Here is a 41,905-nt window from a genome sequence, read left to right on the forward strand (position 1 = left end):
TGGGAGCTGTTACCTGAGGTTCATCATGCATCAGCCATTCTCGCCGGCACACCAAGCAAAGCCAGTGTGAAGCTGTCATTGATTGATGACACCTTGCCTTACGCCGATGTGTTTCAGGCACCCTTGATGATTAAGCAAGGGCAGGTAGATATCGTGTGGGAGAGCGACGAACAAGGTTGGCGTTTGTGGGCTGATAAGGTTACCGCTGCTACGCCAGATCTTCAGGTGCTTGGGGCCTTTAGGCTCGATTTTCCAAATGACCGCTCCCCGTTTCTGTCGTTCTATGCTGAAGCTGACCTCTACAATGCGAGCCAAACATGGCGATACTTGCCAACGCTAGCATTGGGTCAAAGTCTAACGGATTACTTATCTACAGCCATACAAGGTGGCAGAGCCATCACATCAAAGTTGCTATGGTATGGTGAGCTGGGTGATTTTCCTTATGCCGACAATAACGGCATGTTCCAGGCGTTTGTCCCACTCAAACAGGCAAAATTTAGCTTTGATACGACGTGGCCGGTAATCAACGATTTACAGCTGGATCTATTGTTCCAAAACGCTGAAATGCATCTTGATTCGAGCTCAGCTCAGTTGATGGATATCTCTGCTAGCCGTATTACTGGTCGTATACCCGATTTAGCCGGGGATGGTCATATTGAGATTGAAGCCAAGGCGACTGCCGAAGGGACTGATGTTCGCAACTATATGACATCATCTCCCTTGGTCGATTCTGTTGGCGCCGCACTGACAGCTGTTGATGTCAGTGGTGATGTGTATTCGGAGTTTCAGCTTTACATCCCATTCTCTGAAAATGAAGATGCTAGAGCTTGGGGTTTTGCTGACTTACTTGGAAACCACGTTGAGATTGATGCACCACCTATGACGCTCGAAGGTGTTAAAGGGCGTATTGAATTTGATAATGACGTGGTGACCGCAAAGGCCTTGGATGCTGATTTATTGGATCAAAAAGTCGCGATTGCTTTCCAAGGAGAGAATCAAGCCCAAGGTTACGGTGTTGATATTGATGTGAAAGGGGATTGGAAACCAAAGCCTCTTGAGCCGTATGTTGGATCTCGATGGCTATCCCAGCTAACAGGCCACTCTGTTTGGAATGCCGGTGTCGACCTACAGCTTAATGATGTCGGTTTTACTTACCAATTGGATGTAAAGGCGGACTTAGTCACTTTAGGAAGTAAGCTACCAGCACCATTAGCCAAAGATTTTGGCGAAAAAGGGTCTGCTCGCCTACAAGCTTCTGGCAATCAAGAGACCATATCTTCGCGCTTACAATTGCCGAATGCTAAATATCAAGCCGAGATCGATATTACGGGTGAGATCCCTGTGATTGAAGGAACCAACCTCGTTCTCGGCCAAGGTGCGTTTAGAGTCAGCCCTGTAGTGGGACACCATGCATTGGTGCGTATGAATCAGTTTAATCTAGATGATTGGATTGCCCTAATAAGCCAAGGTGCGCCTAAAGAGACGAGTGTCGTTTCTTCCATGCAGACACCAGAAATTCCGACCCCACAACGCATCAATGCTCAGGTTAAAGATCTCAAACTAGCCAGTACCGATTGGAACGATGTTGATTTCCGAGCTCGCAAGAAAGCAATGCAATGGGAGTTCACATTAGACAGTGCCCAGGCCAAAGGCCAAGCAAGCTACTTAGCACCCTATGACCTTAATGTTGCGCTAGAGCGACTACACATCAATATACCTGCTCTAGATGAGATGGAAGAAGGCGATAACCTACCTTCAACTGACTTGAGCCAACCATTGATTTCTAGCCTAGACCGCCAGCTTCATCAACAGCTGCCTAACCTGACGCTATCGATTGATGATTTCTGGCTGCAAGGCTATAAGGTTGGTACTGCGAAGGTTGATATGCAGCGCAAACAAGATCGCATTGAGTGGAAAGAGATCGCCTTTAAGAGTGGTGATAACGAGGTCAATATTAATGGCGATTGGCTGCTTAATGATCAAGTGAGTCAAACCAACTTTAACCTTAAGGTGAAAAGTAAGAACAACTCAGAGCTAATGGAACGTTTTGGTATTTCTTCTGGTATTCAAAAAGCCCCGTTTGAGCTTAATAGCGACTTAAATTGGGATGGTGCACCTTGGTCTCCTAAGGTGAATACGATGAATGGCAAGCTAGCATCGGAGTTTGGCAAAGGGGTCATCTCAGATGTCAGTGGTGCAGCGCGTCTCCTTGGTCTGTTTAGTATCGACTCTATCATTCGCAAGATGCAGCTCGATTTTACCGACGTGTTCGATAAAGGTATGGCATTTAATTCAATTAGCGGCAGTGGTGAGCTCGACCGCGGTGTATTTGTGACCAACAATATTAAGATGGACGCCGTCGCCGGTGAGATGAATATTCGAGGCCTGGCCGACTTGAATACTCGAACTGTGGATGCCGAAGTGGACTTTACACCAGATATTACCTCTGGCATTCCTGTACTGACCGCCTTTGCGGTAACGCCACAAACAGCGCTTTACGTACTCGCAATTACCACGGTGATTTCTCCAGTGGTCGAGGTCTTTACTGAGGTTAACTATTCCGTCAAGGGACCGCTTGATTCCCCAACCGTAACCGAGATTTCTCGTAGTAAAGGTGAGTACTCGCTACCAAGTGACTTCAAAGAGAAAGCGTCTAAGTAGCTCTGGATAAGCTGATTTATTCAAGGAGGGATAATGAGCACAAAATTGATGATTGGCATTGTTCAGATGACATCTGGCTCTGATCCTGAATCAAATGTTGAGTACATCGAACGTTGTGTTCGTCAGTTAGCATTGGCTGGAGCTAAGCTTATCGTGACACCAGAAAACGCCATCGTGTTTGGGAGTCGCGCAGACTATCATCATTATGCAGAACCTCTTGGCGCTGGCCTTATTCAAAATCACCTTGCAGTACTGGCAGAAGAACTGAACATTGATTTACTGATAGGTTCTATGCCGGTACGAAATCATGAGAGGGTCATGACGACGTCGCTACTCTTTACTCCCAGAGGTTTAGCCGATCACTACGACAAGCTGCACATGTTTGATGTTGACGTTGCTGATGGCCATCAGCGCTATCGTGAATCTGAAACCTTTGAGGCAGGCTCGAATGTCGTTGTAGCTAAGCGCGACGGCTTTAATCTTGGGTTGAGTATATGTTACGACCTGCGCTTCCCTCACTTATTTAACCAGCTCGCTCGCCAAGGCGCAGATATCATTACCGTACCGGCAGCCTTTACCGAAGTGACTGGAGAGGCGCATTGGGAGGTACTGCTGCGTGCCCGAGCAATTGAGAACCAATGCTTTATTGTCGCAGTCGGCCAAGGTGGAACTCATCCATGCGGGCGTAGAACCTGGGGACACTCGATGGTGATTGATCCTTGGGGACGTGTAATTCAGCAATTGGACCAAAAACCTGATACTCTGCTAGTAGAGATCGATCTTGGCCAAATAGAGCCACTAAAAAGGGACATGCCAATTCAAAGTCATGCCCGTTTTGAAAATAAATTTAAAGAGAATAACTAATGAGCACCAACCGTATTCAAGATGCGCTTCTTAATCCTAGTGGATTAAGTGAACAAGACGTTGCCGATACGCTTGCGATGATCGCAACGCGTCAGATTGATTATGCTGATATCTATTTCCAATCTAGTTGGCATGAATCGCTGGTGCTTGAAGATAGCATTATCAAAGATGGCTCTTTCAACATCGATTGTGGCGTAGGTGTTCGTGCCGTAACGGGAGAGAAGACCGGCTTTGCTTATTCTGACCAAATTAACTTGGAAGGTTTAAAGCAGAGTGCGATTGCTGCTCGCGGTATTGCTCAGCAAGGTCAGAACGGCAAGGTTCAGGCGTTTAAACGCACAGAGAATCAAGCGTATTACCAAGCGGTAAATCCATTAGAGAGCTGGGAGAAACAGCAAAAGATTGACCTTCTTAAAGAACTTGATGCTTACATCAGAGCGAAAGAGCCTTTGATTGAAGAAGTATCGATCAGCCTAAGTGGTGTATATGAGCAAATGCTGGTGGCGGCAACTGACGGTACCTTCGCAGGTGATGTTCGCCCTTTGGTTCGTCTTTCTATCAGTGTGTTAGCGAAGAAAGGCGATCGCCGTGAACGTGGTAGCTCTGGTGGTGGTGGCCGCTTTGGTTATGACTTCTTACTCAATATGAGCGGTGATAAGAAGGTGGCTTTTGATTATGCGGACGAAGCGATTCGCATGGCGCTGGTTAATCTAGAAGCCGTAGCGGCTCCTGCTGGAACGATGCCTGTTGTACTCGGTTCTGGCTGGCCAGGTGTGTTACTTCATGAGGCTGTTGGTCACGGCCTTGAAGGTGACTTTAACCGTAAAGAGTCTTCGGTATTCTCTGGAAAGATTGGTGAACAGGTGACTTCTGAGCTTTGTACTATTGTTGATGATGGCACAATGAAAGATCTGCGTGGTTCTCTAAATATTGATGATGAGGGCGTTAACGGTCAGTACAACACGCTAATTGAAAATGGTGTGTTAAAAGGCTACATGCAAGATAAGTTGAATGCGCGTTTGACGGGGGTTAACCCAACAGGTAATGGTCGCCGTGAGTCTTATGCTCACCTGCCTATGCCTCGTATGACAAATACCTACATGCTGCCGGGTCAACACACTCCAGAAGAGATAATCTCGACGGTGAAGAAAGGTCTGTATGCGCCAAACTTTGGTGGTGGCCAGGTTGATATAACCTCAGGTAAGTTCGTATTCTCGGCATCAGAAGCTTACCTGATTGAAGATGGTAAGATTACTGCGCCTGTGAAAGGTGCAACTCTAATCGGCTCTGGTATCGAAGCGATGCAGCAAGTGTCTATGGTAGGTAACGATCTGAGTATTGACCGTGGCGTCGGTGTCTGCGGTAAAGCAGGTCAGAGTGTTCCAGTTGGTGTTGGTCAGCCAACGCTGAAGCTAGACTCAATCACTGTGGGTGGCACAGAGTAAGTCCTGCACATAAATCTAAATTCGTCATTCCCTACAGTGAGGTCACGAACGAGATAGGGAATCTGATTTGGGAAAGCGCTATAGGACGACGTCAGTTGTTTAGGTGCGGATATTTAAAAAGGATTGATGTTTTCACATCAATCCTTTTTTGCTTCTAGAAGCAAAGCGTTCTGTAGGACGAAGTCCGTTCTACAATCTCGCAGCGAAGCGTTCTAAATTAAAACTCTTCTTCATTCAGTTCTTTAAGAACCTGGAAGATTTCACGGTACGCTTTTGCTGGTTTACCTGCTTTCTTCTCTTTTGCTGCTTGGCGAGCTAGCTGACGTAGGCGCTGACGGTCTGCAGATGGATATAGTTCCATCACGTCTGTAATAGCGCTATCGCCTTCCTCGACTACACGGTCGCGAAGCGCTTCTAGCTTGTGCAATACCGCTGTTGCTTGTGAGTGCTTATTACGTACTTTGTCTAGTGCCGCTTGGATTGGTTCAGGGTCAACAAAACGCATAAGCTTGCCGATGTATTGTAATTGACGACGGCGAGCTTCGTTTTTGAAGCGCTGAGCGTCAGCGATGGCTTCTGCTAGGTCTTCCGTTAGAGGGAACTTAGCAAGGACTGCCGGTTTTAATCCAACCAACTCTTCACCGAGCTTTTGCAGGTCTTCCATGTCGTTTTTCATTTCGGTTCTGCTAACCCAAATGATCTCTTCTTCCTCTTCCCAAGGAGCTTTCTGGTTTTTACGTGCCATGATTTCTGTCTGATTGGTTACTTATGTCAGCTATTTTAGCAAGAATTATGGGGTGTTGGCTAAAAGCTTGTTATTCTAATAGACAATCTTCGAATATTAATATGACGATAAAGATAATATGGATGTAAAAGCACAGGTTGCTCAGCAACAGAAAGAACTAGAATCCGCAGTAGCTCAAGCATTAGAGTTGGCTGCTGTTGGCGCTGAGGCAGCTGAAGTTGCTATCACTAAGTCGACAGGCTTGAGTGTTTCAACTCGTATGTGCGAAGTGGAAAACGTGGAGTTCAACAGTGATGGTGCGTTGGGTATCACGGTATATCGCGGTCAGCGTAAGGGTAGTGCATCAACTTCAGACCTAAGCGAAAAAGCGATTCATGAAACGGTCGCCGCTGCATTGGATATTGCAAAGTACACCTCTGAAGACCCATACGCGGGTCCTGGCCCTGAAGAGTTAATGGTAAAAGAGATCCCAGACCTGGATCTATTCCACCCGGATACACCAGACCCAGATAAAGCTGCAGAAATTGCGATTGCTGCAGAGAACAAAGCGCTCAGCATCAGCGATAGGATTAAGCAGAGTGATGGCGCGAGCTACGACAGCCACTACGGTCTTAAGGTATATGGTAACAGCCATGGTTTATTAGCCAGCGTAGCATCAAGCCGTCACAGCACGAGCTGTTGTGTGATTGGCCATGGTAACAATGGTGAGATGGAGCGTGACTACAGCTACACGGTTGCTCGCCACGTTGATGACCTATGGACACCTGAAATCGTTGGACAGCAAGCTGCAGAGAAAACCTTATCTCGTTTGGATGCGCAGAAGCTATCGACGGGTCAATTCCCAGTGATGTTTGCCGCAGATGTCGCTACTGGCCTAATGGGGCATCTAACGATGGCGATTAGTGGTGGGAATCTATATCGTAAAGCGTCTTTTCTACTTGATCATCTAGGCAAGAAAATCCTCCCTGATTGGTTCAATATTGAAGAGAACCCTCATGTGCTACGTGGTCTAGCATCAAGCCCATTCGATAGCGAAGGTTTAGCAACACACAAGCGCTCAATCATTACTGATGGTACATTAGCGACTTATCTTCTAACGAGCTACGCTGCTCGCAAGATGAAAATGCAGCCTACCGGCCATGCTGGTGGTATTCATAACTGGTTTGTGAAATCGACGGGTCAAAACTTCGAGCAAATGCTTAAAGAGTTAGGCACAGGTCTATTGGTTACGGAAGTGATGGGCCAAGGTGTGAATACCGTAACGGGCGATTACTCGCGAGGTGCAGCAGGTTTCTGGGTTGAAAATGGTGAAATCCAATATCCAGTATCAGAAATCACTATTGCAGGTAACCTTAAAGATATGTTCCAACAAATCGTTGCTGTGGGTAACGACGTTGAGACACGCTCACAGATCCAAACCGGCTCTATCTTGATTGAGTCTATGAAGATTGCTGGGGAGTAGAAGCAAAGGTTCTAGATTTCGAGGCGCTGCGCTCTAGAACCATAACTTCTTTGAAAAAAGAGGGTTGACGTATTCACGTCAACCCTCCAAATTTATAAGCTCTCTAGCTCTCTAGCTCTCTAGCTCTCTAGCTCTCTAGCTCTCTAGCTCTCTAGCTCTCTAGCTCTCTAGCTCTCTAGCTCTCTAGCTCTCTAGCTCTCTAGCTCTCTAGCTCTCTAGCTCTCTAGCTCTCTAGCTCTATATCAAAATCGTCGCTAGGCCCAAGAACACAGATAAACCAATCACATCCGTCACGGTCGTCAATGCCATCCCCCCGGCAAGGGCAGGGTCGATGTTCATCTTCTTGAGCATAATTGGAATGGTTACACCTGCGATACCTGCTACCAATAAGTTAGTCATCATAGCTGCGGAAATGATGCCGCCAAGCATCCAGTTCCCCTTCCAAACGACAACAATACCACCGATGATCAGTGCCCATAGCAAGCCGTTTAAGAAGCCGATTGCCGCTTCTTTTAGTAGAAGTTCACGCTTGTTACTGTCACCGATATGACCTAACGCAAGGCCACGAATAACCAGTGCCACGGTTTGGTTACCTGCAACACCGCCCATCGATGGCACGATAGTCATTAAGACAGCTATAGCAGCCATTTGGTCTAGTGTGGCTTCAAACATGTTGGAAACAGACGCTGCAGCTAGAGCCGCAAGCACATTGGCACCAAGCCACACACTGCGCTTGCGTGCGGACTTTACTACGGGTGCGAAGGTATCTTCTTCGTCATCCATACCAGCCATACTCATCATTGAGTGCTCAGCGTCTTCACGAATAACATCAACCACGTCATCGATGGTGATACGGCCAACTAGGTGGTGCTTATCATCAACGATAGGTGCAGATACCCAGTCACGACGCTCAAACAGGCTAGCGACATCGGTAGCACTAGTATCGACCGAGATCGCTTCGTCGGCATCATCCATGACTTCTGAAACTTTTACGTCTGGCTGAGTAGTCAGAATAGTCATGAGAGACAGATGACCGGTGAGCTCACCATCTTCGTCGACAACATATAGAGCATCGGTTGCTTCTGGCAACTCACCTTTCATACGCAGGTAACGCAAGACTACTTCGATCTCGACGTCACTACGGATAGTAATAACATCGGTGTTCATCAAACCACCGGCAGTATCCTCAGGATAGGATAGGGCGGTCTCAACTCGGTGCCTTTCATCGCTGTCCATCTGCGATAGAACTTCGCGAGAAAGGTCGTCAGGTAAGCTACGAAGTACGTAAGCAAGGTCATCGGTATCCATACCCTCAGTCGCTTCCGCAAGCTTCTCCGGTGCCATTTTGGATACAAGGCTGTCTTTTACGTCCTCGTTGAGTTCGTCGAGGATATCACCGTAATCTTCTGGATCAGTTAATTGCCAAAGAACATCACGGCTTTTACGTGGGGAAGCTTCAAGCAGGTGTGCGATGTCTTCCGGTTCCATGTCTTGAAGTTGTCTACGTACATGGACAAATCGGCCGTTTTCTAGCGCTTCGCTAACTTCTTGGAGAGTTTGGTGGGCTTGGTCAAATTCTAATTGCTCTGCCATTTATGCCCCCTGAAGGTGGATATGAATAATGATCGAATAGTAACTTAATTCTAATCGCTATTTAATAAGATATTGTTAAATAGACGAATTAAATGTCCTTAGGGGTTACTCGTCTTCTTCAAACTTGTTTTCGATAAGATCGCAGACCGCGGTTAGTGCTTCTTGAGCTTGGGCTCCTTCTGCATTGATTGTCACGTGTTCACCTTGAGCGGACTCAAGGAGCAGTAAACCCATCACACTGTCAGCGGTGACTTCTCTATCTTCATGATTGATTAAGGTTAGTGTCGCATCATAGCTTTGTGCAAGTTCGACGAGTTTGATTGCTGCTCGAGCATGAAGGCCGAGCTTGTTTTGAATTAAAACGGTTCGAGTCGTTGGCATATTATTGGGTCACTGATTGTGATGTTGTTCGAGTGAGGTGTGACGAATTTGAACTTGATGACCTTGAGATTTGAAGTACTGTGCAACCTGTTCGGTTAGGTACACTGATCGGTGTTTACCTCCGGTACAGCCAATCGCGACGGTTAAATAACTGCGGTTGTTCTTTTCGAGCATAGGGAGCCAGTTACCGAGTACTTGCTGGATGTCTCGTTGAACCCCAATAACTTCGTCGTGACCAGATAAAAAGTCTTGGATAGGTTTATCTAGACCGGTTAAAGGACGCAGATTCGGTTCCCAATGTGGATTGGGTAGGAAGCGAACATCGAAGACATAGTCAGCATCGTTCGGTAGCCCGTATTTGAAACCAAAGGATTCGAATACCATCACCAACTCTTGCTTTTCACGCCCTAGGACTTTGATTCGTACCGACTCACTCAGATCATGCAACGACTTATTACTGCTATCGATAACCAAATCTGCGTGTTCTTTCATTGAGGAAAGCGCGATACGTTCTTGGGTGATCGCCTGGGCGAGAGAAGTGTTCTCACTCTGTAGAGAAAGGGGGTGAATACGACGGGTCTCGCTGTAGCGTTTAAGCAAAGTTTGTTCACTTGCATCTAAAAAGAGCACACAAACATCAAGCTGCTTCCTAAGCTGTTCTAGTTGCTTAGTGACCATTGACTCTTCTTTTGGCAGGTTGCGAATATCGATGCTTACCGCAACGTTCTGCTTACCCGCTTGTACCGAATCGACAAAGGATTGAAAAAGATTGACTGGGAGATTATCGACACAGTAATAGCCGAGATCTTCAAGTACGCGCAAGGCAACACTTTTTCCTGCACCGGATTGGCCGCTGATTACAACGAGGCGCATCTTTTGTGAAGGAGTTTGAGCGGTAGTATTCAAAATCTGCTTCTCTTTTTTGGGCAGCTTACTGGGCTGTCATCACTTGATAAAGTTCTTCATCGCTTTGAGCTTTACGCAATTGCTTTAGAACTTGTTTGTCATTGAGACGCTCTGCCATGGAAGAGAGTGTTTTTAGGTGTTGCTTACATTGATCTTCCGGGACCAAAAGGGCGAACAAAAGGTCAACAGGGCGATTATCGATGGAATCAAACTCGATCGGTTCTTGGCATTGTAAAAGCACTGCGACAGCTTCATCACTTGAGAACATTCGAGCATGAGGGATAGCAATACCATTGCCGATGCCCGTGCTGCCCATTTTTTCTCGACTTAACATACACTCGAACAGTTCAGTGGAGCTTTGCCCTGTATGCTCAGCGACGATCTCACTGATCATCTCAAGTGCTCGTTTCTTACTTGTACACTGGACTGCACTTTTAGTGCAGTCCAGTGATAATACTTCGCTAATTTGCATGGTTAGTGTTGGTTTAGTTTTTCTTTGTGTTTATTCAGTTGTCTGACGAGTTTGTCTACGAGCGAATCAATCGCAGCGTACATGCTCTCGTCTTCTGCGGTGGCATGAATGTCACCTTGGCTAACATGAAGTGTTGCTTCTGCGATTTGGTTAATTTTTTCTACGCGGAGCACAACATTTACATTGGTTATATGGTCGAAAAAACGTTCTAGTTTATCAAACTTTTGGTGAACGTAGTCTTGCATTGAATCGGTTAGATCAACATGGTGGCCTTGAATATTGATTTGCATAGACTTTCCTTCTTCTGTTGTTAGCCCTACAGCAGGCGTTTGCGCTGACTTGAAGGTGCGATACCTAAAGATTCACGGTATTTTGCAATGGTTCTGCGTGCGACCTGAATCCCTTGGTCAGCAAGTAATGCAGCAATTTTGCTGTCACTTAGAGGCTTGGCAATGTTTTCAGCTGCAACAAGCTTCTTGATCAGTGCGCGGATTGCTGTTGATGAGCACTCGCCGCCATTGTCCGTACTAACGTGACTAGAGAAGAAGTATTTCAATTCAAAAATACCCCTTGGCGTGTGCATAAATTTTTGCGTTGTGACGCGAGAGATGGTTGATTCATGCATGTCGACAGCAAGTGCAACATCATTCAATACCATCGGTTTCATCGCTTCTTCACCGTGTTCGAAGAAATCATGCTGATGTTCAACAATGCAGCGAGCTACTTTCAATAATGTCTCGTTGCGGCTCTCAAGGCTCTTAATTAACCATTTTGCTTCTTGAAGGTTAGTACGGATGTACTGGCTATCTGCGCTGTTACCTTTGCCAAGTTGAGCGTATGTCTGGTTAACCTTTAAGCGAGGAATACTGTCTGGGTTGATGTGTACTACCCACTTGCCATTGTCTTTGAATACAGAGACATCCGGCACCACATACTCGGTTTCGTCTGGAGTGATCTTACTACCTGGGCGAGGATCGAGCTGTTGAATTAGCTTGAGTACCTCACGCAGCTCAGCTTCTTTGAGCTTACTCTCTTTGATCACCAGTTTGTAATCACGATTACCCAGTTGATCAATATGATTAGTGAGCACCATTTTAGCTTCAGCAAGCCAAGGTGTTTCAATAGGGAATGTCGCTAGCTGCAGTAATAAACAATCTTGAAGATTAACTGATGCCACACCAAGAGGATCAAACTGTTGAACACGTTTACGAACCGCTTCTACTTCGTCGAGTTCTAGCTCTTCATTGCCGAAGCTTTCTAAGATCTCTTCAGGAGAAACTGTGAGGTAACCGTAGTCATCAATCGCATCGATGATCGCGAGTGCGATAGTACGGTCAGTTTCGGAAAAAGGGGTGAGGTCGAGTTGCCAAAGCAGGTAGTCTTGAAGGCTTTGGGTAGTTTCACCTTGATAGACTGGCATGTCATCATCAAGGGCAATCCCAGTATTACCTGTATTTGCGCTGTAAACATCTTCCCAACTGGCATCCATTTCGAGATCAGAACTGATTTCTGATTTTTCGATGAGCTCTGAGCTGTCTTGCGCGGTTGCTTCAAACTCTTCGCTGCTGGCACTAGCCTCTTGTTCATTTGTTGTCGGCTTTTCGGCATCGTTCGATGAGGCTTCTTGGTTTGCCGGTTCTTCAACGCCTTCTTCGACATCAAGCAGTGGATTTGAATCTAGTGCTTCTTGAATCTCTTGTTGAAGGTCAAGCGTTGACAGTTGCAACAAACGAATCGCTTGCTGCAGCTGAGGTGTCATTGCTAATTGTTGGCCTAGCTTGAGTTGTAATGATGCCTTCATTCAGTACTAATTACCTTGTTATTATTATTTCCTTGGGCGCTGACTTTCCGTGTTTTATCGACGACGTATGTAATGGTTCTCAGCTTTCTGCTGTTTATTCTAATCAATAATTGTGCAGTATCTGTGCGCTCACTAGCAAGAAAGAACGCGGATTTCAGACCTACACTTTAATCATAGTCGGAATTGTTCGCCAAGATAAACTTGTTTAACCTGCTCATTATTGAGAACGTCCTCAGGAGAACCTTCAGCGATAAGGTGCCCTTGGCTCACGATATAAGCACGTTCACACACGTCTAACGTTTCACGTACGTTGTGGTCGGTAATTAATACACCTAGCCCACGGTCACGCAGGTGTTCGATGATTTTCTTGATATCAATAACTGAGATCGGGTCAACACCAGCAAAGGGTTCATCAAGCAAGATAAACTGAGGGTTCGCAGCAAGTGCTCTCGCGATCTCTACACGGCGGCGCTCACCACCGGAAAGTGCCATACCTGCGCTTTTGCGGATGTGCTGAATATGGAACTCATCCAGTAGGTCTTCAAGCTTGTCTTGCTTCTCTTCCTTGGACAATTCATTACGCGTTTGCAGAACGGCCATGATGTTATCTTCGACAGAAAGCTTACGGAATATCGATGCTTCCTGAGGTAGGTAACCAATACCAAGGCGCGAGCGACTATGCATAGGCAAGATGCTGATGTCGTGGTCATCAATCATGATGCGGCCTTCATCGCGAGCAACAAGGCCAACGATCATGTAAAACGACGTTGTTTTACCTGCACCATTAGGGCCTAGTAAACCAACGATCTGACCGGCTTCAACTTTGAGGCTAACGTCGGTAACAACCTTACGCTTGCCATAAGTTTTTGCTAGGTTTTCCGCTTTCAATAATGCCATAGGTTAATTCTGCTGCGTCTGTGGCTGAAGGATTGTCGATACGCGCTTTTTACCATCGCTGTCGGCAACCAGTTTTTGCGAAGTGATTTCGTAGTTGATTTTAGAACCACGAATCTCACTGCCACCTTGTGACAACATTGCACGCTTAATCATGGTGAGTGTATCTTTAGCCATGTCGTAGTATAGCTCTTCCGCTTCACCATATAAGGTCTTACCGTCATCAGTTAGCTGAGAAAAGGTTGCGAGATCGCCGTATCCTTCAATCTCTTTAATTGCACCGTCTTCTGGTGAACGCATCACGATGACCTTATCGGCATTGATATTAATGCTGCCTTGCTTAAGCGTTACGTCACCGATAAAAGTCACGGTGTTGCTCTTCATGTCTAGTTGTTGGCTATCTGAATCAATATACACGGGCTGCTCTGAGTCCGTTGATAACGCAAATGCATTGCCAGCCGCTAATAGACAACCGATTAGGCTAAGGTGTGAGATTTTCATATCTGCCCTGTACTTGGTTATAAAGGGTGGCATCGTTGGTGCCGAAGTTGCCTTTCATGGCATTCCCTTCCGTTTCAAACTGTGGACCTACAAGCAGTACTTCTTGGTCAGCCCAAAAGTCCCTATTATTCAAATTAATGAAGAGCTTGTCTGTCGACATAGTATCAAATGCTGACTCTGGGAGGAGATTTCTTGCAAGTACATCATCATAGAGTGTCAGTACTTGCTCTTCTGTCAACACGCCACGCTTGGCTGTGATTTTCCACTCTTCTTCGCTGCCGAGTTTAAAAATGGTTAGCTCAGGTTGATCAAAAATCGTGTCCCCGCTTGATGCATAGTGCTCAAGGCTGGTTGAAATAACGCGATAGCTACGAACGCCTTTTTCGTTGTAGTTGATGTTCTCAAGCCCGCGACCAGTAAACATTGGCAGCTCTTGATCCGGAGCGATTTGTACCGATTCAGTATTACTTTTTTCTAACAGATAGTACCCTGCACCGCAGATAACAATAATCAGCAAGGTGTAGAGGATACGTGAGAAACTCATATACTCAGGCCTTTGTGTACGTCTAATTCGTCACGAGCTTGTAGGATAAGGTCACAAACTTCACGCACAGCACCGTGGCCGCCTTTGATTTTAGTGACATAGTTTGCACGTTTAACAAGCAGAGGGTGGCCATCAGTTACACAGACTTTAAGCGCAACCTTCTCCATAACGGGCCAATCAATCAGGTCATCACCGACATAACCGGTTTGCTGTGCGGAGATATTGAGCTTGTCGCAGATGTCTTGATATGCCTTTACCTTGTCGTCTTGACCTTGATAGATCAATGAGATGCCCAATGCGCGCATTCGGTTTTCAACGATCTGAGACTTGCGGCCGGTGATAATGGCAATCTCAATACCTGCATTCATTAATGATTTAACGCCATAGCCGTCACGGGTGTGGAAGGTTTTGAGTTCTTCACCGTTGTTACCCATGTAGATTAGGCCGTCTGAAAATACACCATCGACATCACAAATAAGTAGTTTGATATCTTTTGCGATATCGAGAATATGTTGTTCTACCTCTCCGTAGAGGGTTGAAACGAGCTGTGTCATTACATCACTCCAGCTTTTAATAGGTCATGCATGTTAAGTGCGCCGACAATGCACCCTTCATCGCAAAGCATTAAGCCATTGATGCTCTTGTCTTGCATTAGGTTCAGGCCATCAACGGCTAACATAGAAGGTGAAGCAACCGTTGGGTTTTGTGTCATCACCTCACCGATAACAGTATTGTGAATATCGATACGTTTATCCAGTATTCTGCGTAGATCACCATCGGTGAAGATTCCGAGCAATTGTTGGTTTTCATCTGCCACGGCTGTCATACCCAAGCCTTTTTGTGAGATTTCAAGCAGTGCATCTTTGATTAAAGCGTCTGGCGCTACGATTGGTAGCGCTTCACCTGTGTGCATCATATCGGATAGACGAAGCAGCAGCTTACGACCTAGAGCACCACCAGGGTGTGATAGGGCGAAATCTTCAGCAGTAAAGCCGCGAGCTTGCATCAATGAGATAGCAAGCGCATCCCCCATTACCAATGTTGCAGTTGTACTTGCCGTTGGTGCGAGTTCAAGCGGGCATGCTTCTTCTGGTACTGTAATCTGCAGGTGAAGATCAGCCATACGAGCCATGGTTGACTGAGGTTTACCCGTCATGCTGATAATTTGGATTTTCAGGCGCTTAAGCACTGGGAATAAGCCTAGGATCTCTGAAGACTCACCTGAGTTCGAGATTGCAATCACGATGTCTTTTGGCGTGATCATTCCTAAGTCACCATGTGCCGCTTCACCTGGGTGAACAAAAAACGCCGAGGTACCCGTACTGGCTAGGGTGGCAGCAATCTTTTTACCGATGTGGCCAGACTTACCCATACCCATCACAATGACTTTACCCTCAATTTGGGTAATCGCTTGGCACGTTGCAACAAACTCATCATTAAAGTATTGAGAAAGTTGTTGTAAACCTTTCATTTCAATATCAAGAACTTGTTGTGCAGCTTGGCGAAAATCAAACGCTTGTGACATCAGAGAATCCTTAAAAATTTAGCTGGGTAATGAATGACTAGATTAGGGTCTATGCCGCCATATTGGCGAATAAATAAATTTGGTATGCCAAGAAACAGACAAAGAGCACGCCACCTTCGATTCGATTGACGCTACGAGACTTACCAAGACACATTACTACGAGTAATAGAGACACAGCCAGCATCACCCAGAAGTCACGCCCCATTGCGTACTCGCTTAGGACCGATGGGTTTAGGATGCCAGGGATACCCATTACCGCAAGGATGTTGAAAACGTTTGAGCCGATGATATTACCTACCGCCATATCATCTTCGCCCTTAAGCACACCGGCGAGAGAAGCCGCCAGTTCAGGTAAGCTTGTACCAATAGCGATAATGGTTAGACCGATAACTAGGTCGCTCATGCCGAAGTATTTTGCGATAACAACCGCACTATCAACCAGAGCATCGGCGGAAAGAGGGAGAACGATAAGCCCGATAACAACCCACATGGCTGCTTTGCCGTTGCTTACACCTTCTGGGATCTCAGACTCTTGCTCTTCAACAAATTTGTCACCTTGCTGCTTCTCTTTCTGGCTGATGCGCAGCATCGCAATGATGAAAGCGGTAAATAGAACGAACAGTAGAATGCCTTCTACAAAGCCAAGGTGATTGTCCCAAAGGATTGCACCAGCGATGAGGGTAACGGCAATCATCAAAGGTAATTCACGACGAATCACCCCTGAACTAATAGAGAGCGGCTTGATGATTGCGGTGATACCGAGAATAAGCGCAATGTTAGCAATGTTTGAACCTAGGACATTACCCACAGCTGTATCTGTTTTTCCATCGAGAGCTGCTGTTGCAGAAACCATCATTTCTGGTGCTGAAGAGCCCATTGCGAGAATGGTCATGCCGATCACTAAAGGTGAAATACCAACGTTGCGTGCCAGCGCAGCTGCGCCGAAAACAAGCTTGTCTGCACTCCAGACAAGGAATATTAATCCAACGATGAGAAACGCAACGGCTTCAAGCATAATGATCCCTACGAAAACAAATAAATAGTAAATATGTAACCGTTAATTTTGACCTTTCCCCATTTAAAAGGGAAGTAAAAATGCATGGAAACGTCGGCTATTTAAACCTGATGGTGTATTTAGTTAGCTTGTTTTTTGAGAATCAATCAGGATCTTGTGACGTGACGAGGCAAATTTTAGCTAGCCTTTCATACCAACTTGCTTATCATTGCGTAAACTAATTACTTGATAATAAAGCTATAGCTTGCTGTAGTGACGTTTAAAAGACTATCCAGCCAGAGGATGATGTGATGGATGGAAAGCCGTTAGTATCGGTAAATAACCTGACATTTTCACGTGGGGAGCGCGTGATTTTCGACGACATCAGTTTAGAGGTTCCTGAGGGAAAGGTAACCGCAATCATGGGGCCATCGGGTATTGGTAAAACGACCCTGCTTCGATTGATCGGTGGTCAGCTTTATCCAGATTCAGGCGATATCATTTTTTCGGGAAGCAACATTCCTACGCTTTCGAGAAAGAAGCTCTATAAAACTCGTGAACGAATGAGCATGCTATTTCAATCTGGTGCGCTTTTTACGGATCTTAATGTTTATGACAATGTCGCTTTCCCTCTTAGAGAACACACCGAACTTGATGAATCTATCATCCGCATCATTGTCTTGCTTAAACTGGAGGGCGTTGGGTTGCGTGGTGCTGCAGAGTTAATGCCAAGCGAACTGTCTGGAGGTATGGCAAGACGAGCCGCTCTTGCCCGTGCAATTGCACTCGACCCAGAACTCATTATGTACGACGAACCATTTGTTGGCCAAGACCCAATAACAATGGGTGTGTTGGTGGAACTCATTCGCAATCTCAACCAAGCTCTTGGGCTCACGTCTGTCATTGTCTCTCATGATGTACCAGAGGTGATGAGTATCGCGGACTGGGTGTATATTTTGGCAGATAGCCAGGTTATCGCCGCGGGGACTCCTGATGAGCTATATCAACACCAAGACTCAAGGGTTCAGCAGTTCTTACAGGGATATTCCGATGGTCCAGTGCCATTTCGTTTCCCTGCTCAGTCACTAGAAAAGGATCTATTTCTATGAGTTCTGGTGTGATTCAAATGATTGAAAATGTAGGTGCGCGGACTTTGAGCCTCGCTCAAGCGTGGGGGCGAGCGACCTTCATGTTGATTGGTGCTCTTGTTTCCAAGCCACAGCCAGTTAAAAACTTCCCATTGTTAGTGAAACAGCTTTATAGCGTTGGTGTGCAATCACTCGCAATTATTATTGTCTCCGGTTTGTTCATTGGTATGGTCTTAAGTCTGCAAGGCTTTGTCATTTTGGTGGACTATGGTGCTGAAGGCAGTTTGGGCCAGATGGTTGCGCTATCCTTATTGCGCGAGCTTGGACCGGTAGTCACAGCGTTGCTATTTGCAGGGCGAGCAGGCTCGGCATTAACTGCTGAAATTGGCTTGATGAAAGCCACAGAGCAATTGTCGAGTTTAGAGATGATGGCGGTCGACCCACTCAAGCGCGTGATTGCCCCTCGTTTTTGGGCTGGCTTTATCTCGATGCCGTTATTAGCCATGATATTCATGGCCGTCGGGATTTGGGGTGGTCAAATTGTTGGTGTTGATTGGAAAGGTATAGACCACGGCAGCTTTTGGTCTGCGATGCAGTCGTCTGTCGACCTAAGTAAAGATATTGGTAACAGTGCCATAAAATGTATGGTTTTCGCTGTTACCGTGACATGGATTGCGCTCTTCAATGGCTATGATGCGGTGCCGACTTCAGAAGGTATCAGTAAGGCAACCACAAGAACGGTTGTTTATTCTTCATTGGCCGTTTTAGGTTTAGATTTTGTGCTTACAGCACTGATGTTTGGGAATTGATCATGCAGCAAACAAGAAAGTTAGAATTATGGGTCGGCGGTTTTGTTATCGCTGGAGTATTGGCCATTTTGGTGATGATTTTTCAAGTTGCTGACGTAAAAAGCATGGGTTCAGGTAATACTTACACCTTGAAAGCGGAATTCGACAATATTGGTAGTCTTAAAGTTCGTTCTCCTGTCAAAGTCGGCGGTGTGGTTGTAGGACGCGTAGAGTCTATTATCCTTAATCCAGAGACTTACGTACCTGTGGTGAGCTTATCAGTCGACTCTCGATACAACCAGCTCCCAGAAACTTCGAGTATCAAGATACTGACTTCAGGCTTGATAGGCGAGCAGTATCTTAGTCTAGTTCCGGGGTTTGTATTTGATGATGAAGAGATGCTGGTGGATGGTGATTTCATCGAAGATACCAAATCTGCCCTGGTTATTGAGGACCTTATTGGCCAATTCCTCTACCAAACGGGTGGTAGTGAAGATGCGTTGGGAGACGAATAGTATGTTGAAGCGATTTGATATGTTGAAGCAAATGAGTGTATTGCTCATGACTCTATTAGTGAGCACTTTGTCCTTCGCACAAGAAGTGGACAAGACTCAGCCATATAACATGATGAAGCAAGTCGCTGAGGATACGTTTGACCGCCTTGCTACTGAGCAGGAAGCGGTGCGAGCAAATCCTGAGCTATTAAAGGTGATTGTTGAAGAGGAGCTAATGCCTTACGTCAACAGTCAGTACGCGGCGTTAAAGTTATTGGGCTCTAACGTTAAAAAGCCAGGTGTGAAAAAGAAAGACGTCTACACATTTATTGAGTCTTTCGAGCGCTACCTTGTGACGTCGTATGCTCAGGCGCTAACACTCTACACTAATCAAACGATTGAGTTTGAACCAGAGAAGCCAGTACCTGCTGACCGTCGCATTATCGGTATCAAGGTCGATATTATTGATGCTCCGGCGCCAAACATTAAGCTGGAGTTTAAGCTACGTAAAAATAAGAAGAGCGGTGAGTGGCTTGCATTTGATATGAGTGCCGAGGGCATAAGCTTACTTGATAGCATGCAGTCTGAGTGGAACAGCCAACTGCGTACGGAAGGTATTTTGGCTGTTGCCAAAGAGCTTGACCGACTAGCAGATACCAAAATCACATTTGAGGGGCAGAGTGAATGACCGCAGCGATATTCTCTGTAGAGTCAGATACTCAAATTGCCCTTAAGGGGAAGATTGACCGACATAATATTCCGTCAATTTACCCGCAAATTATGGCATGGAACCAGAGCGCCTCACAGGTCGAACTTGAGTTACAACACGTTTCTCGTATTGATTCGGCAGGGATGGCGCTGATAATTCAGATAATTGAGCATGCAAAATTACGAAAGTGTCATATAATGCTCAGTTTCATGCCTAATCAGTTAAGAACATTGCTTAGTTTGAGTAACGCAGAGTCGTTGCTGCACGAGCATATCAAAAAGTAAATAGGACAAATTTGTGGATAGCGCAAAAGTAAAACAACTATTGGATGAAGCACTACAACTTCAAGAGATTCAAGTGAAAGGCGAAGGAAGCCACTACGAAGTTATTGCTGTTGATGCCTGCTTTGATGGTATGAATCGTGTTAAGAAACAACAGCTGATTTATGGCCCATTAATGGAATACATTCAACGTAATGACATCCATGCACTTTCAATTAAAGCGTACACTCCAGAAGAGTGGGAGCGCGACAGAAAACTGATGTCTCTGTAAGGTTTATTGATGGAAAAGTTTCGAGTTATAGGTTCCGATAAGCCTCTTCAGGGTGAAGTAACCATTTCAGGCGCGAAAAACGCAGCGCTGCCTATCTTATTTGCTTCGATTCTGGCGGAAGAGCCGGTAAAGGTAAATAACGTACCACACCTACGTGATATTGATACTACGATGGAACTGCTAAAGCAGCTTGGTGCAAAGGTTGAGCGTAATGGCTCAGTTCATGTTGATGGTCGTGAGATCAATGAACTGTGTGCACCATACGAGCTAGTAAAAACCATGCGTGCATCAATCTGGGCATTGGGCCCGCTCGTTGCTCGTTTTGGTCGTGGTCAGGTTTCACTACCAGGTGGTTGTGCGATCGGTGCTCGTCCTGTTGACTTACATATACACGGCTTAGAAGCACTTGGCGCAACAATTACACTTGAAGACGGTTACGTAAAAGCGGAAGTGGATGGTCGCCTAAAAGGTGCACATATCGTGATGGATAAGGTGAGTGTTGGTGCAACAATCACAGTCATGTGTGCTGCTACGCTTGCTGAAGGTACAACGGTTCTAGACAACGCGGCTCGCGAACCAGAGATTGTTGATACCGCAAACTTCCTAAATACGCTGGGTGCGAAAGTATCGGGTGCTGGTACCGACACAATTACCATTGAGGGTGTTGAGCGTCTGGGTGGAGGCTCTCACGACGTTGTGGCTGACCGTATTGAGACTGGTACCTTCCTTGTCGCGGCTGCGGTATCTGGCGGTAAAGTGGTATGTAAGAATACACATGCTAGTCTATTAGAGGCTGTATTAGCTAAGCTAGAAGAAGCAGGCGCTAAAATTGAAACTGGTGATGATTGGATTAGCCTAGATATGACTGGCCGCGAACTAAAAGCTGTCACGGTTCGTACCGCTCCACATCCTGGCTTCCCTACCGATATGCAAGCACAGTTCACACTCCTTAACCTTATGGCTAAGGGGGGCGGTGTCATCACTGAAACGATCTTTGAGAACCGTTTCATGCACGTGCCAGAACTTATGCGTATGGGGGCGAAAGCTGAAATTGAAGGTAATACCGTAATCTGTGGCGACTGTGATCACCTTAGTGGTGCGCAAGTGATGGCGACGGATCTACGTGCATCAGCAAGTTTGGTGATTGCCGGTTGTATTGCTCAAGGTGAAACGATCGTAGATCGTATTTATCACATTGATCGTGGTTACGACAAAATTGAGAACAAATTAGCGGCGTTAGGTGCAAACATCGAACGCTTTAGTGACAGCCACTAATTCGTTAATATGTCTACTAAGCCGAAACTGAGGTTTCGGCTTTTTTATGATTACTATAAGAATTAACTAAGAATTCAGCAGTACCTTTCATTGTCGGTTAGTTTTTACTTATTCGATAAGTCAGGTTGATTCGGAGAAAGAAATGATTGCTCTATTGAGAATAATCGCAGTCGCTATTTTCGCTGTGCTTATGTTCGTGTTTGGATGTGGTTATTGTTTATTCAGCCCACGTAACCCTAAGCACGTTTTCACGTTTGGCCGTTACTTTGGGCGTATGTCTAAGGTGTTTGGTATTAAGCTAGATTTACGCATACCAGAAGACGCATACAACCGAGGCCAGCATATTTATATCGCTAACCACCAAAACAATTGGGATCTGTTTACAGTGTCATCAGCTGTAACGCCTAAGGTCGTAACGGTGGGTAAAAAGAGCCTAGCTTGGATGCCGCTATTCGGCCAGCTTTACTGGCTAACCGGTAATATCCTGATTGACCGGGCTAATCGCAGTAAGGCAGTAGGTACGATTGACCAGGTGGTAGATAACCTTAATGAATCTGATGTGTCTGTTTGGATGTTCCCAGAAGGTACACGCTCTCGCGGTCGCGGCTTGCTGCCGTTCAAAACCGGAGCATTCCACGCAGCAGTAGGTGCAAAACTGCCAATCATTCCAATCGTTTGTAGCTCGACAGATGGTATTAAACTTAATCGTTGGAACAACGGTCATGTGATTGTCGAGATGTTGCCACCTGTAAGTATTGAAGGTTACGACAAATCAAATATTCGTGAACTGGCGAACGAGTGTCGTGAGCAAATGAAGACGAAATTAGCTGAGCTTGATGAAGAAGTTAAGCAGTTAAATGCTAAGTAGCTTATCAGTCTATAAAGATTGAGCAGACACAACAAAACGGGGAGCCACTGGCTCCCCGTTTTTTGTCCGATTACTTACGAACCGCAATCGCTTCGATTTCGATACCCACATCTTTTGGTAGACGTGCTACTTCAACACAAGAGCGAGCAGGGTAGTTTGCAACTTTGTGCTCATCGAAGAACTTACCGTAAACCTCGTTCACTGTACCAAAGTCGTTTAGGTCTTTAACGAATACCGTCATCTTAACGATGTCTGTAACGGATAAGCCCGAAGACTCAACAACCGCTTTTACGTTCTCTAGAGATTGACGAGCTTGCTCTGCGATATCTTCAGATACTTCGCCTGTTGCTGGGTTTACAGGGATTTGGCCAGAAGTCATAACCATACCGCCAAGGTCTACACCTTGAACATAAGGGCCGATAGCTGCTGGTGCTGATTCTGTGTGAAGTACTTTAGTCATTGTATTTTCCATGTAGATGTAACAGTGGATTCAGTGTGCCGATAAAATATCGAAGGGTAAAGATTAAAATACCTCGCTAAGGCGAGGTATTTCATAGTTCTGACATGTGAAAGGGAGAATTCTTATCTCTCAGTCACAATTTCACGTGAGAACACTTTTTCGCAGTACTTACACTTCAATCGAATATCTTGTTTCTTCTCAATGACCTTGAAGCTGCTTTCAACGGGTTCATTGTGAGTAATACAGTTGGTGTTTGGGCACTCGAAGACATTGTTCACTTGCTCTGGAAGTTCAAGTGCAAGCTTCTTCACCACTTGATATTCTTCGATTTGGTTTACCGTTGCATGTGGCGCATACAGAGCAAGTTTGTTCGCTTGCTCTTCATTGATAAATACGTTTTCAATCTTAAGCAGGTCTTTCGCACCTAGGGCAGATGATGGCAGGTTAAGGCCTACTGTTACGCGTTGCTGTGAGTTATGCATGTTGAAAAGCTTAAGTACCTTAATGCCCACTTGAGCAGGGATATGGTCGATAACCGTACCATTCTTGATAGCTTCTACCTGCAATTGAGTTTCTTTAGCCATATTTATTCTCCTCGATTACAGTGTTTCGTTAAGTACTAGGGCCAGCAGAGCTTCACGAGCATAGACGCCGTTTTCTGCTTGCTCAAAGTAGTAAGCGTGTGGGGTTTTATCTACGTCTACCGTGATTTCGTCAACACGTGGCAGTGGGTGTAGAACCTTAAGGTTTGCCTTTGCATCTGACAGTAGGTTCGCTGTTAGGATGTAGGCAGACTTGATATGCGCATACTCAGATTCATCGAAACGCTCTTTCTGTACACGCGTCATGTAAAGAATATCCAGCTCCGGAATCACGCTCTCCATGTCTGTGTGCAGACTGTATTGGATACCTGCTTCATCTAGCTCTTCACAGATGTAATCTGGCATTGCCAGTGCTTCTGGTGCGATGAAGTAGAAGCGTACGTTGCTGAACTTCGCTAATGCTTGTGTCAGAGAGTGGACTGTACGGCCATATTTGAGGTCACCAACAAATGCCACGTTGAGGTTGTCTAGGCGACCTTGTGTCTCAGCAATTGAGAACAGGTCAAGCAGTGTCTGCGTAGGGTGCTGGTTAGCACCATCACCAGCGTTAATCACAGGTACACCATTAGAAAACTCAGAGGCAAGGCGTGCTGCGCCCTCTTGAGGATGACGCATAACAAACGCATCGACGTAAGAAGAGATAACCTGAACAGAGTCCGCCAGCGTCTCACCTTTTTTTGCTAGAGAAGTATTACCGCCGCTATCAAACCCAATAACATCACCACCGATGCGTTGAATTGCAGTCTCAAATGAGAGGCGGGTACGGGTTGAAGGTTCAAAGAAGCAGCTTGCAATGACTTTATTTTTAATCAGCTCAGGCTGCGGAGAGGCTTTCAGTTTACCAGCCGTATCAACAATCAATTCTAGCTCATCACGAGAGAGCTCAGGAATTGAGATAATGTGCTTTTGAAAAAGCGAGTTAGCCATAATCTTCTTCCCTTTCAATTTTCAGTAGGTACAAAAAAGCCCCCCAAATATGGGAGGCTTCAAAAAACGGAGGAAATAGTGAAAAGGCCAGCATCTAAGCGCGATAGCTTAGCTTTAAAACATTCTGTAATACACAAACTGCGTGGCATTGAGTCACTACCTCCAGACAAATTGCAGAGAATTATACGCTGAAGAATTGTGAGCGCAAGCGATTACATCACTCTTTACAAATAGCTTTTAAGAGAATGCTAACTCTCTGAATTAACTGCCTAAGGTTGCCACCATCACCGCTTTTATTGTGTGCATACGGTTTTCAGCTTCATCGAACACGATAGAATAGTCAGACTCAAAAACCTCATCCGTCACTTCCAAACCATTCATACCGTATTTCTCAGCAACTTCTTTACCGACGGTTGTTTCATCATTGTGGAAAGCCGGCAGACAATGCATAAACTTCACGTTTGGGTTTTCAGTTGCCTTGATGACATCCATGTTCACCTGATAGGGTTTCATCAATGCCACGCGTTCATCCCAAGCTTGTTCTGACTCACCCATCGATACCCAAACATCGGTGTAAAGATAATCACAGCCTTTTACACCTTCTTGGACATCTTCGGTAAATACCAGTTTAGCACCAGTCTTTTCTGCTATCGCTAAGCATTGGTCTATGAGATCTTGCTCCGGCCAGAATTGTTTGGGTGCGACCATATGGATTTCCATCCCCATTTTTGCAGCACCAACCATCAACGAGTTACCCATGTTGTTGCGAGCATCACCAAGGTAAGCGAAAGTGATTTCGTGCAGTAGCTTGCCTTTGCCGTGCTCGAGCATGGTTAGGAAGTCAGCAAGTATTTGTGTCGGGTGAAACTCATTAGTCAAACCGTTCCATACTGGAACCCCGGCATGCTCTCCAAGCTCTTCTACGATCTCTTGACCATAGCCCCGGTATTCGATGCCATCGTACATACGACCTAATACACGTGCGGTATCCTTCATCGATTCTTTGTGACCAATCTGCGAACCTGATGGACCGATATAAGAAACTTGTGCACCCTGATCAAAGGCTGCAACCTCAAATGCACAGCGAGTTCTAGTTGAAGCTTTTTCGAAGATCAAAGCAATGTTTTTACCTACCAAACGTCGCTGCTCTGTGCCTGCATATTTCGCTTTCTTAAGATCCACTGATAGATCGATCAAAAATTGGATCTCTTTAGGGTTGAAGTCGAGCAGTTTTAAGAAGTTCCGATTACGTAGATTAAAAGCCATACCTTGGCCTCCAGTTGTTAGGGAATAGTTTAAGTGTAGTAAAACATAAAAATGCTATATTTGTGAATAATTATTTTGTTTGTGTTGTAAAAAAGCCAACTCGAAAGTTGGCTCTGGATCTGAATTGATTAGATAGAGTCTCGTTCTATTGGGCAACTCATACAGCGTGCACCGCCGCGGCCTCTTCCTAGCTCATTACCTGGAATCGTCAGTACCTCAATGCCGGCTTTATCGTACTTTTCATTGGTGTAAACGTTACGCTCATAGCCTATGACTACGCCAGGCTTAACCGTAAGTACGTTGTTCGCATCGTTCCACTGCTCACGCTCAGCCTCATAGCTATCACCACCCGTTGTGATGATTCTCAGTTGGTCGAGCCCTAATGCAGATTCTACGGCCTTAACATAGTTGGGCATTTGCTTGACGTTGAGTGAGCCATCAGCCTTAGGTGTAAGCTGCCAGGTATCTAAGTCTTGGCGCATGATTTCTGGATAAACAGAGAAGGTATCGATATCCATGTGTGTCATGACGGTATCAAGGTGCATGCATGAACGGTGCTTTGGAAGATCAATGGCAATCACTTGAGAAGCTTGTCCGCTTGCGAATAGATGCGCTGCGAGGTTTTCCACGCCTTGTGGTGTCGTACGTTCAGAAATACCAATCAGAACCGCACCCTTACCAATAACCAATACGTCACCGCCCTCAATGGTCGCATTGTCATAGTGTCGGTCTTCATCACCGAAGTAGCGAATAAATTCTTGTCCAGCAAAGATAGGGTGCCATCGATAAATCGCTCGTAGGTGGTTAGTTTCACGCTGGCGAGCAGGCATCATCATTGGGTTTAGTGAAACACCACCATACACCCAACATGAAGTATCACGAGTAAACAAGTGGTTAGGCAGAGGTTCAATCACGAAGTCCAACGGACGGTGCATCTTCGGCAACATAGATGAAGATTTGATTGGCAACTCAGAGTAAGCCAAGCCACCAAGTAGAATAGTCGCGAGATGATCGTTGGTCATATCTGCTAAGTAGTGCTTGAGATCAGTCGCAAAGGTAGGGCCATAGCGATAATCAGAGATCTGTGTATTGAGAAGCCAGGTTTTTGCTTCTGGAACGGCAAGCGTTTCCACTAATAGATCGTGTAGATGAAGTACCTCGACACCTTGATTGGTGAGTGTCTGAGAAAAAATATCATGCTCTTCACCTGCAGCCTCTACAGCCAATACGTCATCAAACAGCAATTCATGACAGTTTGATGGGGTGAGGTGAGTCAGTGCTCGCTCTGGGCGGTGGAGCAAAACGCGTCGGAGTTGTCCTACTTCCGAACCAACGTAAAGTTGAGTCATTGTGTATCCTTACTGTTTCAACAGCCTGTATTTATGACAAGCTTATCGCCAAGTTGCAAGTCTGTTATGTAGGGAGTAATGGGTGTTGATATCTGATAATGCAGTTTATTTCACTTAGAAAGCTTATGGATATGGTTGATTTTACTTTTGTGTTGCTAGCTTACGAAGCCGCTTTTTATGCAAAAAATATCGAGCAGGTTATATGAATGGAATTATGTTTATTCTGACTACTAAATCAACCAGGCTGCAGGTTTTTTATAAAAAGTTGGGTAATTAGTCATGAAGCACAGCTAAGGATTAATGTGAAATGAGTAAGGTTCTATGCTTTTTAATGGTTTTGATAAGTATAAATTGAAACAGTTTAAAAGCGTCTATTGAACTTTCTTCAATCTATGAGTGTTTCAAGATATTTTTGTTATAAAAATGTGAACCTAACAAGGTCGGTTTTTAGGAGCTATGATCTTTTGAGCGAAATAAGGCAAGATCCTCCGTAAGTAGGTAGCTTTTCACCGGGATCCATGCCATATTCCCTCGGTATTTTATGTCTAAATTATCCAACCATTCTGGAGCCAATATCATGTCTCATGAAGATGAATATCTATCAGTTGAAGAGTTAATCGAAATCCAAAAAGAAGAGACTCGCGATATCATTGCAGCATTGATCGAAGATGGCAGTGACCCTGATGCTCTTTATGAGATTGAACACCACCTATTTGCAGAAAACTTCGAAACGCTAGAGAAAGCAGTGGTAGAAGCATTCAAGATGGGCTTTGAAGTTCTTGAAGCAGAAGAAACAGAAGATGAAGACGGTAATAAGCTGCTTTGCTGCGATGCGACAATGGAAACAGCGCTGAAAGCGGAACTTATTGATGAGCAAGTTGAGAAACTCGTTAATCTCGCTGAGAAGTACGACATTATTTACGATGGCTGGGGTACTTTCTATGAGGGTGAAGATGCTATCTACGATGAAGAAGACGACGAAGAATAATTGTAGAAAAGTCACATTTTGTAGATCTAAATGCTATTGATGATTAAAGCTATTTTATAATTGGTCGATATGAAATAGGCGAATTTAGTTTCATAAAGAAATGTGATGCACAATTGAAATATTGTGTGAAAGAGAATTTCGAAGTGGGCGAGTATCGCCCACTTTTTTTATTTTCAGGGAGTAATACAGTGAGAGTTTCACTTATCCAACGAATCGTAATCGGATTTACGGTGATTATGTTGGCGGTCGCTGCAATCAGCTTTTCAGCGTATCGCTCTGATATCAAGATGGCCGAACAGCTAGAGTTGACTGCAGCGACATTACCGACTGTCTTGGACCACTCAAATACATTGATGCAGCATCTACAAGATGCAAACCGTTTGATGTTGGTTCATGCGAACCAACAGTCAGAGTCTAATCGCCAGCAGCAAAGAGCCGCGTTTGAAGCCGCTGCACAACGCTACGATGAAATGTCAGCCCAACTGAACTCAGAAGTTACGAACTTTCCGCGTCTGAAGACTCTACTTGCTGAAATAGATGCTAACGCGCAAAACTTTTTCTCAGTTGCTCGTGAGCAACTTACCACTCATGATCAACGTATCAAGGCTCGCCAATCATCGAATGATCAACTCAAGCGTTTTGATGAAGAATGGATCTTCTTTGAACAAGATATGAAAGATCTTTCTTCAGAAGCTAATGCTGATGGTGATAGTCGCACGGCATGGGATGTTGATTACTTGCTAAATCAAGGTCGTGGTGCTGCTTCTTATATCAAGAATTTACTGGCAGTAAGTGAAACCGCAGAGCTCAATAACTTCCAAGCTGAACTTAATGCCCACTTACAGCGCTTTGATGAAAAAGCAAAGAATGTAATTGCCTCTTCTGACTATTATGCAGAAATGGTTGAACCATACCTGAACGTTCTCAACAAAGAGATCCTTGACCCACAAGGCACACTTCAACTTCATTTAAGCTATATTGAGCTGAATGAAAGTAGCCGTACATTACTTTCTCAGCTCGCAACTAAGATGGACATCCTGATTGCAGAATCTGTAACGCTGGTGGACTCGATTCGTGATGTATCTTCACAAGCTCTACTAGAAGCAGAACAAGAGGCAGAACAAGCTCTACTGATTAACACCGTGCTTGCACTCATCTCTGTTGTTGTTGCCGTGACGGTGGCTCTAACTGTGATTCGTGCGATTCGCCGACCTCTTGTCGATATTACCCAAGCGTTAGATTCATTAGCAATGGGCGATCTCACTTATCGAGTTGAATCTAACTATAGCTCAGAGATGAATCAGATTGCGACCTCGATTAATCACTTGAGTGGCAACTTAACAGGCCTTATTCAGAAGATTCATACTTCGGTAGAAACCATCAATGGCGTAGCGAATGAAACCATGAGCCTAGGCCAAAAGACTCGCTGTGATATTGAACAGCAGAAGTATGCGACGGATTCTGTTGCCACAGCGGTTACTGAAATGGAATCAGCGGTACACCAAGTTGCGAGCCATGCATCTGATACGAGCCATGAAGTTGAAGCATTAAGTGATATGGCTGAGACCAACAAACAAGGCATGACCAGTAATGTGGAGTTCGTTAATCAGCTGAAATCATCATTGGAAGAGGCGACTCAAGTGATCAATGAGCTGTCTGCTGAATCGAATCAGATCAGTGAAATCTTGACGGTCATTCAGGGGATTTCTGAGCAAACGAACTTGCTCGCATTGAACGCAGCGATTGAAGCGGCACGTGCAGGTGAACATGGTCGAGGTTTTGCTGTTGTTGCCGATGAGGTGCGCACACTGGCTAATCGTTCGCAGCAGTCTGCTAATGAGATCAGCGATATGATCAACCGCTTACAAGGTAAAGCAAGCCAGGCGGTGAGCATTGTTGAGCAGAACCTTTCACATGCCGATAAATCAGTAGAGCAGACGCAATCAGCGAGCATGTCACTACAACAAATGGTTGAGCGTTTGGCGCTGATCAACGATATGAGCCGAGCTATTGCAACAGCATCTGAGCAGCAGAGCGCTGTAGCGAAAGAGGTCGCTGAGAACATTGTCGGCATTTCAGATACAGCTCAAAGCATCGCTTCAGATGCAGAGAAGTCTGCACAAGTGAGCCAGTCACTTCATGAACTATCATGCGAACAAGGACAGCTCGTATCGACCTTTAAAATGGCAAACTAACGCGATACGATTACCTAATTAGTGTTATCTATTTGTATTCAAACACCCGAGAAAATGTTACTTTCTCGGGTGTTTTTATATCTAGTGCATTCTATAGCGGGTAGTTTATATACTCATTATTAAAATGAGTGCCAAAGAAAGTAGATAAAAGGATTTCAATGCGCCTATCTCTCGCAGGGTTATGGCAAGTCTCACCACTGACTGACCTATCCATTCCTCAAGATGATATTACCTTTCCAGCACCACTGAGCTCCGTTTTACCTGAGGCTCTGAGTGAGTCGATGATTGCTGCTCAGGAGTGGCACCTTATGCACGATATCGAGGTTGATGAAGCCATGTTGGCCATACCTTGTGTCGAGTTGGTGCTTGCAGGTATTGATTATAATGCTGAAGTGCGTTTAAACGGTCGAGCATTGTTTGATTGTGATGGCACTCAACGCGAATATCGCAAAGAGGTTCAAGATTACTTGCAGCTGGGTCGTAACCGTTTTGAAGTGTTATTCCTAGAAGAAGATGAAGACCTACTCTTTGATGAGGATTTTGCAGAGAGCGATCAAGCAACGAAGAAGTTAGACAAACAAGATGAACGTATGGGGATCTGGAAAGAACCTTATTTGCAGTTCATTTCTAATGTTAGGCTCGATCAGGTGGTGACTGAACAAATCTGGCACCATGGTGGTGGTTGTGAGTTCAAAGTCGATTTGATCTACCGGACATTTAAACCCGGTTTAGTCTCTGCATCGATTAAGTTTAATGGGATGAAGTTTGTATTACCGATTGATGTGCGAGCTGAGCACACGGGTATTATCTTTCAGGTCGAAGCGCCTATCATAGGTGATCCTCAGCAACCGACTGACGCGAGTGCATATATGTTAGAGGTTGAGTTAGATGGTCAAAAAGAGATAAGCGCTATTGTGCTCAACCCTTCTGAGTGTGTAAGTCAGTTCTTGCGAGATTAATTGATAATTCGAGTGTTTAGAAAGCGACATATGAACGAAAAAGAGCAGCCATTGTGCTGCTCTTTTTCTATTAGTTATCAAGAGCCTCGTTATCAAAAGCTATCAGTTATAAAGGATTGATGCCTTGTTAAGCCATCGCTGGAGTGGGGTGCTCACGCTGCCAAACTTTTTCATGGAAGTAATAAGCGACAGTATTCACACTTGGTTCAAGCATGGCCATCACACCACCAATAAATGCATCACCGGTTAATAGGTAAACCACACCAAAAGCGACACTAAAATGGATGGTAGCAAAGCTTGCTGTTTTTACTTTAGTCATCCATTCACGTTTTCTCAGAGCAGGGATTGTACCCCATGCCTTTTCGTGGAAGTAGAAAGCGACACTGTTAACCGATGGTTCAATCAAAGCAATCAAACTACCGATTAAGATCTCGCCTGTTAGCAGGTAAGCCACAGTAAAAGCAATAGTGAAATGTAATGCTGCAAAGGTAAGTGTCTTTTTCATAATGATGCCTCAATAACTGTTGATGTAAATATTATTGATAATCATTATCATTTAATCAAGGTGTTTTTTGTAATTAGTTTGATAGGGGGAAGCTATTGAAAGGCATGGGAAGTGTCTAGTGAAGAGCAGTTCCTAGTTTCTAGAGAATAGTTCTTAAAGAATGGTTTCTTGAAATAACCTCAAGGAACTAGGAACTCGTTTCTAGGAACTCAAAACCGAGGTAGTAAAAAACAAAAAGGCCGACATTTTCATGTCAGCCTTTCTGTTTCAGCTTAGTACTTAGAGTGCAGTGCTATTAAAGCGCAGCAATCGTCGCTTTCTGCTCTTCTAGCTTAGCTAGTGTTTCCTGGTAACCCACTAGCTTTTCACGCTCTTTCGCAATAACCGCTTCAGGTGCTTTGGCAACGAAGCCTTCGTTACCTAGCTTGCCTTCGATACGTTTGATTTCGCCGTGAGTTTTCTTCACTTCTTTATCAAGACGAGCAAGCTCTGCATCTTTGTCGATAAGGCCTGCCATTGGGATCATCAGCTCAGACTTGCCAACTAGTTTAGTTGCACATGCTGGTGTGTCGGCATCTTGAGCAAGAACTGTCAGGCTATCTAGCTTAGCAAGAGAGTTTAGAACGACCTTGTTTGCTTCGATACGCGCTGCATCTTTCTCATCTGCTACTTTGATCATAACTTCTAGGCCTTTGCTAGGAGCAATGTCATATTCTGCACGTAGGTTACGGATAGCAGTGATGAACGTCTTAACCCACTCGATGTCTTCTACGATCTCAGCGTTGAAGTTATCTTCGTTAAACTGAGGAAGCGCTTGAGTCATGATTGTCTCGCCCTCAACACCGTCTACTAGCGGCTTAACGCTCTGCCAGATAGATTCAGTGATGTAAGGAAGAACAGGGTGAGCAAGACGTAGCGTCTTCTCTAGAACTGTAATCAGCATGTGGCGAGTTGCAACTTGCTGCGCTTCAGTGCCTTTCCATAGAACCGGTTTAGTCAGCTCTAAGTACCAGTCACAGAATTGGTTCCAGATGAATTCGTAAAGCGTGTTCGCTGCCATGTCTAGACGGTAGTTGTCTAGGTGAGCGTTAAACTCTTTCGCTGCTAGCTCAAACTGAGATTCAATCCACTTATCTGCTAGAGAGAACTCAAGGTTAGCGCGCTCTTCAGTCGATAGTGACATGCCACAATCGTGCTCTTCTGTGTTCATCAGTACGTAACGGCTTGCGTTCCATAGCTTGTTACAGAAGTTACGGTAACCTTCAAGACGCTTCATGTCCCAGTTGATGTCACGACCAGTAGAAGCCATCGCAGCAAGAGTGAAACGCAATGCATCTGTACCGTATGGTTCGATACCGTTTTCAAACGTCTTACGTGTGTTCTTCTCGATCTTCTTCGCTAGCTGAGGCTGCATCATGTTGCCACAACGCTTTTCAACTAGAGACTCAAGGTCGATACCATCAATCATGTCGATAGGGTCAAGAACGTTACCCTTAGACTTAGACATCTTGTCACCGTTCTCGTCACGGATAAGACCCGTTACGTAAACCGTCTTGAATGGTACTTGTGCTTTACCATTTTCATCTTTGTTGAAGTGCATGGTCATCATGATCATACGCGCAACCCAGAAGAAGATGATGTCGAAGCCTGTTACTAGAACGTCTGAAGGGTGGAATGTCTTCAGGTCTTCAGTTTGCTCTGGCCAGCCTTGAGTACCGAACGTCCATAGTGCAGAAGAGAACCATGTATCCAGTACGTCGTCGTCTTGGCGAAGAACAACAACAGGTGCAAGGTTGTTGTTTGCACGCACTTCTTCTTCAGTACGGCCTACATATACGTTGCCGTCGTTGTCGTACCATGCTGGGATACGGTGACCCCACCAAAGTTGACGAGAGATACACCAGTCTTGAATGTCACGCATCCAAGAGAAGTACATGTTTTCGTACTGCTTAGGAACGAACTGAATGTCACCATCTTCAACCGCTTTAACAGCAGGCTCTGCAAGAGGTGCAGCACGTACGTACCACTGGTCCGTTAGCATTGGTTCGATAACCACGCCACCACGGTCGCCGTAAGGTACTGTTAGATCGTGATCTTTGATTTCGTCTAGAAGGCCCAGCTCTTCGAATTTAGCAACGATCGCTTTACGAGCAGCAAAACGCTCCATACCTTGGAATTCTTCAGGTAGGTCAGTTGCGTAAACATCGCTTGCTTCGCCGTTCGTGCAGAACACTTCAGCTTCGCTGCGGATGTTTGCATCGAACGTCAGGATGTTGATCATTGGTAGCTTACAACGCTTACCAACTTCGTAGTCGTTAAAGTCGTGTGCAGGAGTGATCTTCACACAACCAGTACCTTTCTCCATGTCAGCGTGCTCATCACCTACGATAGGGATGCGACGCTCAACAAGAGGAAGTAGGATTTCTTTACCGATCAGATCTTTGTAACGAGGATCTTCTGGGTTAACAGCAACGCCAGTATCACCAAGCATGGTTTCTGGACGAGTTGTTGCAACGACAATGTAGTCTTTGCCTTCAGCCGTCTTAACGCCATCAGCTAGTGGGTAGCGGAAGTGCCACATGTGGCCTTTTTTATCTTTGTTTTCAACTTCAAGATCAGAGATAGCTGTGTGCAGCTTAGGATCCCAGTTTACTAGACGCTTACCACGGTAGATTAGGTCTTCTTCGTATAGACGAACAAACACTTCTTGAACTGCGTTAGACAGGCCGTCATCCATAGTGAAACGCTCACGGTCCCAGTCTACCGATGCACCAAGGCGACGAAGCTGCTTAGTGATCGTGCCACCAGACTCGTTCTTCCATTCCCAGATCTTGTCGATGAAGGCATCACGACCGTAATCGTGCTTAGTTTTGCCTTCTTCTGCAGCGATCTTACGCTCAACAACCATTTGAGTTGCGATACCAGCGTGGTCAGTACCTACCTGCCAAAGGGTGTTTTTGCCCTTCATACGCTCAGCACGGATCAGAGTATCCATGATCGTATCTTGGAACGCGTGGCCCATGTGTAGGCTACCAGTGACGTTCGGTGGCGGGATCATGATGCTGTATGATTCTTTCGTCGTGTCACCGTGTGGCTTAAAGTAGCCTTTCTCTTCCCAAGCTTGGTAAAGAGCTTGTTCAATTGAAGTTGGGTTGTATGTCTTTTCCATAGTACTCATTTACTGGATACGTTGATGGTTATCGTAGTCAATCTTTATAAGTGAACTCTCTAGAAGGAGAGCTTAACTATAAGGATTGACGGTTAAGGATGCTGGATCTCAATGGTTTGCAGTTGATACCCTGCTTGACGGTAAATTTTATACCTTTCTCGAGCCAGTTGCTTAGCTTTTTCTTCGCAAGGGACGAAGTCTACCACTTGAGCAAAGGCGTTCGCAAAGGTTGTCTGATTATCCGCCAGATTTATTACGAGTTGTCGGTTCCAACTGTGTTTGGCTCCGATAAAGCCTATTTCAACATTGGTCGCATATTTGGGGCCTTCTCCCACCAAATTGTGGGCGAGATAATGCTCGGGTGGTTGCTGCCAGAACAGTTCAGCCAGTTCTTCTGCATGTGTACGGTCATTGCAACTAAGCAGAACTTTTGCTCCTTGGGTTGCGAAGTGGCGTGCTAGAAAAATCACATACTCATTGAAACCCGTTGAGTTTGCCTGAGGCGAGTTTTCATTCACTATGTAAAAGGTTGCGGTCTGATTCATCTTTGTCTCAACACACCTAAGCCACCGGCTTTAGCTGAAAATCGGTAATAAAAAAGGGCGCTTAGCGCCCTTTCTGTGAAGATTTACTCTTCAATCTCGTCGCCTGCTCGGTTCAGTAAGAACTGGACAAGCATTGAGACTGGACGGCCTGTTGAGCCTTTCGCTGCACCTGACTTCCATGCAGTACCAGCAATATCAACGTGTGCCCAGTTGTACTTCTTAGCGAACTTAGACAGGAAACAACCCGCAGTAATAGTGCCACCAGGGCGACCACCGATGTTTGCCATATCTGCAAACGGGCTGTTTAACTGCTCATGGAATTCGTCAGCCATTGGTAGACGCCATGCGCGGTCACCTGCTTGCTCAGAAGCGTTTACTAGCTCGTGAGAAAGTGGGTTGTGGTTTGAGATAACACCACTGATGTGATGACCAAGTGCGATAACACATGCACCTGTTAGTGTCGCAACGTCAACAACACACTCTGGTTCAAAACGTTCAACGTAAGTTAGCGCATCACAAAGTACTAAGCGACCTTCAGCATCCGTATTTAGAACCTCAACTGTCTGACCTGACATGGTAGTTAGGATGTCACCTGGACGGTAAGCGTTGCTACCTGGCATGTTTTCACACCCGGCTAAAATTGCTACCACGTTGATAGGTAGGTTTAGTTTAGCCAGCGCTTTCATTGTACCGAATACCGATGCCGCACCACACATGTCGTACTTCATTTCATCCATACCTTCGCCAGGCTTAAGCGAGATACCGCCTGAATCGAATGTTAGACCTTTACCGATCAGTACGATTGGCTTCGCGTCTGGATCTGGATTGCCCTTGTACTCCATGATAGACATCATAGATTCATTCTTAGAGCCACGACCTACTGCTAGGTAAGAAGTCATGCCCAGTTTTTCCATCTCTTCTTCACCGATGATCTTAGTCGATACGGTTTCGAAATCGTCAGCTAAACGACGTGCTTGAGAGGCAAGGTATGCAGGGTTAGCAATGTTTGGTGGCATGTTGCCAAGGTCTTTCGATGCTTTCACACCTGAAGATACCGCTAGCCCGTGAGCAATTGCCTTTTCACCAAGGTTGAGCTCACGACGTGTTGGTACGTTAAATACAAGCTTGCGCAGCGGGCGGCGAGTTTCTGGTTTGTTGCTCTTGAACTGATCGAATGTGTACAGACCGTCTTTCGTTGCTTCAACCGCTTGACGTACTTTCCAGTAGGTGTCGCGACCTTTAACGTGCAGCTCTGTTAGGAAACATACCGCTTCCATAGAGCCCGTTTCGTTTAGCGTGCTGATCGTTTTTTGGATGATCTCTTTGTATTGACGCTCACCTAGTTCACGCTCTTTACCGCAGCCAACAAGTAGAACACGTTCTGACAGTACTCCAGGCACTTGATGCAGAAGCAACATTTGGCCAGGCTTACCTTCTAGATCACCGCGACGAAGTAGTGAGCTGATGTAACCATCACTGATCTTATCAAGCTGCTCCGCTACTGGAGAAAGACGACGTGGTTCGAATACGCCCACAACGATACATGCGCTACGTTGTTTTTCTGGACTGCCACTTTTTACACTGAACTCCATTTGTACTCCTACATCCTGAAGACAAATCAAACTAAATGTTAGATAATGAAATCTTACTTGTTGAATCCTATAATGGAATCAAGTGACCAGTAAGCATGAAACACTTAGTTAAAAATTAAAAAAATAAAAGGTTCAACGGGAAATTATAGTGATTCAATCAAAAAAACAAGTTTTGTATAGGTAATTTCAGCGTGATTATTGTCAGATATTTGATCCGCGAGACACTCAAAAGCCAATTTGCGATCTTTTTTGTTCTATTTTTAGTCTTCATTAGTCAAAAATTCATTACTGTTTTGGCTGATGCGTCCGATGGTGATATCCCCGCGCGTCTAATTCTTTCTATTGTTGGTTTGAATATGCCAACAATGGGTCTACTCATGCTTCCATTAAGCCTATTTATTGGCATCTTGCTCACTTTCGGCCGTCTGTATGCAGAAAGTGAAATTACGGTAATGAACGCAACGGGTATTGGTAATAAATTTCTAATTCAAGCGGCACTATATCTTGCATTACTTACCGGTGGTGTCGCAGCATTCAATTCACTGTGGCTTGCACCATGGAGTCAGGACCGTGAAGCTCAATTAATGGAAGAGGTCGCGGCACAAAATAGTGTCGATTTGATCAAGAAAGGACAGTTTCAACGCACTCCAGATGGCTCGTCGGTAGTGTTCATTGATGATATTGAAGATAACAAGTTGACCAACGTGTTTGTTGCTCAGCTGCGCCCGCGTGATTCCATACTTCCAAGTGTTATGTTTTCTGACTCGGGTGATGTAAAAGAGTACAACGATGGCCGCCAGGTAATAACCATGTATGACGGTACTCGGTACGAAGGTGTGCCAACACGCGTTGATTATATGGTGACTCACTTTAATGAATACGATGGCTTAATTGGTCAACGAGAAGTGAAGCAAAAAGGTCGTGATTGGGAAGCGTTACCAACGTTGGCACTTGTTGGGCATCCTGATCTTTCTGCCAAAGCTGAGCTTCAATGGCGTATCTCGCTGATAGTGTGTATTCCTCTTTTAACCATGTTGGTGGTTCCGTTATCAGCAGTGAACCCCCGCCAAGGTCGTTTTGCTAAGATGGGGCCGGCAATTCTGATATATCTTGCTTACTTCCTCGCGATGAGTGCAACTAAGTCAGCAATCGAAGATGGTGGCATCCCTGCGTATATTGGAATGTGGCCAATCAACATTGCACTTTTCTTGGCAGCTGTAGTGGCCAACTCTATGGATAGTATTCCTGTTCGTCGTTTCAAAGATAAACTCAAGCAACGTAAGGCAGCATAATTCGTGTTTAAGATTTTAGACCTTTATATAGGTAGAACCATTATCGCGACCTCAACCTTGGTACTGGTTACCTTGGTTGGCTTATCGGGCATCATTAAATACGTTGAACAATTGAGAAAGGTAGGCCGTGGTACTTTCGATCTGTTGCAGGCGCTTTACTTCGTTATTTTGAGTATCCCTCGTGATATCGAGATGTTCTTCCCTATGGCGGCGCTATTAGGTTCTTTGATTGCACTTGGTATGTTAGCATCAAGCTCTGAATTAGTGGTCATGCAAGCTTCTGGTTACTCGAAGCTTGATATCGGTTTGTCAGTTCTAAAGACAGCAGTTCCCTTGATGTTAATCGTTATGCTGCTTGGTCAGTGGGGCGCACCACAAGCGCAAAAGATGGCGCGTGAGCTAAGAGCATTCTCTATCTCTGGTGGTAATATTGCATCGGTATTGAGTGGTGTCTGGGCAAGGGATGCGAATGACTTTATCTTTATCGGTCGTGTGGATGATGATGAGCTGCGTGTGCTCAACATGTGGCGCTTCGATGATGAAAAAAATCTCGATACTGTTATTTTTGCTAAGAAGGTTGATTACATCGGTGACAATGAGTGGATGATGAAAGATGTGCAAATCACTCATATGGACAATCAACAAGAGCTATATAAAGAAGAACTACCAACATATCGTTGGAAAACTTCTTTGGCTCCAGACAAGTTGCAGGTCGTTACGGTGAAACCAGAAGAGTTAGCGCTGAGCGGATTGTATGATTATGTGACTTACTTGAAAGCTTCTGAGCAGGATGCCTCTCGTTATGAATTAGCCTTCTGGCGTAAACTGACACAACCTCTCTCTATCGCCGTAATGATGTTGATGGCTCTGTCGTTTGTATTCGGTCCGTTACGAAGTGTGACGATGGGGGCTCGAATACTATCGGGTGTTATTGCTGGATTCACCTTCTATATATCGAGTGAGTTTTTTGGGCCACTCAGCCTCGTTTACGGTTTTCCTCCAGCACTCGGTGCCGTCGCTCCAAGTTTGGCTTTCTTAATGGTAGCTATCCTGCTGTTAAGACGAAAACTCTAAAATGTGTGAATAATAAAAGAGGGAAGGCAAATGCCTTCCCTCTTTTACATGTGTTTGTCGTTGAACTAGTTTGCTTTTGGTAGTACGACAATCTCTGTATTCGCCCAAATGTCTTGGAAACCGCGTTTCTCTGTATCAAACGGAACGGTAAGATTCGCCAAACCAAATGCTGAAGTAGCGATACGGATCAAACACTGAGTCAGGGTAATTGGCTTACCAGTGGTGCTTTGAAGTCTAAGCTTCCATGCTCGCATACCGAGAGTTTGTCCCGCACGAGTCCAAAAGAAAACAAAGAAGTAGACCCAGATAAACGCTAGGTAAGCGGTGTAGACTAAACTCCAAACAGGGTGGTTTGAGAGCAGGTCACTTACATCTACGTAACTGCCATAATTCATAATGCCAGTCGCCACGAGAGCTTCAAGAATGGCAATTACAATACCTGCAGCCATCATCTCAATAGCGATAATAATCAGGGCGTCATAAAACAGGGCAGCCAAGCGTCGGAATAAGCTGGCCTTTGGAAGAGTTGTTTCTGTCATAGTTTCTATACAAGATAATGAAGTTGCAGCAAGGTTAGCGAGTTGAGGATTCACTGCAAAGTAAATTTCGTATCAATAAATGAGTTTATGATGAAATTGTGCTCAAACAAACGCTTTTTCAATATTTTGCCCTTGCTTGCCTGATAGGCATACGTATAATGCCAAACATCGAAAGGGGAAACCCCAAGATGCCGGTATGGTGAAATTGGTATACACGACGGATTCAAAATCCGTTGCCTTCGGGCGTGGCGGTTCAAGTCCGCCTACCGGTACCATATACAGAAAGGTCGCTTCTAAAGCGGCCTTTCGTCGTTTTGGGTGTTTGAAGCTTGAGTTTGTTGCCCTTCGTTACCTTCGCGGTGGCGGCAGGAATGCCTGTCCAATCATTCCGCCTACCGGTACCATATATAGAAAGGTCGCTTTTAAAGCGGCCTTTCGACGTTTTGGCTACTTTAAAAGTTATATCCCATACGTATCTCAGGCATTCATGCAGAAGTGCCTTTATCTACATTGATTTTTACTTATCTTAATATGAAGTGAATTCTTCCTAATAACTTCCATCTACTTGTCTATGATTAAACCAAGACAAACGAAAAGGAAGTTGTGAATGTATCAATTAAATCCGTATCTCTTTTTTGCAGGACGTTGTGAGGAAGCATTAGAGTTCTACCAAAAATGCTTTGGTGGTGTTGTTATAACAAAGCAATTATTTAAGGATGCGCCTCAACAAATAGAGGGAGCAGATCCTGATTGGGTCATGCACTCTGAGTTTGAAGCCTTTGGTATGAAGCTTATGCTTTCCGATGGAATGGTTGCGAAAGAGTTAACGGGTAATAATGTGGCTTTGTCATTAGTGCTTGATGACTTGGATGAGCAAGCAAGACTGTTTGATAAGCTCTCTCATGGTGGACACATTATGATGCCACTGGCAGATACTTTTTGGGGTGCTCGATTTGGTAAAGTAGAAGACCAATTTGGTATTCGCTGGATGCTCCATTGCGAGTTGCTTAAGTAGAAGCATCGGTGATTAAGTTGGAATGCATCATTAGCACCAATTACAATCATTAGTAAAAATGATCAGTGTAAGAGTCGGAAAGGTCACTTTTTAGTGGCCTTTTATCTTTTCTGGTATCGGCAGATTGAGAAAGGTCTATATAAAGAGAGCATAAGAGGGGAGAAGAATAGCTAGTTATCCACAAGTGTTTGTGAGTAACTTGAGGGTGAAATGTTCGTAAATAAGCCTTTGGTTGGTTTTTTGTTCAAATGGCAGGTTTTTTGAATTTATTTGCAAAAAGGGCTTGCTAGTGTGACAGCGATCTCTATAATGCGCTTCCACTGACACGGCAGAGCCCACAAGGCTTCAGCGAGTAGTCAGAAGGATGAGTAAGACAAATTAGTGATGAGTTTCTGAATAAAAAGAAATTCAAAAATAATCTCAAAAAAGTGTTTGACACTGAGATTTGAATCGCTAAAATGCGCATCCACTTTGAGAGGAACGCAAAACGCTTCTTTCTTAAAGAATTAGCTCTTTAACAATTTAAACCTATCAATCTGTGTGGGCACTCGTTGATGATAATCACTAAGTTTGTTTTCGCTTTTATAAGCAAAGACAAACAGATACTTCGGTATCAAAATGGTTTTCAATGAACTGAGTGACCAATCGATAATTTATTATCGGCACAGTCAATTCAAAGTCTCTAGGAACTAGCTTCTAGTCACTAGGAACTTAAATCAGTATTCATTGAGCCGACAAAATCTTAAATTGAAGAGTTTGATCATGGCTCAGATTGAACGCTGGCGGCAGGCCTAACACATGCAAGTCGAGCGGAAACGAGTTATCTGAACCTTCGGGGGACGATAACGGCGTCGAGCGGCGGACGG

At 45.0% G+C, this 41,905-nt stretch carries 41 protein-coding genes, 1 tRNA gene and 1 rRNA gene (1 of these 43 only partly in view); 20 read left to right on the plus strand and 23 right to left on the minus strand.

Annotated features, from left to right (window positions below; translation table 11 throughout):
* The 3 genes in view from DPF91_RS19370 to tldD are tightly spaced (at most 33 nt apart) and all read left to right on the plus strand, a layout consistent with a single transcriptional unit that may run on beyond the window.
* Nucleotides 1-2,661, plus strand: partial view of a YhdP family protein gene (locus tag DPF91_RS19370; RefSeq protein WP_117236087.1) — the 3' portion only. 1,227 nt of this gene lie to the left of the window's left edge; the window shows 2,661 of its 3,888 coding nt (coding positions 1,228-3,888); its start codon lies beyond the left edge, outside the window; its stop codon occupies nt 2,659-2,661.
* A gap of 33 nt (nt 2,662-2,694) precedes the next feature.
* Complete coding sequence (locus DPF91_RS19375) at nt 2,695-3,525, plus strand: carbon-nitrogen hydrolase family protein (protein ID WP_117236088.1); 831 nt, start codon at nt 2,695-2,697, stop codon at nt 3,523-3,525.
* Nucleotides 3,525-4,970, plus strand: a complete 1,446-nt coding sequence (tldD, locus tag DPF91_RS19380; RefSeq protein WP_117236089.1) for a metalloprotease TldD — start codon at nt 3,525-3,527, stop codon at nt 4,968-4,970. The genes DPF91_RS19375 and tldD overlap by 1 nt, the downstream gene beginning before the upstream one ends.
* Before the next feature lie 217 nt (nt 4,971-5,187).
* Here the strand turns inward: tldD and yjgA are convergent, their stop codons facing one another.
* Nucleotides 5,188-5,715 carry a ribosome biogenesis factor YjgA gene (yjgA, locus tag DPF91_RS19385; protein WP_117236090.1) on the minus strand — a complete coding sequence of 176 codons (528 nt, stop codon included), beginning with the start codon at nt 5,713-5,715 and terminating at the stop codon, nt 5,188-5,190.
* Between the two features lie 118 nt (nt 5,716-5,833).
* Here yjgA and pmbA point away from each other — a divergent pair, with 118 nt between their 5' ends.
* Nucleotides 5,834-7,177, plus strand: a complete 1,344-nt coding sequence (gene pmbA, locus DPF91_RS19390) for a metalloprotease PmbA (protein WP_117236091.1) — start codon at nt 5,834-5,836, stop codon at nt 7,175-7,177.
* Between the two features lie 237 nt (nt 7,178-7,414).
* Here the strand turns inward: pmbA and mgtE are convergent, their stop codons facing one another.
* From mgtE to DPF91_RS19450, 12 genes are all read right to left on the minus strand, one after another.
* Nucleotides 7,415-8,770 carry a magnesium transporter gene (gene mgtE, locus DPF91_RS19395; protein WP_117236092.1) on the minus strand — a complete coding sequence of 452 codons (1,356 nt, stop codon included), beginning with the start codon at nt 8,768-8,770 and terminating at the stop codon, nt 7,415-7,417.
* A gap of 105 nt (nt 8,771-8,875) precedes the next feature.
* On the minus strand, nt 8,876-9,151 hold the full coding sequence (locus DPF91_RS19400) for an HPr family phosphocarrier protein (protein ID WP_117236093.1): 276 nt from the start codon (nt 9,149-9,151) through the stop codon (nt 8,876-8,878).
* A 9-nt stretch (nt 9,152-9,160) separates the two neighbouring features.
* On the minus strand, nt 9,161-10,024 hold the full coding sequence (rapZ, locus tag DPF91_RS19405) for an RNase adapter RapZ (protein WP_117236130.1): 864 nt from the start codon (nt 10,022-10,024) through the stop codon (nt 9,161-9,163).
* A gap of 58 nt (nt 10,025-10,082) precedes the next feature.
* Nucleotides 10,083-10,529, minus strand: a complete 447-nt coding sequence (gene ptsN / locus DPF91_RS19410; RefSeq protein WP_117236094.1) for a PTS IIA-like nitrogen regulatory protein PtsN — start codon at nt 10,527-10,529, stop codon at nt 10,083-10,085.
* A gap of 2 nt (nt 10,530-10,531) precedes the next feature.
* Nucleotides 10,532-10,819, minus strand: a complete 288-nt coding sequence (gene hpf, locus DPF91_RS19415; protein ID WP_117236095.1) for a ribosome hibernation promoting factor — start codon at nt 10,817-10,819, stop codon at nt 10,532-10,534.
* A 26-nt stretch (nt 10,820-10,845) separates the two neighbouring features.
* The gene (locus DPF91_RS19420) at nt 10,846-12,330 is read right to left on the minus strand and encodes an RNA polymerase factor sigma-54 (RefSeq protein ID WP_117236096.1); all 1,485 of its coding nucleotides are present in this window, start codon (nt 12,328-12,330) and stop codon (nt 10,846-10,848) included.
* 171 nt (nt 12,331-12,501) lie between these two features.
* A complete protein-coding gene (lptB, locus tag DPF91_RS19425) occupies nt 12,502-13,227 on the minus strand; it encodes an LPS export ABC transporter ATP-binding protein (RefSeq protein WP_117236097.1) in 726 nt (241 codons plus the stop codon).
* 3 nt (nt 13,228-13,230) lie between these two features.
* Entirely contained in the window at nt 13,231-13,725 is a 495-nt protein-coding gene (gene lptA / locus DPF91_RS19430) for a lipopolysaccharide transport periplasmic protein LptA (RefSeq protein ID WP_117236098.1), read from the minus strand.
* Nucleotides 13,706-14,269: an LPS export ABC transporter periplasmic protein LptC gene (lptC, locus tag DPF91_RS19435; protein ID WP_117236099.1), complete on the minus strand. Its 564-nt coding sequence runs from the start codon at nt 14,267-14,269 to the stop codon at nt 13,706-13,708. The genes lptA and lptC overlap by 20 nt, the downstream gene beginning before the upstream one ends.
* Nucleotides 14,266-14,823 carry a 3-deoxy-manno-octulosonate-8-phosphatase KdsC gene (gene kdsC / locus DPF91_RS19440; protein ID WP_117236100.1) on the minus strand — a complete coding sequence of 186 codons (558 nt, stop codon included), beginning with the start codon at nt 14,821-14,823 and terminating at the stop codon, nt 14,266-14,268. The genes lptC and kdsC overlap by 4 nt, the downstream gene beginning before the upstream one ends.
* Entirely contained in the window at nt 14,823-15,794 is a 972-nt protein-coding gene (gene kdsD, locus DPF91_RS19445; RefSeq protein ID WP_117236101.1) for an arabinose-5-phosphate isomerase KdsD, read from the minus strand. Before kdsD ends, kdsC begins: the two co-directional genes overlap by 1 nt.
* Before the next feature lie 49 nt (nt 15,795-15,843).
* Nucleotides 15,844-16,809: a calcium/sodium antiporter gene (locus DPF91_RS19450; protein WP_117236102.1), complete on the minus strand. Its 966-nt coding sequence runs from the start codon at nt 16,807-16,809 to the stop codon at nt 15,844-15,846.
* A 290-nt stretch (nt 16,810-17,099) separates the two neighbouring features.
* On the opposite strand from DPF91_RS19450, the gene mlaF reads away from it, so the two are divergent.
* The 8 genes from mlaF to DPF91_RS19490 all read left to right on the plus strand — a co-directional run bounded on the left by mlaF (nt 17,100) and on the right by DPF91_RS19490 (nt 22,562).
* Entirely contained in the window at nt 17,100-17,897 is a 798-nt protein-coding gene (mlaF, locus tag DPF91_RS19455; protein ID WP_117236103.1) for a phospholipid ABC transporter ATP-binding protein MlaF, read from the plus strand.
* A complete protein-coding gene (mlaE, locus tag DPF91_RS19460; protein WP_117236104.1) occupies nt 17,894-18,685 on the plus strand; it encodes a lipid asymmetry maintenance ABC transporter permease subunit MlaE in 792 nt (263 codons plus the stop codon). Before mlaF ends, mlaE begins: the two co-directional genes overlap by 4 nt.
* A gap of 2 nt (nt 18,686-18,687) precedes the next feature.
* Nucleotides 18,688-19,179, plus strand: coding sequence for an outer membrane lipid asymmetry maintenance protein MlaD (mlaD, locus tag DPF91_RS19465; protein ID WP_117236105.1), 492 nt, complete (start codon nt 18,688-18,690; stop codon nt 19,177-19,179).
* Nucleotide 19,180: 1 nt separating this feature from the next.
* On the plus strand, nt 19,181-19,846 hold the full coding sequence (locus DPF91_RS19470; protein ID WP_206355586.1) for an ABC transporter substrate-binding protein: 666 nt from the start codon (nt 19,181-19,183) through the stop codon (nt 19,844-19,846).
* On the plus strand, nt 19,843-20,151 hold the full coding sequence (locus DPF91_RS19475; RefSeq protein WP_117236106.1) for an STAS domain-containing protein: 309 nt from the start codon (nt 19,843-19,845) through the stop codon (nt 20,149-20,151). Before DPF91_RS19470 ends, DPF91_RS19475 begins: the two co-directional genes overlap by 4 nt.
* 13 nt (nt 20,152-20,164) lie before the next feature.
* A complete protein-coding gene (ibaG, locus tag DPF91_RS19480; RefSeq protein WP_117236107.1) occupies nt 20,165-20,419 on the plus strand; it encodes a BolA family iron metabolism protein IbaG in 255 nt (84 codons plus the stop codon).
* Nucleotides 20,420-20,428: 9 nt separating this feature from the next.
* Nucleotides 20,429-21,694, plus strand: a complete 1,266-nt coding sequence (gene murA / locus DPF91_RS19485) for a UDP-N-acetylglucosamine 1-carboxyvinyltransferase (protein ID WP_117236108.1) — start codon at nt 20,429-20,431, stop codon at nt 21,692-21,694.
* Nucleotides 21,695-21,836: 142 nt separating this feature from the next.
* Nucleotides 21,837-22,562, plus strand: coding sequence for a 1-acylglycerol-3-phosphate O-acyltransferase (locus DPF91_RS19490; protein ID WP_117236109.1), 726 nt, complete (start codon nt 21,837-21,839; stop codon nt 22,560-22,562).
* Nucleotides 22,563-22,632: 70 nt separating this feature from the next.
* On the opposite strand, the gene DPF91_RS19495 is transcribed toward DPF91_RS19490, so the two are convergent.
* The 5 genes from DPF91_RS19495 to arcA form a co-directional block, all read right to left on the minus strand.
* Complete coding sequence (locus DPF91_RS19495) at nt 22,633-23,022, minus strand: RidA family protein (RefSeq protein ID WP_117236110.1); 390 nt, start codon at nt 23,020-23,022, stop codon at nt 22,633-22,635.
* A gap of 122 nt (nt 23,023-23,144) precedes the next feature.
* Nucleotides 23,145-23,606 carry an aspartate carbamoyltransferase regulatory subunit gene (gene pyrI, locus DPF91_RS19500; protein WP_117236111.1) on the minus strand — a complete coding sequence of 154 codons (462 nt, stop codon included), beginning with the start codon at nt 23,604-23,606 and terminating at the stop codon, nt 23,145-23,147.
* A 15-nt stretch (nt 23,607-23,621) separates the two neighbouring features.
* Complete coding sequence (gene pyrB, locus DPF91_RS19505; protein ID WP_117236112.1) at nt 23,622-24,551, minus strand: aspartate carbamoyltransferase; 930 nt, start codon at nt 24,549-24,551, stop codon at nt 23,622-23,624.
* A 261-nt stretch (nt 24,552-24,812) separates the two neighbouring features.
* A complete protein-coding gene (gene argF / locus DPF91_RS19510; RefSeq protein WP_117236113.1) occupies nt 24,813-25,817 on the minus strand; it encodes an ornithine carbamoyltransferase in 1,005 nt (334 codons plus the stop codon).
* A 128-nt stretch (nt 25,818-25,945) separates the two neighbouring features.
* A complete protein-coding gene (arcA, locus tag DPF91_RS19515; protein ID WP_117236114.1) occupies nt 25,946-27,166 on the minus strand; it encodes an arginine deiminase in 1,221 nt (406 codons plus the stop codon).
* Nucleotides 27,167-27,743: 577 nt separating this feature from the next.
* Here arcA and rraB point away from each other — a divergent pair.
* From rraB to DPF91_RS19530, 3 genes are all read left to right on the plus strand, one after another.
* Entirely contained in the window at nt 27,744-28,154 is a 411-nt protein-coding gene (gene rraB / locus DPF91_RS19520) for a ribonuclease E inhibitor RraB (RefSeq protein ID WP_117236115.1), read from the plus strand.
* 188 nt (nt 28,155-28,342) lie between these two features.
* Nucleotides 28,343-30,349, plus strand: a complete 2,007-nt coding sequence (locus DPF91_RS19525; RefSeq protein WP_123766771.1) for a methyl-accepting chemotaxis protein — start codon at nt 28,343-28,345, stop codon at nt 30,347-30,349.
* A 158-nt stretch (nt 30,350-30,507) separates the two neighbouring features.
* A complete protein-coding gene (locus DPF91_RS19530) occupies nt 30,508-31,308 on the plus strand; it encodes a glycosyl hydrolase 2 galactose-binding domain-containing protein (protein ID WP_117236117.1) in 801 nt (266 codons plus the stop codon).
* Nucleotides 31,309-31,435: 127 nt separating this feature from the next.
* On the opposite strand, the gene DPF91_RS19535 is transcribed toward DPF91_RS19530, so the two are convergent.
* The 4 genes from DPF91_RS19535 to pepA all read right to left on the minus strand — a co-directional run bounded on the left by DPF91_RS19535 (nt 31,436) and on the right by pepA (nt 37,119).
* Entirely contained in the window at nt 31,436-31,813 is a 378-nt protein-coding gene (locus DPF91_RS19535) for a DUF2061 domain-containing protein (RefSeq protein WP_117236118.1), read from the minus strand.
* Nucleotides 31,814-32,108: 295 nt separating this feature from the next.
* Nucleotides 32,109-34,982 carry a valine--tRNA ligase gene (locus DPF91_RS19540; protein ID WP_117236119.1) on the minus strand — a complete coding sequence of 958 codons (2,874 nt, stop codon included), beginning with the start codon at nt 34,980-34,982 and terminating at the stop codon, nt 32,109-32,111.
* 92 nt (nt 34,983-35,074) lie between these two features.
* Nucleotides 35,075-35,527, minus strand: coding sequence for a DNA polymerase III subunit chi (locus tag DPF91_RS19545; protein WP_117236120.1), 453 nt, complete (start codon nt 35,525-35,527; stop codon nt 35,075-35,077).
* 83 nt (nt 35,528-35,610) lie between these two features.
* Nucleotides 35,611-37,119 (minus strand): leucyl aminopeptidase, encoded by a 1,509-nt coding sequence (gene pepA, locus DPF91_RS19550; RefSeq protein ID WP_117236121.1) that lies wholly within the window; start codon nt 37,117-37,119, stop codon nt 35,611-35,613.
* Between the two features lie 191 nt (nt 37,120-37,310).
* Here pepA and lptF point away from each other — a divergent pair, with 191 nt between their 5' ends.
* Nucleotides 37,311-38,411, plus strand: a complete 1,101-nt coding sequence (gene lptF, locus DPF91_RS19555) for an LPS export ABC transporter permease LptF (protein ID WP_117236122.1) — start codon at nt 37,311-37,313, stop codon at nt 38,409-38,411.
* Nucleotides 38,412-38,414: 3 nt separating this feature from the next.
* Complete coding sequence (gene lptG / locus DPF91_RS19560; protein WP_117236123.1) at nt 38,415-39,485, plus strand: LPS export ABC transporter permease LptG; 1,071 nt, start codon at nt 38,415-38,417, stop codon at nt 39,483-39,485.
* A gap of 65 nt (nt 39,486-39,550) precedes the next feature.
* Here the strand turns inward: lptG and DPF91_RS19565 are convergent, their stop codons facing one another.
* Nucleotides 39,551-40,024, minus strand: a complete 474-nt coding sequence (locus DPF91_RS19565) for an RDD family protein (RefSeq protein WP_117236124.1) — start codon at nt 40,022-40,024, stop codon at nt 39,551-39,553.
* Between the two features lie 190 nt (nt 40,025-40,214).
* On the opposite strand from DPF91_RS19565, the gene DPF91_RS19570 reads away from it, so the two are divergent.
* The 3 genes from DPF91_RS19570 to DPF91_RS19590 form a co-directional block, all read left to right on the plus strand.
* Nucleotides 40,215-40,299: transfer RNA gene (locus DPF91_RS19570), tRNA-Leu, on the plus strand.
* Nucleotides 40,300-40,631: 332 nt separating this feature from the next.
* Nucleotides 40,632-41,039, plus strand: a complete 408-nt coding sequence (locus DPF91_RS19580; protein WP_117236126.1) for a VOC family protein — start codon at nt 40,632-40,634, stop codon at nt 41,037-41,039.
* Nucleotides 41,040-41,783: 744 nt separating this feature from the next.
* A 16S ribosomal RNA gene (locus DPF91_RS19590) occupies nt 41,784-41,905 on the plus strand; the annotation flags it as partial.

The sequence above is a fragment of the Vibrio maerlii genome, assembly GCF_003415655.1.
Taxonomy (GTDB): Bacteria; Pseudomonadota; Gammaproteobacteria; order Enterobacterales; family Vibrionaceae; genus Vibrio; species Vibrio maerlii.

Excerpts from the sequence above, each read along its gene's own strand:
- lptC (WP_117236099.1), bottom strand. The coding sequence starts at position 14,269 with ATGAGTTTCTCACGTATCCTCTACACCTTGCTGATTATTGTTATCTGC.
- ptsN (WP_117236094.1), bottom strand. The coding sequence starts at position 10,529 with ATGCAAATTAGCGAAGTATTATCACTGGACTGCACTAAAAGTGCAGTC.
- DPF91_RS19450 (WP_117236102.1), bottom strand. The coding sequence starts at position 16,809 with ATGCTTGAAGCCGTTGCGTTTCTCATCGTTGGATTAATATTCCTTGTC.
- argF (WP_117236113.1), bottom strand. The coding sequence starts at position 25,817 with ATGGCTTTTAATCTACGTAATCGGAACTTCTTAAAACTGCTCGACTTC.
- DPF91_RS19540 (WP_117236119.1), bottom strand. The coding sequence starts at position 34,982 with ATGGAAAAGACATACAACCCAACTTCAATTGAACAAGCTCTTTACCAA.
- DPF91_RS19470 (WP_206355586.1), top strand. The coding sequence starts at position 19,181 with ATGTTGAAGCGATTTGATATGTTGAAGCAAATGAGTGTATTGCTCATG.
- DPF91_RS19530 (WP_117236117.1), top strand. The coding sequence starts at position 30,508 with ATGCGCCTATCTCTCGCAGGGTTATGGCAAGTCTCACCACTGACTGAC.
- mlaF (WP_117236103.1), top strand. The coding sequence starts at position 17,100 with ATGGATGGAAAGCCGTTAGTATCGGTAAATAACCTGACATTTTCACGT.
- DPF91_RS19535 (WP_117236118.1), bottom strand. The coding sequence starts at position 31,813 with ATGAAAAAGACACTTACCTTTGCAGCATTACATTTCACTATTGCTTTT.
- rraB (WP_117236115.1), top strand. The coding sequence starts at position 27,744 with ATGTCTCATGAAGATGAATATCTATCAGTTGAAGAGTTAATCGAAATC.
- rapZ (WP_117236130.1), bottom strand. The coding sequence starts at position 10,024 with ATGCGCCTCGTTGTAATCAGCGGCCAATCCGGTGCAGGAAAAAGTGTT.
- DPF91_RS19490 (WP_117236109.1), top strand. The coding sequence starts at position 21,837 with ATGATTGCTCTATTGAGAATAATCGCAGTCGCTATTTTCGCTGTGCTT.
- DPF91_RS19400 (WP_117236093.1), bottom strand. The coding sequence starts at position 9,151 with ATGCCAACGACTCGAACCGTTTTAATTCAAAACAAGCTCGGCCTTCAT.
- kdsD (WP_117236101.1), bottom strand. The coding sequence starts at position 15,794 with ATGTCACAAGCGTTTGATTTTCGCCAAGCTGCACAACAAGTTCTTGAT.
- mlaD (WP_117236105.1), top strand. The coding sequence starts at position 18,688 with ATGCAGCAAACAAGAAAGTTAGAATTATGGGTCGGCGGTTTTGTTATC.
- kdsC (WP_117236100.1), bottom strand. The coding sequence starts at position 14,823 with ATGACACAGCTCGTTTCAACCCTCTACGGAGAGGTAGAACAACATATT.
- arcA (WP_117236114.1), bottom strand. The coding sequence starts at position 27,166 with ATGACTCAACTTTACGTTGGTTCGGAAGTAGGACAACTCCGACGCGTT.
- pyrB (WP_117236112.1), bottom strand. The coding sequence starts at position 24,551 with ATGGCTAACTCGCTTTTTCAAAAGCACATTATCTCAATTCCTGAGCTC.
- pyrI (WP_117236111.1), bottom strand. The coding sequence starts at position 23,606 with ATGGCTAAAGAAACTCAATTGCAGGTAGAAGCTATCAAGAATGGTACG.
- DPF91_RS19475 (WP_117236106.1), top strand. The coding sequence starts at position 19,843 with ATGACCGCAGCGATATTCTCTGTAGAGTCAGATACTCAAATTGCCCTT.
- lptA (WP_117236098.1), bottom strand. The coding sequence starts at position 13,725 with ATGAAAATCTCACACCTTAGCCTAATCGGTTGTCTATTAGCGGCTGGC.
- DPF91_RS19545 (WP_117236120.1), bottom strand. The coding sequence starts at position 35,527 with ATGAATCAGACCGCAACCTTTTACATAGTGAATGAAAACTCGCCTCAG.
- tldD (WP_117236089.1), top strand. The coding sequence starts at position 3,525 with ATGAGCACCAACCGTATTCAAGATGCGCTTCTTAATCCTAGTGGATTA.
- pmbA (WP_117236091.1), top strand. The coding sequence starts at position 5,834 with ATGGATGTAAAAGCACAGGTTGCTCAGCAACAGAAAGAACTAGAATCC.
- DPF91_RS19375 (WP_117236088.1), top strand. The coding sequence starts at position 2,695 with ATGAGCACAAAATTGATGATTGGCATTGTTCAGATGACATCTGGCTCT.
- DPF91_RS19565 (WP_117236124.1), bottom strand. The coding sequence starts at position 40,024 with ATGACAGAAACAACTCTTCCAAAGGCCAGCTTATTCCGACGCTTGGCT.
- hpf (WP_117236095.1), bottom strand. The coding sequence starts at position 10,819 with ATGCAAATCAATATTCAAGGCCACCATGTTGATCTAACCGATTCAATG.
- DPF91_RS19495 (WP_117236110.1), bottom strand. The coding sequence starts at position 23,022 with ATGACTAAAGTACTTCACACAGAATCAGCACCAGCAGCTATCGGCCCT.
- DPF91_RS19420 (WP_117236096.1), bottom strand. The coding sequence starts at position 12,330 with ATGAAGGCATCATTACAACTCAAGCTAGGCCAACAATTAGCAATGACA.
- mgtE (WP_117236092.1), bottom strand. The coding sequence starts at position 8,770 with ATGGCAGAGCAATTAGAATTTGACCAAGCCCACCAAACTCTCCAAGAA.
- yjgA (WP_117236090.1), bottom strand. The coding sequence starts at position 5,715 with ATGGCACGTAAAAACCAGAAAGCTCCTTGGGAAGAGGAAGAAGAGATC.
- mlaE (WP_117236104.1), top strand. The coding sequence starts at position 17,894 with ATGAGTTCTGGTGTGATTCAAATGATTGAAAATGTAGGTGCGCGGACT.
- murA (WP_117236108.1), top strand. The coding sequence starts at position 20,429 with ATGGAAAAGTTTCGAGTTATAGGTTCCGATAAGCCTCTTCAGGGTGAA.
- DPF91_RS19580 (WP_117236126.1), top strand. The coding sequence starts at position 40,632 with ATGTATCAATTAAATCCGTATCTCTTTTTTGCAGGACGTTGTGAGGAA.
- lptB (WP_117236097.1), bottom strand. The coding sequence starts at position 13,227 with ATGGCATTATTGAAAGCGGAAAACCTAGCAAAAACTTATGGCAAGCGT.
- pepA (WP_117236121.1), bottom strand. The coding sequence starts at position 37,119 with ATGGAGTTCAGTGTAAAAAGTGGCAGTCCAGAAAAACAACGTAGCGCA.